The organism is Marinobacter sp. DUT-1, from assembly GCF_050379415.1.
GTDB lineage: Bacteria > Pseudomonadota > Gammaproteobacteria > Pseudomonadales > Oleiphilaceae > Marinobacter.
Window position 1 is genome coordinate 510,435 of sequence record NZ_JBNRLS010000002.1, and the last position, 57,671, is coordinate 568,105.

Genomic DNA, 57,671 nt, shown 5'->3' on the forward strand with positions numbered 1-57,671 from the left:
CTTGCCCACGTTGGTCTTGGGCAGCTCGTCGCGGAACTCGAAGTGCTTGGGTACCTTGTATGCGGTCAGGCGTTCACGACAGAACTCTTTCAGTTCGTTCTCGCTGACGCCCTCGGCAGTCGGCACAAGATAGACCTTGACCGCCTCACCGCTCTTGGCATCCGGAATGCCGACGGCCGCACACTCAACCACTTTCGGATGGGCGCTAACCACATCTTCCACCTCGTTCGGGAACACATTGAAGCCGGACACGATGATCATGTCCTTCTTGCGGTCAACGATGCGGATGTAGCCGTCTTCCTGGATCAGGGCAATATCCCCGGTCTTCAGGAAACCGTCCTCGGTGAAAGACTTCTGGGTATCCTCCGGGCGCTGCCAGTAGCCGCGCATCACCTGGGGACCTTTGACACACAGCTCACCAGGTTCGCCAAGCGGCGTCTCGTTGCCGTCATCGTCGATGGTCTTGACGATGGTGGAGGGAATCGGCAAACCGATGGTGCCGATCTGGATGGCGCTGTTGGGGTTGAATGTGACCACCGGGGAGGTCTCGGTCATCCCGTAACCCTCGGAGATCTCACAACCGGTCACCCGTTGCCACATCTTTGCAGTGTCGCTGGTCAGGGCCATACCGCCGGAGGATGTGAGCTTCAGGGCGCTGAAGTCCAGATCCTGGAAATCCTCGTTGTTGCACAGGGCGACGAACAGGGTGTTCAGACCCAGGAAGGCGGTGAACCTGTGGTTCTTCAGTTCTTTCACAAAGCCCGGGATATCCCTCGGATTCGGGATCAGGACGTTGTGCGCACCAGCTTCCAGCATGATGCCGCAGTTCAGGGTGAAGGAATAAATGTGGTACAGCGGCAGGGGCGCGATAACCACTTCCTTGCCCTCTTCCACGGTGTCTTCCATCATCGGACGGACCTGAAGCAGGTTGGCGACCAGATTGCTGTGGGTCAACATGGCCCCTTTGGCCACACCGGTGGTGCCGCCGGTGTATTGCAGAACCGCGATATCGTCCTTCCTGGTCTCAACCGGGGTGAACTTTTCACGGGCGCCAGCACCCAGAACCGCCGGGAGCTTGTGGGCACCGGGAATGTTGAAGGTGGGCACCATCTTCTTGACGTGCTTGACCACCGCATTCATCAGGGTGCGCTTGATCGGCGAGTTCATGTCGGCAATTTCGGTAATGATGACATGCTCGATGCCGGTCTGGGGCACCACCTTTTCGGCGTTGTCTGCCATATTGGCCAGCACCACCAGTGCCTTGGCGCCGGAGTCGTTGAACTGGTGTTCCATTTCCCGCTGGGTGTAGAGCGGGTTGGTGTTGACGACAATCAGTCCGGCACGCATCGCGCCGAAAACCACCACAGGGTACTGGGGAAGGTTCGGCAACTGGACAGCGATCCGGTCCCCGGGCTTCAGGTCAGTCTTGTTTTGCAGCCAGGCTGCGAAATTACGGCTTTGGGTGTCGAGGTCACGGTAAGTGAGAGTTGCGCCAACAGCACTGAATGCGGGGCGGTCCGCGTATTTCTTTACCGCCTGTTCGAACACATCCACCATGCTCTGGTATTTATCCAGGTCTACCTCTCGCGGCACGCCGGCGGGGTATTTGTCCTGATAAAACTGCTCAAAATCCATCACCATCTCCTGTTTGGCGCTTCTGATTGTAATGGTCGACTAATGTCTGACTGATTAAAAAATCAACCCGACAAAAGTATCAGCCGAAAAAAAGTGGACAGAGAATAGCAGTTTTGTAATCGATGAGGTAGGTTTCAGGCATCACACCCAACAACTGTTTTGCTTTCAATAACGTGCGGAGCACACCATGAACGATACCCTGGATACGCTGGAAAACGTCACCTACGACGAACTCAATGAGGGCGATACCGCCACGTTCACCCGGACTCTCACTGAGGACGACCTGTACCTCTTCGCCGCGGTTTCAGGTGATGTGAATCCGGTACACCTGGACGCCGAATTTGCGGCCAATACCATGTTCAAGGAACGTATTGCCCACGGCATGTGGAGCGGTTCCCTGGTCTCGGCCGCACTGGCCACGGTAATGCCGGGCCCCGGAACCATCTACCTGGAACAGAACCTCGCCTTCAAGCGGCCGGTAAAGCTGGATGACACTATCACGGTAAAGCTGAAAGTACTGCGAAAGGAGCCAAAAAACCGGGTCGTAGTGGAGTGCGATGTGCGCAACCAGAACGACCAGCAGGTGGTTGTCGGCGAAGCCAAAGTCATAGCTCCGAAAGACAAGGTGAAGCTGAACAAGCCGAACCTGCCCGAGATCACCATCGACCGCTAAACGGGCGCCCTGCCCGCTGCGGCGAACCAGGGCTCCTGCCGGGACTCAGCCCGGCAGGAAATCCACCGGAAACCGCACCTTGCGCCGCTCGACACTGTCCGCGCCAAAATTGAACATGCGTACCCGCATGGCGATACGCTGCTCCAGGGTCGGATTTTCCAACTCCGAACTCACCACCTCGCAGGCCGACACCGACCCGTCCGGCTCGATCACCAGCTCCAGCAAAACCTTGCCTTCCAGGGTCGGGTCCTGGCGTAACTCCCGCTTATACAGGGAGTAAAGTGCGGTTTTCTGGGCATCGAACACCTTGCGGATGTTGCTCATGGCCCGCTCCCCCGCGGAGGGCTTCGCGGCAGCGCTACTGGCCCGGGCTACGGTTTGTGCCGCCGGTTCGGTCCTGGGCTCGACTTTTTTGACCTGGTGATCAGCGACCGCGACTTCGGCTGCCGGGTTTTCTCCAGTCTCGACGCCTCCGCTGCCTTTCAGGACTTCCGACGGGGCAGGCTCTGGTGATTCTGATCGGGACGCCGATCCCACGTTGGCTGCGATAGCCGCAGCCGGCTTCGACGGAGATTCCCGGAGTGAAGACAGCCGGTCCTTCATGGCCAGCAGGCCCGAGCGCGAAGCGGTTTCGCGGGCCTGCTCGGCGGTTTGCCCTGTTTGAACCTTGGGGGGTACGGGTGAAGTTGGGGTCAGATGAAGGCTTTCATCAGACCCCTTTGCCAACTCGGGAGGCTGCTCCAACTCAGGGGTCTGATGAACTTGTTCATCTGACCCCTTTTTCACGTCGGCAACCTCGGGGGGTGAAGGTGAAGTTGGGGTCAGATGAAGGCTTTCATCAGACCCCTTTTCCAGCTCGGCGGGCTGCTCCAACTCCGGGGTCTGAAGAACTTGTTCTTCTGACCCCTTCTTCACCTCCGGCGCCGCCACCAACCTCGCAAGCCGCGCCGGCACCTCCTCCACCTCCGCCCGCTCCCGCTCCGACAACTCCATTGTCGGAATCAACAGCGCCGGCGGCAGGAAAACCAGCACGGTCAGAACCAGTATCCCCGCAAATCGCCCCCGCTCACCCGGCGCCCTGGACCATGGCAGGCGCGGGGTCTGCCAATCCTGCAGCACGGCAAGGTCAGCCATTGCGCACCTCCGGCTCCACCGCCAGCCTTACCTGGCGGAACTGCTGGTCAACGCAGGTCTGCATGATCCTGCGCAGGAGGCGGTAGTCGGTATCCCGTCCAGCCATTATGGTGATTGGCAGGCCCTGTTCCGGAATGTCCTGCAAGCGTTCACGGCGATAGGCCAGTTCCTCGGACAAACCGGAGATATGACGGTCCCCCGTCTCGATGCCGTCCAGCCGAGCCACTTCCCGGCCCTGAACCAGAATTGACCGTCCGCTGACCTCGACGGTCAGATTCTCGACAGCCTGCTGCTCGGCAGTGGAAAGTGGTAGAGGTACATTCGTGGAATTCTGCATCACTTTCACATCGGACGAATTCACCATCAGGAAAAACACGAGGATGGTGAAGATATCCATCAGCGACACCAGGTTCAGGCCACCGGCCTTGTGCATCCGGCCATAGTGACGGCGCAGCCGACGGGAGCGATGAGAGCTTTTCATGCGCCCTCCCCGGCCGCCGGCGCAGCCAGATCAGCCAACACCCGGTCCTCCGGCGCGTCCATCAGCGAAATATCGGGAAACAGTTCGCCCTCCACAACGCTTGCGGCCACTACGGCGGGATAGGAACGAACCGTGTCCATGGTGGTGATCAGGGTCTGGTAATCGATATCAGCGCCCACCTCCAGAATCAGGTCGGTCTTATCCGGCACCCGGGCTTTGATCCTCCGAAGCAGGTTTCTCAAACCATCGAAATTTTGCTTGCCGTCGGTCGCAGGCAAGACCCGGAGCAGACCACGCTCGGAATCCGCCACTTCGATCCCCCCCGGAATCAGGGTAACCACGAGGTCAAGCTGCTCCGACTCAAGCGGCTCCCCCTCTTGCTGCCCGGGAAAATTCAGCTCAATCATGCGTACCTGGCTGAACACCATACCGAGCAGCAACACGGGGACGAGCACAATCATCAGGTTCAAGAACGCGGTAATATCCAGTTCCGGAGAGTTCGTCATCCGGCGATGTCGACGTCTCATGATCCATTCCCTCCGCAGTGCTGTTGCGGGACCGCTGCCGGCTTCACGCTGCCGCGCCGCTGGTGCCGGTCGGTGTCGGCTCGGAGACCAGGTTCAGCAGCTTGACCCCCGCCATCTCGAAGCTGTCCACGATTTCATTGGTGCGGGTCTGCAGCAGGGCGTGGAACATCAGCAGCGGAATCGCCGACATCAGACCAAAAGCCGTGGTGTTCATGGCAACGGAGATACTCTCGGAGAGCAGGCTGGCCTTCTGCGCCGGATCGGCGGCAGCAACCGCCGTGAACGCGGAAATGAGGCCGATAATGGTGCCCAACAGTCCCAGCAGAGTCGCGATGTTTGCCAGGGTGGCGAGGTACTGAGTGCGCTTTTCCAGCCTGGGCAGCACTTCCATCAGTCCTTCCTCCATAGCGTACTCGATGTCCTCCCGGCGACTGTTGCTGACGAGGCGACCAAGGCCTGCCCCCATGATCGAGCCGATCGCACTGTTGGAGTGGCTCGCAGCCTTCATCGCCCGCTGGTAATCCCGTTTCTGTAACAGCGGCAGGATGGCCCTCTCGAACGTGACACGGTTCTTTCGCCCCACCGAGGCCAGAAAGATGAAGCGCTCAAGGGTGATTGCCAGCCCGAGAGCCAGTACCACCGCAATCGGGTACATGAAGGGGCCGCCTTCCTGAAAAAAACGAACGATTGTTTCCAGCATTGTTGTTCTCCCGTTTTTACTGCTCGGTTAAGGCCGAATGCCTTGTGGGTCCAGGGTCATGGGATCCAGGGTATTCCGGAACCTGCGATGGCGCTCCACCGCCATGGGATCCAGCGGCTGCTCCAGTTCCGGGGCCCGGTCTTCGAGTTCTGCCCGGGGCCTGCGAGGCAGGCTCGGCGGTTGCCAGGGCAGAATGAAAAGAATTCGGGGTTCATCCTCGCCGGTGGTGGCAGATATACCGGCAATCTCCAGGGTTGCGCGCGCGCTCTCCGGCGTTGTATTTTCCCCGGCGAGAGCAGTGGCGGCGAACGCAATTAGCAGGACCGGGGGTTTGGCCAGATCGGTAATCCGGTTTATCACTGGAGCCTCCTTTCAAGATCCGCAATCCACCCGTCCACTTCGGCATCTTCCTCACCGGCCAGGTCCTGATAGGCCCGGTAGTGGGTCAGCGCCTTGTCCAGCTCCAACAGATAGAGTTCCGAGATGACTGCCAGGTTGTAGTGCAACTGGGCTACCCCGGGGGAGCTGGCGACACCCCGCACGAGCAGCTCGGCCGCCTCGGCGAACCGGTGCTGTTCTTTCAGCGCCAGGGCCAGATTGTTCACCGCCACCGGGTCCTCAGGGTTGAGGGCCAGGGCCTGGCGCCAGGCCTCAACGGCTGCCCCCCGGTCACCCTGTTCCCAGGCATTCATTGCTCGCCTGGCGTGCTCGGCGGCCAGTACGGGATTGATTTCCGGTTCGGCTGCCTGCTGCTCCACGGCCGGACCCGCGCAGCCAGACAACCAGAGAACGCCAAGCACACCAAGCAACCGGTATAGGCGAAAATCAGACATCATCGCCCCCTTCGGTATTTGCTTCCGGGGTGTTTCCGCTCATCCAGCGCATTGAGCGTTCGTAGCGCCCCGGGTGCAGCCGGGCCAGCACCTTCAGGCTTTGACCAATCCACTCGTCATAGCCGGTCTCCGCAATGCGCCCATGGTTTTCGGCATGCAGATCCAAGGCCTTCTCCTCAAAGGGATAGGCTTCCTCTTCAAGCAGCATCTGGTACTGCATCGCTTCCATCTCGTTTAGCTCCGCCGGCACCGCCGAGGCCATCAGGTCCTGAGCCAGCTCGCGATAAAGCTCGGCACGGCGGAAAAGGATTTCGGAAAGCACCGCTTCACCACCGAATCGCTCCGCCTGGGCAAACCGGGCCCGCGCGGATTCAAGGGCACCCTGTTTGCGATCAAGGGACTCGGCAAGCGGATGATTCAGAGGAATGTCGGCGAAGGCCGCCGCCGCACGGGCGCCCAGAACGATTGCACTGGCGGCACTCCACTGGAGTGTCTCGGGTGAGTGCCAGTCACTGGCCAGTTCTGCCTCCACGATAGTGGCCCGAACCTTATCCGGATCACTGGCCGAAGCCATTACCCGTTGGCGCATGGTCTGGAGCTGGATGTGATCCTCGGCACTGGCCGGAACCGGCCCGGTGGCAAGGTACTCAGCGTAGAGCTTATCCCGTTGGCCGGTATTGCCGGCCTCGTGGTAAAGGGCTGCCGCGCGCAGTTTGTCCGGCCAGGGATCGGCCTGGCCAGAGGCCAGTGTGAGCAGCTCATCGGCCGCCCGGCCCGGCTGGCCGGATTGGCGGTAGGCATACACCAGTTTCCCGCCAATCCCCCGCGCCAGGTTATGGTCCGGGTAACTGCGCCGGAACCACTGCAACTCATTCACCGCCGACTGCCACTCCGCCGCTTTCAACAATGTGTTGGCGGCATCAAAGCGGCTCCGAATGGCAATCTCCGCGTCCGGCAGGACCTGTCCCACCCGCCGGAAATGGGCCACGGCTTCTGCAACTTTGCCGGTATCAGCCGCCCTCTCGCCCTGGCGATAAACGACAGTCGCCAGTTGTTTCAGGATCAGATCCCGATCATCTGGCGGCAGAACATCAGGTTCACTGGAATCAATCAGCCTCAGGGTCTGCCGCCAGGCCCGTTCCGCCAGGCCGAACTCTTTCCGGGCCTGGCGAACTCGCGCTGTAATCAACCATGCCGTGTACCGCTCTTTGGTGGCGGCTTCGCCGCGCTTCAGAACCGCACCGGCATACGCTGCGGCCCGTCTATAGTTGCGGGCGTCCAGCCATTGGGACGCGAGGTCAGCCTGGGCACCTGGCACTCGCGCATCTGTCTCGAAGGTGGAGGCAAACTGGTCGATTTCGCTAGCCAATTCCTCCAATCCAGAGTCGGCCCCGCTTATCACCAGGTCCCGTTGCAAAACGACCGCCGCCCAGCCTGCGTCGGCGGCTTCACTATAGTTACTGGTTTGGTAGGCCGCCGTCCTGAAGTTCGCCAGTGCCTCAAGGTGCTGTCGGGCCTGAAGGCGCGCATCGCCGGCCAGACGCCACACCGGCCCCGCGTTCGCTGCCCGTGGCGCCAGCATTTCGTAATAACCCGCGGCCTCGGCAAATAGCGGGAGGGACGCTTCAACCTTGCCGCTATCGGAAAGTCCGGTTGCCGCCTCGTAGCTGGTATCGGCGAGCCAGCGGGCGTACCGGCGCCAGCGTGACTGCTCCCGCGCTTGCAGGCGGGAGAAAGCAGTATCCGACCGATTGGCAGCAACATATCCGGACCTGCCCTGGCGCACTTTGCCGTCGTCACCCGCGATCTGCCAGACCTCAACAACCTGTGCAAGGAAGCTGGGGCTCGTGACGTGTTGCGGGTATCGACGATAAAAAGCCTCGTTTACGGCCACGCTGGCTTCGTACTTCCCCGTAATCGCGTACAAATCGGCCAGCCGGTCAAAGACCAGCGGTTCCCAGGGGCGGATAGAGCCTGAATCAAACCACTGGCTCAGGGTGTCCAACCCTTGAGTGCGGGAGGCCATCAAAGCCAATACCCGCAAGGTATCGTCAATCGTCTCCACGGAGGATTCCGGTACCTGCCGGATGCTCTTGATAGTCGGCAAGAACCCGTCCAGGACAGTATGGAAAGTACCCGCGGCCCTGTCCCAGGCAAGCTCCCCTTGCTTGAACTGGCTCCAGCCAAGCATGTATCGGGCCTTGGCTTTAAGAGCCTTGCCGCCCTCGCCTTCAAGCAATGCGCGGTAGCCGGCTTCGGCTTCTGCGAACTGGCCGCTGCTAAAGGCTGCCTCCGCAATGCGGAATCTTGCTTCCGGCACAAAGGACGACTTCGGATAAAGCCCGACCAGCTGTTCCAGGCGGTCAATGGATTCTCCAGCCTGACCGGTCAGCGCGTGAGCCTTGGCCATCTGGTAGAGCAGTTCATCAAGACGCCCGGAAAAAGAACCTCGGGCAAGAATGGACTCGTAGCTGCCCAGGACTTCCTCGTAGATTGCCGGCTCCTGCTCGGGCGAATAGCCCACTTCCTGGCCCGAGCGATCCCGGATATTGGTCAATCGATTCAGGGCATCCACACGAACTTCCGGCTCGTCGGAGTTTTCGAACAATCGCTGGTAACGGCGGGCCACTTCCGCGGGAGAAATGGCGGGCAGCGGCCGGCTTTCGAACTTCAGGAACACCGGCCGCATGTCACCGATGGTTTTGCCATCGCGGCCCAGCTCCACACGGAAGCTTTCCTGGGCTGCAACAGGCCCTGCGAGCACAAAGACCAGGAACAGCAGGGAAAGCAGGCGGTAAGGCAAGTTCATTGGGCCCTCCCTCCCAGGCTTTCCAGAGCCAGATACTCGTACAGGTGAGCAATCTGTTGCTCGGTCTTGTTCAGCGCAAAAACCATCCGCTGGTCCTGGCGATCAAGGAAGGCCAACACCTGTTTGTCGAGCTCGTCCTCGGCGGTATTTCGCAGATCCGTCAGACGCTCCAGGTAACGGTCATTCGACCGCTGGAGCTGAGTCACCTTGCTTGCCGCGGACTCCGGAGCCGAATCCGAAGCCGACTTCAACGCACCAGCAAACACCCCAAGATCGTGGGAATGAGTTGTCAGCCGTTTCTCCAGCGCAACCAGCGCAGCAACCCGACCAACAGCTTGCTGCGCCGCAGGCTGTTTCAAAAACTCCAGCAAATAAGCCTGTCTGGGCTGCTGCATGGAACGGCTGTCAGCCAGGAACCATTCGAGATCGGAAGCCCTGGCATTGGCGACCAGGGCCTGATAGGCACCCTCGCCGCGTATCTGGTTCGTGAGGGACCGCAACACAACCCGCTCACTCTCGTAGGCTGCATTGGCTGCGAGATAGGCCTCTCCGGCCTGACCAAGATAACCGGCAAGGTCATAGCCCCGACCCATTCCAATCCAGGCTTCGGCAACGCCGGGATAGGCCAATGGAAACTTCCGGGCCCGATGCCAGCTCTGCATGGCGGCCCGGTGGTTGCCCCGCTCGGTCAGTGCCAGCCCGTGAAAGTAAAGTGCCAGCGGGGTGCTGGGGCTATCGAGCGAGACCGATTCAAGAAAGCCGATCGCCTTTTCGAATTCACCGTTGCGATAGGCAAGGTAACCCGCCCGTAGCAGAGCCTGATCATGCAGGTGCCGACTGCGTTCGTTGCCATCCTCGGCCTTCGCCATGGCCATCGCCACTCTCAGGGCCACCAGTGCCCTGGACGGATCGAGATCCTCTCTTGCGAAATTACTGGCGAGGTTCAGGTATCCCGCTGCCGACCAATACCCCTCCGGCATGGCCGCGAGGATTTCTCCGGCCTTCTGGAGCCTGCCCGCCCTTCGGTGACTCTCCGCCAGTTCGAACCGGGCTTCGCGATGCGCCTCGGCTTTGGAGGACGGGCTTTCGCGTTCTGGCGTGTGGTTGACGCCCGGAACATCGAGAGCAATTTCCTCCCCGGAAAACGGCTTTTCGACAAAGGAGACCCTTGGTTCAAATTCCGGTGCACTGGCGCTCAGGTGGAGCCGAACGGCAAGAGCCCTGGACCGCTTACCAAACAGGTGGGTAGCCTCTCGCCGGACAAAATCCCCGTCCGCCGATCGGGCAGTAACGACCACCTTCAGTTTGTGGTCGCCATTCGCAAGATGCCCAACATAAAGGTGATGTGCGACATCTACGTTAAGGGCGGACTGCTCCTCCAGGGCGTAAAGCTTCGAGACAACCGGCCGGCCATCGACAAACAGGTCAAGCGAGTCCAGATCGAAGCCGCCGGCGGAATCAAGTGTCAGGAAAACTGCCAGCCGGGTACCGAGCGGTCGAAGTTGATTGCGTTCGAGAGCCTGGATGTTTGCGGAGTGTCGGTCAGCATCCTCCGTGAATTCGGCAATGTCGTCATCCAGGGCTGAGGCGGCGGTTCCGCTACAGAAAAACAGCACCACCAGCCTGATGAAGGCGTCGCTCAACCAGCTATTCCGTCGGCGTCCGTGTGATTCTTGTGAGCCGAACATACCTCTCCTGCCCCGTACAATTCCGGCAATATTCCGTTACAAAGTGACAGGAAGCGTAACACCTGGTAACTGACAAGAACGGTATCCAGATCACCAAATCGAAAACAGGAAATGTCGGTTTTTTTGACAGAAACGAGGGGGAAGAACCGGTAAGACGGTATCGAGAGACCGACCTGGCATTATTACCTGGTTGTTTTTAAGGATGTTTTTTTGAGATGGCCTGGCAGTTGCGTTAACTACGAGGGCGGGAGTGCCGGCCAGGTAAACCCGCTAAATATGCCGAGCTTTTGCCGATGCCCTCAACCGCATCGGCTTTTTTTTAAGTTGGGGTCAGAAGAAGGTTTTCTTCAGACCCCAGAGTCTGAGCCGAGGCCAAGTGCAGGTCTTCCAAGTCGGGGTCAGATGAAAGCTTTCATCTGACCCCATTTTCACACCGGAACCCGTTTTCACTTGCTGAGTTGTCTCATCGCCGACTCAAGGCCGTCAATGGTCAACGGATACATGTGATCATTCACCAGCTGCCGGGTCATGCCCAGCGAGCCACCCGTGCCCCAGTAACTCTCCGGGAGCGGGTTGAGCCAGACCACCTTGCGGAAGTGATCGGTCACGCGCTGGAACCAGGTGGCACCGGCCTCCTCGTTCCAGTGTTCGATGGAACCACCGGGATGGGAGATTTCATAGGGCGCCATAGTGGCATCGCCGACAAAGATAACTTTGTAGTCCGGCGTGTACTTGTGGAGGATATCCCAGGTGCTGGTGGTCTCGTTCATGCGCCGGACATTGTTCTTCCACACATTTTCATAAATGAAGTTGTGGAAATAGAAATACTCCATGTGCTTGAACTCGAGCCGGGCCGCCGAGAACAGCTCTTCACAGACACGGATGTGCGGGTCCATGGAGCCGCCCACGTCAAAGAAGATCAGTACCTTCACCGCATTGTGGCGCTCGGGAACCATCTTGAGGTCGAGATAACCGGCATTGCGGGCGGTGGAACGGATGGTATCGTCCATATCCAGCTGATCGGCCGCGCCCTGACGAGCGAATTTACGCAACCGGCGCAGGGCCACCTTGATGTTGCGGATACCCAGGGTGATGCTGTCATCCAGGTCCCGGAATTCCCGCTTTTCCCAGACCTTGACCGCCCGCCCCTGGCGACCGTTCTTCTGACCGATGCGGAAGCCTTCCGGGTTGTACCCGTTGGCACCGAAGGGCGATGTGCCGCCGGTACCGATCCACTTGTTGCCCCCGGCGTGGCGCTCCTGCTGCTCTTCCATGCGCTTCTTGAAGGTTTCGATCAGCTCCTCCAGGCCACCCAGGGAGTCGATCTTTGCCTTCTCCTCATCGCTGAGGTGCTTCTCGAACTCTGCCCGGAGCCAATCGTCGGGAATCAGGGCTTCCAGCAGGTCATCCAGGTTCTGGATGCCTTCGAAATAAGCCTGGAAGGCACGATCGAACTTGTCGAAGTGGCGCTCGTCCTTCACCAGGCACAGGCGCGCCAGGTAATAGAACTCCTCCATGTCGGCGAAGGCCAGGCGGTTCTGCAGGGCCTCCAGCAGATCGAGGAATTCGCGCAGGCTCGCGGGAACCTTGGCCCGCCGCACTTCGAGAAAGAAATCAATCAACATAAAGCGGAACTCTTGCCGGAAATCAGTTGCGACGGCGTGCCATGAAAGCCAGCTTCTGCAACAGGTGCACGTCCTGCTCGTTTTTCACCAGGGCGCCATACAAAGGCGGCAACGCGGTTCCCGTATCCTTCTCCTGCAGTGCCTTGGCGGTCAGTTCATCGGCCATCAGCAGCTTCAGCCAGTCGATCAGCTCGGAGGTGGACGGCTTTTTCTTCAGGCCCGGCACCTTGCGCACGTCGAAGAAGACTTCCAGGGCATCCCGGACAATCTCCTGCTGCAGGTTCGGGAAGTGCACGTCCACGATGTTCTGCATGGTGTCGTGGTCCGGGAAGCTGATGTAATGGAAGAAACAGCGGCGCAGGAAGGCATCCGGCAGTTCCTTCTCGTTGTTACTGGTGATGACCACGATCGGACGGTGCTTCGCCTTGACGAACTGCTGGGTCTCGTAGACGAAGAACTCCATTCGGTCGAGTTCGAGCAACAGGTCGTTCGGGAACTCGATATCGGCCTTGTCGATCTCGTCGATCAGCAGCACCACCTGCTCTTCGGACTCGAAGGCTTCCCAGAGCTTGCCCTTGACGATGTAGTTGCTGATGTCCTTGACCTTCTCATCGCCCAACTGGGAATCACGCAGGCGGGAGACCGCGTCGTATTCATACAGACCCTGCTGGGCCTTGGTGGTGGATTTGATGTGCCAGGGAATCAGCCTCATCCCCAGAGCCGATGCCATCTCTTCCGCCAGCAATGTTTTGCCGGTGCCGGGCTCGCCCTTGATCAGCAATGGTCTCTGGAGCCCAATTGCCGCATTGACGGCCATTTGCAGGTCATCGGTGGCTACATATTTCTCGGTACCGGTAAACTTCATGCTCTCGTTTCCTGTCGATTACTTTTCAAGTTTCTGATCAATAGCGGGCCAGGCAGCGCTCATCGTTTGACGAGGCGATAGCGTACCAGGTCCAGGATCCATACCAGCAACATCACCAGGCCCGCAAGGCCGAAGTTGAACCATGCCATGCTGGCGGTCTCCACGTGCCCGAGGATCAATTCATACCCCCCATAGAGCCAGGCCGGCATCCACCAGCCCGCCACATCCGGCGACTCGACCGGCGTCAGCAGTAGCACCATCAATGCCGATAACAGCAGTGTGCGAACGCCGTAAAGGGGAATGAAGCGGAACAGCCGCTTCATCATGTAGAAGAATATTACGAAGGCAATGGCATAAGCGGCCCAAAAAATTCCGTAGGCCATTTGTGTATCCGCGTCTAACATTACAATACCCAGTGAATGATGTGTTCTTCCCAGTCTTCTTCAGGCACCTGTGCTTCGGAAATCACCTTGTGGCGCACCGAGATGCCGGCCTCGTGCACGGACTCCGGATCCCCGCTCCGTAGCGGATGCCAGGCCGCCAGCCCACGGCCCTCGGCAAGCGAGCGATAGGCGCAGGTATAGGGCAACCAGTAATAATCCCCGACGGTATCCGGTGTGATTACGGTGCAGCCGGGCACTTTCTGCAAGCGCTCGGAATACACCGTGCACCGGCAGGTGTCCTGATCCATATACCGGCACACAAGATCGGTATGGTAGACATCGCCGGTGTCCTCATCCTCAAGCTTTGCCAGGCAGCACTTGCCACAGCCATCGCACAGGGATTCCCATTCCTGCGAGGTCATCTCGTCCAGGCGTTTACGTTGCCAGAACGGGATCTGGGCAATCATTTTTCGCGTTGCTCCAGCTTGCGCTTGAACTCGACCACATAGCCCTCCTGCTCTTCCGGCATCTGCAGGTAGAAGTCCTTTTCCTTGATCGCTTCCAGAACCTGTTTGCCGTTGGCCCTGGCCAGCTTGCGGTCCGGAGTCAGCAGCAAGTCCATGGAATGGATGGGCGCCCCGAAGATGCCGCGAAGGCCTTCGGGGAGCTCATCCCAGTTCTGCCCACGGCGCACGAATACGTAGGTGTCCGCCTTTCGGCTACTTCTGAATACGGAGATAAATTCCCGTTCTTTCATTGCTTCAGTATGTCCTCGATCTGGCTTCGAACCGGAGCAAGCAAGTCCTCGCGCCAGCCCTGGAAAAACGGATTGCCATCCAGTTCTCCATCCTGCATCAACTTCTCAAGACGCTTTCTGGGAGCAACCAGTTCCACCGGAATATCAGCAGCTTCCGCCACCTTCCTGACAGTACGCTTCAACTGTTTGAAACTCGCCTGCTGATCACGACTCAGTGGAGGCGCAATCCGCTCAAGCCCGGCATTATCGGCAGCTCGGGCATCCCGGACAAGTTCGAGTATGGTTTCGCCATAACGTCGCACTGCTCCGGATGGTATGCCCTGGATGTCGCCCAGCGCACGCATCGACCCCGGCAGCCTCTCGGCAACCAGGATCAGCAGGGCATCGGCAAACACCCGGTTACGGGGCATGTCACGGCGCTGACATTCCAGCTCCCGCCAACGCACCAGTTCCTTCAGAACTGCTTGCTGTTCCGGGTTAAGGGCCCATCCGCCCCGCAATTTCAGATAGTGCTGCTCCGGATCATCCTGGGCGGCAAGTTCGGAGGCAAACCGCCGGGATTCCTCGAACAGTGCCTCCACCAGGCCGCGCGGCTTCAGGGATTCCAGTACCCAACGGTACATGGGCTCGAGAAAGCGGATATCGTCCACGGCATAACGCTGCTGCGCATCGCTCAGGGGACGGGCCAGCCAGTCAGAACGGGTAGCCGATTTGTCCAGGGTTTCCCCGAACAGCGTTTCGACAAGTCGGGCATAACCCAGGGAGAAACCGGCGCCGGCCATTGCTGCACCAATCTGGAGATCCACCACTCCTGCCAGCTCGATCCCGAGCCAGTGGCGGAACAACTCCAGGTCTTCGCTCATGGCATACAGGAGCTTGGGGATTTCCGGGTTCGCCAGCACTTCCCGGAACACCGAAGAGGCCTCCGCCACGTCCGGATCGACCAGGCAGTACTGATCCCCGATCCCGAGCTGGACCAGCCCGGGGATCGGATAAAAGGTGTTGACCCGCTCGAACTCGGTATCAAGGGCAAGGGGCTGGTCCGGCGATGCCGCTGCCAACCATTTGTCCAGTTCTTGGGGAGTCTCGATCCAGTGAATGATCTCGGGGGCCGGGGGAACGGCCACGGCCGGTGAAGAAGGTGCCATAGGAAAGCCTGGTTAGCCTATTCGGAGAGTGGTTTGCGACCGCGGAAGGCGTGGGTCAGTGTGAAGCCGTCAACATAGCCCAGCTCGCCACCCACCGGGATGCCATGGGCCAGGCGGGTGATGAGGATGTTCCGGCCATCGAGCCGGTCGGCAATGTAATGGGCCGTCGCCTCGCCCTCGACGGTGGGATTGGTGGCGAGAATCAGCTCGGTTACCCCTTCATCCTGAACGCGCTTGAGCAGGCGTTCGATGCCGATTTCTTCGGGGCCAACACCGTCGATGGGCGACAGATGCCCCATCAGTACAAAGTAACCACCCCTGTAGTCGCCGGCCTGCTCGATGGCCAGCAGATCAGAGGGACTTTCCACCACGCACAGGGTACCAGTCTTACGGGTCGGGTTCTCACAGATCCCGCAAATCTCGGTATCGGCGAAGTTCTGGCAGGATTCGCAGCGACGCACGCCGTCCATCGCCGTGCGCAAGGCATCAGACAAGCGGGTACCCCCTGACCGGCCGCGCTCCAGAAGATGGAAAGCCATTCGCTGGGCCGTTTTCTGACCAACGCCCGGAAGGCAGCGCAGGGATTCAACCAGTTCATCAACCAGTGGACTGAAAGCCATCAACTATCCTCGGAATACAACAGACGAACGGATCAGAACGGCATCTTGAAACCGGGGGGCATGCCCATTCCCGACATCATTCCGGACATCTTCTCTTTCTGGTTGGCCTCGACGCGACGAACGGCATCGTTCACCGCGGCGGCAAGAAGATCCTCAAGAATCTCTTTCTCTTCGGACATGAGCGAGGGATCAATCTCAACCCTGCTCACATCGTGGCGGCCGTTCATGGTGACTTTCACCAGGCCCGCTCCGGCCTCGCCAGTCACTTCGGCCTTGGCGATCTCTTCCTGAGCCTTCTTCATCTCTTCCTGCATTTGCTGGGCTTTTTTCATCAGATCGCCCATGTCGTTAAACATGCTCTATCTCCTGCTGGTCTCTATGGGCCGGATACTGTCTTCGACTATCCGCGCCTCAAATCGTTCAACGATGGACTGGACCACCGGATCCTTGCGGATGGCGTCCTCCGCCGCTTGCTGGCGTGCCTGGCGCTGCCGTTCCTCATACGCAGCTGGCGTATGCGGTCCGGGTTCGCCCTGCTCTATGCGTAACTCGATGGAGTCGCCAAACCGGTTTCTCAAGGCAGTGGCGATTTTTTCCTCGTGCCGGGCATTGAGCAGACGGGCGTGGCCATCATCAATAGTGAGTACGATGGTATCGCCGTCCCGAACCATGGCGGTCTGGCTGGCCAGGTTTCCGGGCATGCCAACAATGCCAAGATCCCGGAAATCCCGCTCCCAGACGAAGTCACCACTCTGTTCTTCGACAACCGGCTGGGGTGCGGGCTCAGGCTCTTGTTGCGGTATTGTGTCGGCTTCCGCTATCGGCTCGGGGCCTGCTTCGGATGGTTCCGGTGCGTATCCGAAATCAGGCTCCACCTCGGGCGGCTCCTCGGGCAGAGGCGGCTCCTCATAAACAGGTGCCGGCTCTGGCGCCGGCTCTGGCTGAGGAATCGGTTCCGGTTCTGGAGCGGTAACCGGTTTCGCTTCGGGCTCGGGTATGGATGCCGCCGGTTCCTTTGGCGCGGGTTCCGATACCTGCTGTGCAGCGGCAGGTCCGGGCTCATCCCGGGCTTCGCCCGCGGCCGAGTCACCGCCGGAGCGCGATGTCGGCGGCTCCCTTCGGTCAGTACCCGGTCGGAACGCCAGCATCCTCAACAGGGTCATTTCAAAGCCCATGCGGGCATCCGGCGTGATATCCAGGTCTTTACGGCCCATCAGAGCGGCCTGATAGAACAGCTGGGCATCCTCGGCGCTGAGTTTCCGGGCCAGCGCCTGGACCTGGTTGGCATCACCCAGGGCATTATCAGCACTTCCCGGCACCACCTGCTCCATGGTCACCCGATGGAACAGGGACAACAGGTCCGCCAGGATCACGCTGTAATCCGGCGCAAATTCCGAGATCCTCGCAATTTCCGAGAGCAGGCCCGGCCCATCACGTTCCACCAGGGCGTTAACAATCCGTTCGATGTCCCGTTGATCAATGGTGCCCAGCATGTTGCTGACGTCACTGGCCGCAAGCTTCTGGTTACCGAAGGCAATGGCCTGATCGGTCAGGCTCAGGGCATCGCGCATACTGCCATCGGCCGCACGGGCCAGCAGCCAGAGTGCCGGTTCCTCGAAGGGAATCCCCTCTTCGGTCAGTACATGCTTGAGATGACCGGCAATGTGCTCCGGGGTCATGCGTTTGAGGTTGAACTGCAGACACCGGGACAGCACCGTTACCGGAAGCTTCTGGGGATCGGTGGTGGCCAGCAGGAACTTCACGTGCTCCGGCGGCTCTTCCAGGGTTTTCAGGAACGCGTTGAAGGACTGGTTGGTGAGCATGTGCACCTCGTCAATGAGGTACACCTTGTAGCGGCCACGGGTCGGCGCGTACTGGACATTATCGGTAAGTTCCCGCATGTCATCGACGCCGGTGCGGGACGCCGCATCGATCTCGATCAGATCAACAAACCGGCCTTCCTGGATTTCCTGGCAACTGCTGCACTGGCCACAGGGGTTCGGAGTGACACCAGTTTCACAGTTCAGGCATCGGGCCAGCAGACGGCCGATGGTGGTCTTGCCCACACCGCGGGTCCCGGTAAACAGGTAGGCATGGTGCAGACGCTGGTTTTCCAGGGCATGGATCAACGCCTGAAGCACGTGTTCCTGGCCCACCATGTCCTCGAAGGTGCGGGGGCGCCATTTTCGGGCAAGTACCTGGTAGCTCATGTTCCGTCAACTGCTGTGAAAATGCGATTAACCATAGCATGGACCCGCTTTGATAAGAAGCAAAGTTGGCACTCTGTCACCGGGACCGAAGCACAATTACGGGCGAAGAATCAGGGGATTAACATAGGGAGGGGAAACTGGGGGTGACCCCACCAGCAGATCTCCGGCACACAATTCCACCGCTTCGGCTGCTCCCTTCCGGGCCTGACCGGGTTCACGGTTTCATGTTGCGGAGGCACCAATGGGGCCACCATAACGACGTTCCGGGGTTTCCCCCGAAAGCGGCGCGCATATTAGCAAATGGACCTGCAGACTACAACGGGAAATCGCCCACCCCTGAAATTCAGAGCGGTAACGGTACCTCATCCTGCCGGAACCAGCAGGCCAGACTGTAACGGGTGCGATTTGCCGGCAGTACTTCGTGGGGAATTTCCTCGCTCAGGAACAGGGCCATCCGACCGGCCCCGGGAACGACCATGCCGCACACTTCGTCCTCGTTGTCGCGGTTGAACACCTGTAACGCACCGCCATCCTCCGGTGCCCAATCCTCGTTCAGATACAGAACCAGGCTGACCACCCGGGAAGCACGGCCACGGAAGCTGTCCAGGTGCCTCTTATAGAAGTCCCCCGGATGATACGTGGCATAGTGGGTCTCGAACCGTTTCAGACCCAGAAACAGGCGCTGATTCAGACCACAGCGGATGACATCCAGGAAACGGAAAAGCTCAGCCTGGGGCGGCGTAATCCCCTGCAACCAGGCGATGCGGTCACGACGCACGGCGCGATCCCGGACCAGGTCCGAGCCACGACCTACGCCGGCGGTTTTCATGGCATCGGTGCGATCGAGAATAGACACTTCGTCACGCAACGCCGCAAGCAGAACAGGTCCCAGCCGGTCACGGACATCCACGGACATCCAGCCGTATTCACTCAGGCCGTCCGCCAGCTGATCCAGCCAGTCGTCAGAGACATCGGCAACACTCGCCTGCCCTGCGTCAACGACTGAAATATCACTGCCGGCAACAACATCCAGTTCAGGGCTTGGGGTCCGCGAGAGGGAGTCTCTGATCGGGGTAACTGTGGGATTGTCCATGGGCGGGTCTCTTCGGGAAATCGGCGCTATTTTAGGCACAAATCTCGCCGGGCGGTCAGTTTTAATTTACTCTGATGATAAGCAGATACACTTAACCGACACCTGATCCGATACGTCTATGTCAGAGAGCAGTCACAGACCCTCCCGTTCCCTTTCTCCGGGCCAGTGGTCCTTCACCCGCTGGAAAACAATTGGCCAACTGGAAGCCCTGGAGGTCCATCACCCACTGTTTCGCGCCACCCTGTTTCTCCAGGGAGCACACCTGACGCAATTCATGCCAAGCGACGAGCCGGACTGGCTATGGCTGAGCAAGAACGCGCGGTTTGAGCCGGGCCGGGCGATCCGTGGCGGCATCCCGATATGCTGGCCCTGGTTCGGCGATCCCGGCAAGAATCCGCCGGCGGTGCGTAAACGCATCCATACCAACAGTGCCCACGGCTTTGCCCGCACGGCGCTCTGGAAACTCGAGGATGTTCGGGAGAATGCCCACGAAGTGGAAATCAGTCTCTCCCTGGACGCCAACGAGGATTTTGCCGACGTCTGGAGCGGCCACGCGCTGGCACTGATCACCTTCCACTTCTCGGTACGGGGCTGCCAGCTGGCATTGACCACGACCAACCTGGGCGAAGAGGCCCTGGCCTTCAGCCAGGCCCTGCACACCTACCTGCCAACCTCGGACGTAACGCGCTCAAGGGTACTGGGCCTGGGCTACAGTCAGTACATCGACACCCTCGATGACTGGGAGTACAAGAACCAGGAAGGTCCGGTGTATTTCGAGGGGGAAACCGACCGTATCTACGAGAGCGGAGAGCCCCTGACCATCGTCACTCCGTCAGGCAGCCGGAAGTTGAGCTCTGTGGGCAGTGATTCCACCGTGGTCTGGAATCCGGGCCCTGAAAAAGCGGCGCGGCTGTCGGATTTTCCCGATGAGGCCTGGAAGACCATGCTGTGTGTCGAAACCGCCAATGCAGCCAGTGACTACAGAGTGCTAAATACCGGCCAGAGCCACACCCTGGGTGTGCTGATCGGACGCAAATAACCGGGGAGAACGGATGAGCCTGGCGAGTTACCTGAAATCGAAACTGATACCCGCAGATATCAACGAGCACATCAATCGAATTCGCAAGCCCATCGGCTCGCTGGGGTATGACCCCTGGGGCTACAACAATGAAGTCATGAAATACGGCTTCAGCCTCACCCGGCAGATCTACGAAAAGTATTTTCGGGTCGAGGCCCACGGGGTAGAGAACGTGCCTGCCGAAGGCCCGGTGCTGATCATCGCCAATCACAGCGGGCAGCTCCCGATTGACGGGCTCCTGGTTGGCTATGCCCTGGCCTCCCGAGAACAACAGCCCCGCATTCCCCGGGCCATGATCGAGCGTTTCTTTCCCACTGTACCCTGGCTGGGCAACCTGCTGAACGAATTCGGCGCCGTGCTCGGCGACCCGGTCAACTGCGCCAAGATGCTGGCCAATAACGAGGCGGTCATCGTGTTTCCCGAGGGCGTCCGGGGATCGGGCAAGCTCTACCGGGACCGCTACCAGCTCAAGCGCTTCGGCAACGGTTTCATGCACCTGGCGATGAAGTACAAGGCGCCGATTGTGCCCGTGGGCGTGGTTGGCTGCGAAGAGACCATCCCCGCCATCGCCAACATCAAGCCACTGGCCAAGGCGCTGGGGATTCCCTACGCACCCGTTGCCATGCCGGTGGTGCTGCCCGCCAAGGTGCACCTGAATTTTGGCCCGCCCATGTATTTTGATGACTTGGAGATCCCGGAGGAGCTGGTGACCGAACGGGTCGAGCAGGTGAAAGCGGAAATCAGCCGCCTCATCGACAAAGGATTGAGCGAAAGGAAAAAGCTGTTCTGATGACCAAGCAACGCAGACCCCACATCCTCGTTACCGGTGCTGCCGGCGCCCTGGCCCAGCGGGTCATCAACCAGTTGCGGGATCATTGCGATCTCGTCGCGGTGGATTTCCGGGAGCAGGTCTACCTGGGGGACGACATTCCCAGTTACTGCATCGACTTTACCAAGCGGGTATTCGAGGACCTGTTCCGCCGCTACGAATTTGATGGCGTCATCCACCTCGGCCGGATTCAGTCCAGCCAGCTGACCCGGATGCGCCGGTATAACGCCAACGTATTGGGCACCCAGAAACTGCTGGACCTGAGCCACAAATACGGCATCAAACGGGTTGTGGTGCTCTCCACCTATCACGTCTACGGCGCGGTGGCCTATAACCCGGCTCTGATCGACGAGTCCGCACCGCTCAAAGCCGCCGGCCTGAGCGCGGACCTGGTGGATTCGGTAGAGCTGGAGAACCTGGCCAACATTTACCTGTGGCGTTATCCGGAACTGAACATCACCATCCTGCGCCCCTGCAATATTGTCGGGCCCGGGGTGCGCAACACCATGAGCTCCCTGCTGTCCAGTGATAATGCGCCCGTACTCGCGGGGTTCTCGCCCATGATGCAATTCATCCATATCGACGACATGGCAGACGCCATCGTCAGGGCCTACAAGAAACCGGTTCGTGGGGTCTTCAACGTTGCCCCGGAGGACTGGGTGGCCTACCAGCACGCGCTCAAACTCTGCGGCTGCCGGCGCATCCCGATTCCGTCCATTCCGCCGGTGGTCCCGAACCTGATCCTGAAAACCCTGAAGCTGAAAAGTTTCCCTTCGTATCTGACCGCCTTTTTCAAGTATCCTGTCGTTATCGACGGCAGAGCGTTTGCCAGGGAGTTCGATTTCAAGCCGAAACGACCCCTGAAGGAAATTTTCCGGTTCTACCGGGAGAACAAGCGACCGGTGTAATGACCGACCTGCGGTCACGGAGCGAGGCAGCAACGCAGGAAGCGAGGGATGCTAAGTGATCTCAGCCTGATCAGCCACGGAGCAGCGGCCATTGCCTTTGGCCTGCTGACCATTCTCGTCGCGACCCGCTATCTCAGGCGGGACGTGGACAGGGCATTGTTTGTCGCAGCCCTGGTGACCACCATCTGGGCCAGCGCCCTGGTGTCGCAATCGCTCTGGGGTACGCCCGGATTCATCCCCCGATATATTATTGAACTACTCCGGGACGGCGCCTGGATCACCCTTCTGTTTGCCCTGCTTCGCAACGCATCCCGCCAGGGCACCATTCACGGACAGATGAAGCGGATACTCGGTGCCTCGATCTTCACGCTGATCTTTGCCCTGCTGGCTTTCGGCATCCTGGAGTTCACCTTTGGCTGGGAAGTCCTGGACGGCAAGACCAAAGTACTCGGACAGATTGCGCTCTCCCTCATGGGGCTGTCCCTGGTCGAGCAGATCTGGCGCAATTCCCCGAATTTCGGCCGCTCCAGTATCAAGTACATCTGCATCGGCATTGCCACCATCTTCGCCTTCGACTTTTTCATGTACGCCGATGCGCTGTTGTTCGGCCAGGTATCGGAATCCTTCTGGAATGCCCGGGGACTGGTTAATGCACTGCTGGTGCCCCTGTTTGCTGTCAACGTACTGAACACCCGCAAGCAACCGGTGGATTTCCAGCTATCCCGGTCCGCGGTGTTCCATGCCGGCACCCTGGTCCTGGCCGGCGGCTATCTGCTGTTCCTGGCCCTGGGCGGGTATTACGTCAAGATCCTCGGGGGTGACTGGGGCGATGCCCTGAGGGTGCTGTTTTTCACCATCTCCCTCACCTTCCTCGTCACCCTGCTGCTGTCCCGCCGGATCCGGGCACGGCTGATGGTGCGGATCAGCCAGAATTTCTTCGACTACAAGTACGACTACCGGGAAGAATGGCTGAAAATGACCCGGGAAATGGCCAATCTCGGTGATGATCCTCCCCTGCCGATCCGCGTCATCCACATTCTTTCCGGACTGGTGGAAAGCAATGCGGGAGCCATCTGGCTCCGTGACGAACACGGGGCCTACACGCTCAAAGGCTCGGTCAACATGGCCATGCCCAGATACACGATGATCGACGCAGATTCCGATCTGGTTCGCCTGTTCCGGAAACGGGAATGGATTGTCGACCTTCACGAGTACCGGAATGACCCGGTCAGCTATGACCTGCTGGAAATACCCGATGCCATTGCCCAGAGCCCGGACGCGTGGCTGGTTATCCCCCTGTATCTGGACAACGACCTCTATGGCATCGCCATGGTGGGCAACCCCTTCGCCCGGCTTGAACTGAACTGGGAAAACTTCGACCTGATCAAGGTGGTTGCGCGGCAGTCCTGTAACCTGCTGGCCCAGGCAGACGCACAACACCGGCTGTCCCGGGCCATGCAATTCGAGGCGGTTAGCAAGGCGTCCTCCTTTATGGTTCACGACCTGAAAACCGTGATCGCCCAGCTCTCGCTGCTCGTCAAGAACGCGCCCAAGCACAAGCACAACCCCGCGTTTATCGATGACATGATCAACACCACCGAGCACGCCGTGCGAAAAATGTCGAACCTGGTGGACCACATCCGCAGGCCCGACAGCGTTGCGGACCCTCAATTACAGGACATCGACCTGGCCGAACTGGCTCGCAGCCTGGTCAGCCATCACAGCCATCAGCGCCCGACTCCCAGGCTGACGGGAAATCTGCCAAGTGCCTGGATCCGCGCGGATTACGAGCAGCTTCGCAGTGTCCTGGGCCATCTGATCCAGAACGCCCAGGACGCCACGCCACCGGATGGGGAAATCACCCTCAACCTGAAGATAGCCCGGGGCAATGTTGTGCTGTTTATCCAGGACAGCGGCAGCGGCATGAGCGAGGAGTTCATCAACACATCCCTGTTCAAGCCATTCGAGAGCACCAAGGGCCTTACCGGGATGGGGATTGGCGCCTACCAGGCCAGGGAGTACATCAGGCAGCTTGGCGGGAATATTGATGTGACCAGTGAGCCGGGGGTCGGCTCGTGTTTTTCAGTGCGGATTCCGTTGGCCAGGGAAGAAGAAGGTGCCGCACCATCAGAGAAGGAGTTGCCAGAATTCAACACCGAAAACCCTGCACGAAACGTCAATTAAATGGCGGTTTCTAAATTGAATGCAAACATCGATTGCAAAGTGTCAATGTTCGGTTAAGAATCAGGTGTAAGGACACTGCGAAACAATCCGTTTCGGCAAATTTTAGCGAGCATGACAAGGAACGTGTTGTGGTTGTAAACAAACGACTCCTGATCGTAGAGGATGACCCGGGCCTGCAAAGCCAGATGCGCTGGTGCTTCAGCGATGATCTGGACGTTGCGGTCGCCTCGGACCGCGAATCGGCCCTCACTGCGCTTCGGCGACTCGAACCGGAAGTCGTTACTCTGGACCTGGGCCTGCCGCCGGATCCCGGTGGCGCTACGGAAGGGTTTCATCTGCTGGAGGAAATCCTCCGCCTTTCGCCTATGACCAAGGTCATCGTCGTGACCGGCCGGGAAGACAAGGAGAACGCGGTCCGGGCCATCGGCATGGGCGCTTCGGACTTTTACCAGAAGCCACTGGATGCCGATATTCTTGCTTTTGTGGTCAATCGGGCCTTCCGATTGGCGGAACTCGAACGAGAGAACCGTGACCTTTCCAAACACAAGAACGGGACCAGCATAAAAGGCATCGTCGCCGCCAGCTCGCAGATGATGACTATCTGCAGGACCCTTGAAAAGATTGCCCCCACCGATGTCACTACCCTGATCACGGGCGAGACCGGCACCGGCAAGGAGCTTCTTGCGCTTGGACTCCATGATCTCAGCCATCGAGCAGACAAGCCCTTTGCGGCGATCAACTGCGCAGCCATTCCCGAGAACTTGCTGGAGAGCGAGTTGTTCGGCTTCGAGAAAGGCTCCTTCACCGGCGCCACACAGAGCAAGAAAGGCAAGATCGAGAGTGCAAACGGCGGCACCCTGTTCCTGGATGAGATTGGCGACATGCCGATGGCGCTGCAGGCCAAACTGCTCCGGTTTCTTCAGGAGCGGGTTATCGACAGGGTTGGATCGGTCAAGCCCATCCCGGTGGATGTACGTGTGGTGTGCGCCACCCACCGTGATGTTGGCCAGCTGATTGAAAGCGGGGATTTCCGGGAGGACCTTTACTACCGCATCAGTGAAATCACTCTCGATATTCCCCCACTGCGGGAGCGGGACGGGGACTCATTGGTTATCGCCCAATCCCTCCTCAAATCCCTGGGCAAACAGATGGACCGGCCAAACCTGACCTTCACCGAGGATGCCGTCAACGCCATCACCGGTTATTCCTGGCCCGGTAACGTGCGGGAGATGATCAACAAGGTCAAACGGGCAACCATCATGGCCGATGGCAAACGGGTAACGGCGGCGGATCTTGATCTGCCCGCAGAACAACCCCCTTCGGACAATCAGCTGAACCTCCGGCAGGTGCGCGAAAACGCCGAGCGAAGGGCGATCACCCAGGCCCTCAGATCCTGCAATTTCAACATGGCTCAGGCCTCCCGCCTGCTCGGAATCACTCGCCCGACACTCTATAACCTGACGGACAAATACAGGATCGAGACATCCGAGTTCGCCGACAATGCCTGAACCACATCAAGAATAAAATCCGGAACACGCGAAGGAATTCAGACATGAAAGTAGCAGAGGTTTTGCGGGTAACGTTGCTCTCCACCGCAATCATTCTGGGCATCGCGGGATGTGGCAGCGACACGGAGATGACTCAGGAAGAACTGCAATACATCAGCCACCTTGACCAGGCACGCTTCTTCCAGAAACAGGGAGAGCTCAAGGCGAGCACCCTCGAAGCACGAAGTGCCATCGAGCTTCAGCCGCAGAGGTCCGAACCCTATCTGTTGATTATCAACAACCTGCTTATTGCCGGCGATGCGGTCAACGCGGAGCGCCAACTGGATGAACTTCTGGAGCGCATCCCCGAGCAGTCGCTGAACAATACAGAACGCAACCGCGCCCGCCTCATCCGGGCAGAAGCCCTTCTAATGAAAGGCAAACACGAGCAGGCGCTTGCCACATTGGAACAACTCGACTCGCCGGGTAACGAAGAGCAACTTGAGGCTAATCTGCTGCGGGGCCGCATCCTGATTGATTCCGGTCAACTCAAGCAGGCTGGCGAGGTTTACCGGCAGGCCCGTGAGGCCAACAGCGACGCCATCATGCCCGTTATTGGTCTGGCCCGGGTTGCCTGGTTGTCCGGCGATGTGGACCAGGCAAACGAATTGCTGGATACCGCCAGCCAGATCGACGGGAGCCACCCGGAACTCTGGCTTCTGAAAGCCAGGATAGCCGGTGCCAACGAACAATGGGGCGAGGCGGAAACCGCCTATATCCGCGCTTTGGAGGACATCGGCCAATACGACGTAATGACCTACCGGAAATACGAAACCATCTCCTCTCTTATCAACGTTCTCCGGGCACAGGGCAAAGCCCGGGAAGCCTTCGTCTACGAGGAAATTCTTGCCAAATCCGCCCCGGGAACCATCAGGGCCAACCTGACTGCCGCGCAGGCCGCCCTGGAGGAGAATGACCTGGATTCCGCCGCGGGCTATCTTGAAGAGATCCTGGCTCAGGCGCCGGAACACCAGCAAAGCGCCCTGTTATTGGGTTTGATTCGACTCAGACAGGGGCGCGTGGAGGAAGCCGAGACCCTGCTGGCGCCCATAGCAGAAACCGGCGAACTGGAAGCGGCCAGCAAGCTGCTCGCTGCCACCCGACTGAGCCTGAACGACATCCAGGGTGCCAGAGAAGCAATTGCCGACCTGGAAGGCGAAGAGAGCGATCCATCCGTCATGGCCCTGGTGGGATTCACCGCCCTCGCCAGCGGAGATACGGAGTCCGGCGAGCAGATTATCGAATCCGCTCTCAGCCAGAAACCCGACTATCACGCCCTCAGACTGCGCTACACCCGCTACCTTGTCCAGGCAGGCCGGACTGAGGACGCCCTGGAGCAAATCCGGTTACTCACCGATGTCCCTGCGCTCCGGGACGAGCCCTGGCAACTGATGGTGCAGGCCTACGCATCCAACGGTCAGCTTGACCAGGCTGTTGCGGCGGCGGAGCAGTGGATCGAACAGCAGCCGGAAAACGGCCGGGCCTTGCTGGTCCGCGGCGAACTGGCGTTGCAAAACGAAGCGCCCGACACGGCCGAGCGTTACTTTGAACAGGCCCGGGAGGCTGCGCCCGAAACGGCCGCTCCCCTCGTTGCGCTGGCCCGGCTAGCCCTTTTCCGGGAAAACCGGGACGCTGCTATTGCCCTCTACCGGGACGCCTTGTCGATCGAACCGAACACCACCGATGCGATAAGAGGCCTCTCGAAACTGCTAACGCCCAAAGAGCTCGCGGCTGGCATGGAAGAGCTTCTGGTACAACAGCCGGATGCGATCGCACCGCGAATGGTATTGCTTGAACAGGCCCTGCTGGCCGAGAACCATTCCAGGGCCGATGAACTGACGGCCACGCTGATAGAACGCACGACCGAGAACCAGCCAGCCGAAGCGGAATCCCTGGTGGCAAAGCTCTACTACGATACGGCCGCGCGCAAAATGACAGCAGGCGACACGGCCGAAGCTCAGCGACTGCTGGATCGCGGCCGCGCACTGTTTCCGAAGCAACTGGACATAGCCGTTGCCTCCGCCAGCCTTGCGTTCCAGCAGGGTCGGCCGGAACAGGCGCGCAAGATCGTCGAGGAAACCCGTCTGGCCCATCCCGAGTCCGACCGCCCGTTGGTTGTGGAAGCGGAATATCTTGCCAATGAGGGTAATCACAAGGCGGCGGCCCGCATGTATCAGCTGGCCCTCGAGAAACAGAGCCGCGTAATCACTGAGCTGGCCCACGCCAGGGAGCTGAATCAGGCCGGCGATCCGGAAGCCGCCATCGCTGCGCTCGAGCAGGCCATGCAAAGCTGGCCCAATGATCCTCGTCTGCCCCTGACCCTTGCTCTTTTTGCCCAGAACCAGGCACAGCAGGACAAGGCCGAGCAGGCCTACAGGAAAGCCTTGGAGCTGGACAGTGACAACATTCTGGCCCTGAACAATCTCGCCTGGCTCTACTTCGAATCGGATCATCCGGATGCACTGCCACTGGCCGAACGGGCCTATAAGCTTGCACCACAATCCGGCTCAGTGGCGGATACCTATGGCTGGATCCTGTTCAACAAGGGATTCCACGAGGATAGCCTCCCCATTCTCGAGAAAGCCTATGAGCTTGAACCGGGAGAGCAGATTGCCCTGCACCTGGCCGAAGCCTACAAGGCCACAGGCCAGCACGAAAAGGCGGATGCCCTGCTGAAGAAGCTGTAAGCAGCCGGCGATATAAGCTTCAGGCACAAAGAGCGAAATGTTCCAAGCCCGTGCTGGCGTGTAAAGCAGTGGGCACCATACTTAACAGACTATTTCATTAGCCAGGAAGGTGGATGACTATGTCTGTTAGCAAGGTTCTTGCGCTGGGATGCACCATTCTGTTCGTGACGGGCTGCCAGAGCTGGCAGTACCGTGATATCGAGTCGCTTCCTCCTACTGCGGCAGTTCCGGAGACCAGTGAGCCTGGCCAGGTTGAGGTCAGGTATTATGACAACCTCCCCGGGACCGACATAGCTACGATGACGTCAGCCCCCAAATTTCCGGATAATCCCGACGAGGTCGGGGTTCTGACCAGTCTGGAAGATCCGGAGAACCGAGCTGAGGACTATGGATCCTACGTTAGGGGATTCATCAGCCCTCCCTCATCCGGGCAATATCGGTTCTTTTTGAGTGCAAATGACAAAGCCGAATTTTGGCTCAGCGTTTCGGAATCTCCGGATGATGCTTCCCTGATCGCATTGGTTCCCGGCTGGACAAGCGTCAACCAGTTCACCAAATACTCTTCACAAACATCCAGCTATGTCACTCTGGATTCTGGCCAGAGGTATTATTTTGAGGTTCTGCAGAAAGAGGGTTCGGGTAGTGACCACTTCGCTGTAGCCTGGGAAGGACCGGGAATTTCGCAGCAAATAATTGGCAGTGACTACATATACAGCTGGGCACAACCAACAATGGACACAGGTCAGAGTAGCCAGGAAGCCTACAATCTTGGCTATCGAGTTGGATTCGTCGACGGCTCTGAGGGGCTTGCATTCAATCCGTCTTTCCCCCCCTTGGACCAGGACCAGGATGGACTGTATGACAACTGGGAAATCGTACATGGCCTCGATCCCAGCAGCGCTTCGGACGCCACCAGCGACCCGGATCAGGATTTACTGTCCGCGGCGGATGAGTTCCTTATTGGTACAGCCGAAGGAAATCCGGATTCCGATAACGATGGGATTCCGGATGGCGTAGAGTACGCTTATGGGCTGGACCCGCTGGATTCCGCTGACGCTTCCGGGGATCTGGACAATGATGGTTATACCAACCTGGAAGAATACACTGCCGGAACAGAGCTTAACCAAGCGGGTGACAGCCCAGCACCGGCCCCTGCCCCGGAACCCGAGCCAGCACCGGAGACAGGGGAAATCGCCTACGTGACCGGTTTTACAGGGCAATATTTTTCGGGCACCAATTTTGAGCGCCTGCTCGCGGTAAAGGTCGATGAAACCGTCGATTTCAACTGGGGCAACGGCGCGCCGATCCCGGAAAGCCCCGCTGACAACTTCTCCGTCCGTTGGAGCGGTATCTTTACGGCACCTCACTCAACAGGAACCAATGATTATGAATTCTCAGTGCGTACCAATGATGGCGTCCGTCTCTATGCCAACGGGGAACTCGTAATCAATGACTGGTCCTCTCATGCTCCCACGACCTTTACCTATAACCGGGCATTGAACGCCGGCGAGGAGCTGCGTCTCACCATGGAGTACTACGAGGGCACAGGAACAGCCGTTGCTCAGTATAGTGCTCGAAACCTCAGTACCAATTCCAACGTCGATACTGTCAGCACTGTTGTCTCGCCGGATATCACCCAGATGGCCAGCGTCGATTCCGATAGCGATAGCATTCCGGATACCTGGGAGCTGCAGTACGGTCTCAACGCCTGGGTTCCTGACGCCGATGGCGTGAACAACGATTCCGGCATCAGCAATATCGAGGCATACGAGAGCGGGCTCGACCCGTACACGCTGACGAGTGTCTCGGGCGATTCATCACAGACCACGGCTCCGGAAACAAGTGAGCCAGCACCATCGGAAACCGGGGGCACTGTCACGCTGACCTGGACGGCCCCTTCAACCCGAATGGACGGAAGCTCGATTGCCCTCTCCGAGATTGACTACTACGTGATCAACTATGGCCAGGATGTCGCCAACCTGGATCAGAGCGTCAACGTTGGTGGTGGCGAGGACAACTACACGTTCAGTAACCTGACCCCGGGACTCTGGTACTTCACCATTCGGGTTGTTGATACCAACGGACTGAGCAGCGCTCCCTCTGAGCCGGTTTCCGCTGAGGTACAGTGACTCTGGTTTACGTTGGAGTTGTATCAGTTGGCCCCGGTCGCGCCGAACCGATCGTCCAGACGGGTCTCGATCCGCTCACGGACCATGGGGGCCAGCCTCCTCAGGCTGGCCTTTCCATCACAGGCGTCGCACCGGACGCCAATCACGAGCAGTGATGCGTCAGAACGGTTATTGAAGATCCCGGGTAACTGGGCAAGCTTGGCTCTCAGCTCATCGGCCTGCCAGAAACTTTCCACGTAATAGCCATAGGCAAGATACACCCTGGATTCGCTTTGCCTGTACTTAAGTGCAAGTCCGGTCAACGTTGTGTCACTCCCGGCTGGAACAGTGAAAGTCTGCTGGGGAAGCAGGAGATCGGCATCATAAAGTCGATTCGCATACTGGACGACTTCGCTACCGGGGCGTTGCTGGTTATAGGTGAAGAGACCGACATAGTATTCAGGCTGGGCTTGTCCAGGCTGCAATTCGTCCCGCTCAACAAAAACCCCGGTCGATTCCAGATCAGGCTGCTGGATGACCGGCTGCCACCCCCCGAGTGAACCCCGAAACAGGGGTAACCATTGTTCAGACGGAAGAAGTTCAAAGCCATGCCGATCAGAGCCCGTATAATCTGCTTCTGCAGTTGAGGATTCGACCGCCCATGCAAGGGTTACAAATGCCAAAGCAGGAACCAGTGAAAACCAGGCTTTCATACCCCCACTGTTCCCGGGAAGACCCCTTCCGGCTGAGCTTGCGGGCCTCTGCTCTTGCCTGTGCTCCAGATACCTTGCCAGCACAAACAACGGGACGAGTGTTCCTGCAAAGACCCACCAGCCGAAATAGTCATGCTCCCAGATCAGCGAGGAAGTCATGTTGGATTCATAACCAACATAGATAATCACAAACACCCGGATCCAGTTCGCAACCATGGCCAGCAGCGCCCCTGCCACCAGGAGAATCACCCGATCAGTCAGGCGCTGATAACTGAGTTCCGCATAAATGGTGGAAATCGTCAGGCCGACCAGGAGATAACGCAGCCCGGAACAACCATGAGCGATCTCAAAGGCCCCCACCCCTGGAAAGTAAACAAACACGCCTTCAACGGTGAAATCGATGCCGAGTGCCGACAACAGTAGTTGGTTCACCGCAACGGTGATCAGCTGCAACGGCCAGGACAGGTAATCCCACACCGGAATAGCGAAGATCAGCAAGCCAACGGGCAGGAAGAACGCGGACGCCTGTCGCCAGCCCCAAATCAACAACAGCAAACCGAGGAACAACGGAACCATTGCTATCTGCTGGAAAGCCTCGACAAAAAGGACACTGCCAGCAAGGTAGACAGCGGCTGCCAGGGCAAGAGGAAATAACCAGCCCGGATAAAACCCGTTGACCGGGCGGAGGATTCGCCATTTGCGCACGGAGAGCACCACGCAAACGAGCAGAACAAGAAAGCCGTGGGAATAGGATTCGTCGAACTTCTGCCAGCGGCTGAAAAGCACCTGGAGAGCTGGCCAGACAGCAATCCCGGCTCCAGCCAGAAGAACGACCGGTAATAGCCATGGGGAATGCCGCTGGAGTGTGGAACGATCCATGTCCGGATTCTCTACCTTGAGTCCTTGATGCGGTATAGCAGTTTGAAAAGCCGGCTGCGCACCAGCATCAGCGATACCAGGGGTGTTCGAACGGTTGCGAGTTTTGCCTTGTAGTCTTCATTTTTTCCCCCGCCCGCGAGCAGATCAAAAGCTTCAACTTCGCGGTTGTCGAACGCCGCTTCGATACTGTACCCAAGATGCAGCGTACCCAAGGCCAGCTTTTTATGGAAATTCTCCACAAACCCGGCCTGCAGGTTATATGCCACATTTCTATACAGAACATTGTAGAGCACAGAAACCGGTCTGCCCGAAACGCAAAGCACCGAGAGTTCCGGCCTGCCGCCCTCGTGAACAATATTCCTCAGAAACTCCTGATGAAATGCCAGACTGGTCTCGTTGAAACAGGGCTGACCCCAGCGGTCACGATGGAAATCATTCAACAGTTCAAAAAATGAGACAAGTTTGTCAGGCCACCAGTTCCCGATAGTCACACCGCCCACCTGCTCCAGGACCGAACGACGGTTGTACAGCCTTAAACGTGTACCACTGCCCAGCCTCGCCAGGTAGTCGCTGAAAAGGCCATTCGTCTCAATGGCGTAGGCAACATCGTCGCCAACTCGCCGAACCAGGCACTGGCGTTCTCCGGCCAAATCTAAAAGAGCGCGGACCGCGGGTGCGTCCTCCTGCATGTCAGCGAGCACCGCTTCACTCCAATCCACAGAAAATATTGCATCGGGAGTAGCAATGGGAAGGCTGTTGTACTCAGTACGGGGCGTGGAGAGCCGGCGATAGTTCGTGCCGATGAACTGCAGGCAGGTTACGGGCAAAACGCCCTTGTACCTGTAGCGGTCAAGGTAGAGCCCCGAGCAACCCCGGCCTTCACTCACGAGTTCGAAACCCGGGGTCGATCCCCAGTACTTCCACCAGGCATCCTGCCAGGCTCTGGTCAGAAAAAGATTCATGTTTGCGTCGTCCTTGAGTAAACCGCTGACAAGGCCTGTCAATAAACCTTACAAGCTGCGGCTGCACGCAGATTACGGTCGAGCATATCACATTGTATTAAGGCCTGAAGTGCTTGACTGGCAAGAAAGATGCTCGCTATCCAGGGGGAAAAGGAATTACAAAAAGTCTTGAGGGAGGCAACCAGGCATGCGTGATTTCCGGCTTCGTTATACCCTGCGTTTCATTCTGGCAGCGTGTTTTTTTCTGGCTACATTCGCCGTTCAGGCAGCGCCCAATTTGTTGGTGAGCACATCCCCGGAGCGGACTGCTCCTCTTGCGCTCAGCGGTGCCCAACTCAATGATCTGGTGTACATTTTTGTGGCGCCGGAAACCGGGATAAAGCAAGTTGATTTTTACCTGGATAATCCGCCTCCAGCCTCGCCACGAGTGACGGAGAGGCTGAAGCCGTTTGACTTCAACAGGACAGCGGCCGATCTCACGGCAATCCCGTTCGATACCAACTCCATTCCCGACGGTCAACACAGTGTTTATGCGCGTGCCACGTACACCGATGGCACCAGCGAATTACTGTCAGCAACTTTTACAGTCAACAACTCTGCGCCAGCATTCTCCTTCAGCCAAACGAATCTGGATTTTGCACTGGAGGCGGGCAGCGGTTCTAAAACATTACAGGTGGGTCTGTCTTCATCAACATCGGGTGGTGAGACGTTCTTTATCTCCGATAATGCCAGCTGGCTGACAGTGCAACCCACCACCGGCACTGTACCCGAAACCCTCACCATCACCGCAAACCCGGACGGATTGAGCGCCGGCCAATATACAGCGACGGTAGAGGCTACCGGTACCGGCATTGCTACAGCTTACCTGACGGTTGACCTGACAGTGGTACAACCCTCAAACAGTGCTTATTCATTGATGATCAGCACCTCGCCTAACCGCTCCGGTGCTACCGGGCTTAATGGCTCTACGGTTGCCGGGGATATCTATGTCTTCGTGCCCCAGCAAAGTGGCATGTCTCAGGTCAGGTTCTACATCGATAACCCTCAGAAATCAGGTACCCCCAACCAGACTGAAAATATGCCTCCCTATGACATGGCGGGCACAGCACCGGACGACACAGCCTATCCTTATGACACCTCGATACTGATTGAAGGTAGCCATACCGTCACTGCGGTCGTGAGGGAAAGCGACGGTAGCCTTCACGAGGTGACTGAGTTCTTCACTGTCGCCAACGACATGGCGGCGCTTTCCTTCAGTAACGCCAGCCTTTCCGGATCCCGGCACGTCGATAATCCGGACCCCATTACGACAGGTGTCAGCCTGACCGCGAGCGATAACTCCTCCGCCAGCTTCTCAATTTCATCGAGCGCTGGCTGGTTGTCTGCCACCGGCAATTCGGCCACGACTCCGGCAACGATAACTGTTACTGCGGATCCAGCCGGGCTCGCCGCAGGCACCTACAGCGGAAAACTCACAGCCAGTGCCTCAGGGTACACGGCAGGAGAGCTCACCTATACGTTGACTGTTACCTCGGGCTCTCAGGGCATTCTGGCCAACCCTACCTCGCTGGTATTCAACGGTCAGCCTGACTCTCCAATCTCCAGCCAGACCCTGAGCGTTAGTCACAGCGCCAATGAGAGTCAGGGTTTTACTGTGAGTACCAATATGCCCTGGCTCTCTGTGTCTCCCACCAGCGGGACCACGCCCGAGAATCTCAGTGTACAGGTCGACAGCTCAGGCCTTACCACCGGTAGCTTCGACGCCACGATCACACTTACACCGAGCAGTGGATCAGCGATCAATGTTCCGGTAACCATGATCCTGTCCAGTAATGATAAGTGCGCACCGGTACCATGCAGCGACGTGCGCATTGATCTGCCCTATCAACTCACCTTCACCGAAGGTCAGGGTTACTACCCTGATTCCAATGGCTGGGGAACAGGGTTTACATGGCTCGATGAACCGGCCAGTGGGTCCGGGTATATACCGGCCAACCTGGAAATGAGCTTTTTCGAAGGTGTTTTGAAGTACACCACTACTTCCGGCATTTCATTCAAGAATATAAACAGCCAGGACAATGCCCTCGGAGTAGGTTTCGCGGCACCGAACCAGATCACACAGATTTCCACTGAAATTCTGAACGTTCCGGCCGGGAGCGGCAATTACGAACAAGCGGGACTCTGGTTCGGAAACAATCAGGACAATTATGTGAAATTGGTAGTCATCTCTACTCCCCAGGGGCTAAAGATTCACTACCTCCTTGAACTCGCAGGAAGCATCGCGACAGAAAAGAACATCACGGTAACTGGTCTTGCTGGAGCCGACGTCACACTCTCGATGATTGTGAATCCCTACAACCGGACTGTGGATCTGACCTACAAGGTCGAAGGTGGAACCACCAAGCAGGCAGGAACCGTGTCTCCCCCGGATGAATTCTTCAGCTTCGATGCCGCAGGAATAGATCCGGAGATTGGTACCCGCAGCTTTACTGGTATTTTTGCAACTCACCGTAACGGTTCGAGCCCGATAACCTACCTGTTCGATGAGTTCACTATGGAAGCGGGGGGAGGCCCCCTCTCGCCCGAATCCGCAGTGGAATTCCTGCGTAAGGATTACAATATCGACTACCCGACCTCCATGGTATGGGGACCCGATGACCGACTCTATGTAACAGAACTGTTCGGCACCATCCGCGCCCTCACTTTTGATGCCGATATGAATGTAGTGGACGATCAGGTCATCGAATCCCTGATTAACAGCGTAGGACCGCGCCTCACCCTGGGTATCACCGTGTCGCCGAATGCAACAGCCGGGAACATGGATCTCTGGGTAGCTCACTCAAGCCCGTCCATTGATAATGGTGAAGTTAACTCCGGCATGGTCACCCGCCTCAGCGGCACAAACTTTGCGAATGTGGAACACCGAATCACCGGCCTTCCCCGCGCAATCGCCAACCATTCCATCAACTCCATTCATTTTGGCGACGACAACCGTTTGTACATTGCTGTCGGGGGCAACACAGGTGCAGGCGCGCCGAACAGCTCGGCATCCGAGTTCGGAGACCGGGCAGAGCAGCCACTCAGTGCAGCTATCGTCGTAGCCGATGTATTCGCCGCATCGTTTGATGGCACTTGTGCGAATACCACGAACATGTACGGCCCGCCTCCCTGTGACGTGGTGCCTTATGCCACTGGTTTGAGAAACAGCTACGACTTTGTATTCCACTCCAACGGCAAGATGTACGCCACAGACAACGGCCTTGGTGTTACCGGTACCTATCCGCCAAAACCCGAACCAGTCTGTACCGGGCTCGCAAATACCGCCAGTTATCTGAACGGCGGACATAACCCCGGCGCACAACCAGACCTGTTACTGCTGATTCAGGAAGGCAAGTATTACGGTCACCCCAACCCGTACCGTGACGAGTGCGTGTTCAAGGATGGCAGCTACCAGAATGTCGCTCCGCTGCCCAATTATGAACCAGCTCTCTTCGATCTGGGGGAACACAAATCTTCCAACGCTATTATCGAGTACAGCGGCGCTCAAGGTTGTGTTGGCGACTACCTGAACGGACAACTGTTGATAACCAACTATTCCATTGGTGATGACATTTTCCGTGTGCGTCTTAATGAAACCGGCGATGGCGTCATCGAAGGGGAGCCTCTGGTGACCGGTTTCAATGATCCGTTGCCAATGACCAGTAGCCCCGACGGCACCATTTTCGTAGGCCAGTTCGGTGGCGGCAAGCTAACATCGCTCAGCCCTGTAAGCCTGGGATGCTGGCTTACCCTGGCGCCCAGCCCGATCAGCATACTTGACGCCAGTGGCGCTTCTATCAACGAGAGGATGTACATGGTCGGTGGTAAAAATGCCAGCGGTCACCTGACCACGCTCTTCATCTATGACGCGAACTCGGATAGCTGGAGCCAGGGCGCCAACCTGCCTGGTCCGGGGGTTGAAAATCCGGCTGTCGTCGCACTTAACGGCCGGATCTATGTGTTTGGCGGCTCAACCGCGCCCTTCTCCGGAGCGGTCGGCAATGCGGCCGTCTATAACCCGGCGAGCAACAGTTGGCAGACCCTGCCGCCGATGCCGACCGCCCGCGGGGGCGCAACCGCCCAGGCTGTAAACGGGCTGATTTATGTAGTAGGCGGCATGGACAACAGCGGTGTATCCCTGGCCACAGTTGAAGTCTTCAACCCGGGCACAGGGACCTGGCAGAGTGCAGCGGGCCTGCAAACCCGCCGCGACAATCCCGGCTCAGCCGTGCTGAATGGGGAGCTGTATGTATTCGGTGGAAGGGTGCGTAATTCTGATGGTTCCGCCCCGGAGCCAGCACTCTCTTCTGTCGAGAAGTACAGCGCCTCCACCAACACCTGGCAGTACATGACTCCAATGCCCACAGGCAGGCGGGCCATGAGTGTTGGAACAGCTACCGGCAAAGTTCAGGTCATGGGCGGCGAGGCTAATCCCAATAGTATTTCCGGAGTCTTCGAGCAAAACGAAGAGTACGATCCTGCCACCAATAGTTGGCGCAGCCTGACCAAAGTGCCTACACCCAAACATGGCGCTGCGACAGCAACCATTGACAATAAGGTTCATATTGTCGGTGGAGGCGTACAGACCGGTAACTCCTACACCAGCAGCCACGAGGTCTTGCAGTTCTGATTGTTCAGTTCCAGGCCATCAAACAGAGGGGCTGACCACGGTCAGCCCCTCTTCTTTGAAAACAGCGGACTGGCTTGTAAGCTATACTCACCGCAAGGACCACTTTCACACGGATAGTACACAATGCGCGCCAAGCGGTTCGTAGCCAGTTCCCTCGCCCGGACACTGGAAACGGTTGTTGCCATCATCACCGGCCTGATCATGATGCCGTTGATGATCCGTATCCTGGGCGAAAACCTTTACGGCATCTGGATTGTAATCGGGAGCATAGTCGGGTCCCTTTATCTTTTCGATATCGGGATGTCTTCAAGTGTTACCCGTTACATCGCCTATGCGCTGTCACAAAAAGACCGGCGGCGCGCAAGCCAGGTGATGTCTACCGCTTTTGCCATCTATTCTGCCCTGTCTTTAATTATTATTCTTACGTCCGTCGTCATCGCACTTGGTGCAACGTTTTTCGTCGAGTCTCCTGAAAACACACGGCTGGTGCAGATTCTGATCCTGATTGTCGGGCTGAATGTCGCCGTCGAATTTCCTTTCAAGAGCTACGCGGGCATTGCTGGTTATCATCTCAGGCAGGATCTTCTCTCCTACTCCCGAATTGCGTTCAAGGTAATCAGCACCCTAGTCATTGTCTGGTTGCTGTTTGAGGGATATCAGCTGATTGCCATTGCACTTGTGCAGCTGGCCTCGTCCTTCTTTTCCAATCTGGTATTTCGCTTCATCGCCCATTATCTGGAACCCGAGGTACGTCTCCAGCCTCGGCTCATTGATAAGGCTACCGTTAAAGAAATCTTCAGTTTCAGTGCCTGGGCTTTTATTGTGGACCTGTCACGGCTGCTGAAAGAACGAGGGGATGTCTGGATGGTCGCGGCGTTTACCACACCTGCCTTGCTGACTGTCTATTATGTGGGAGTCCGGCTGGTGGAATATTCCAACCAGCTACTGTACAAGGCGTTCGGATTTACATTACCACTGTATACCGAAGCGGTTGCGCGAGAGGACGACGCTGAACTGGCTCGCAAGGTCCGAATGTTTTTGCGCCTTAACGCAATGGTAGCTGGCGGGTTACTTATCGGAGCCTACCTGTTTGGAAACGACCTGATTCGCCTGTGGATGGGAAGCGACTTCCAAAGCGCCGAAGCGTATCTTGTTCTGGTTGTACTGCTCTCAGCCAAACTGCTTGTATTTATTACCGCTCCATACAGTAATGTGTTGTTTGCCATCGCCAAACACCAGTATCAGGCCTATGTTTCGGCTACTGAGGCGGTTTCTTCCCTCATCCTTATTCCAGTACTGATTCATCTGATGGAGAAGCCTCTTCTTGCGGCTTCCATAGCCATCGCCTTACCCTTCCTGGTGACTCGACCGTTCATCATTCCCCTCCTTGTCTCGCGTCACAGCAGCGTCCCCGTGACCTTGCTGTACCAAACTGTTCTTCCTTTAGTCGCAAAGATTACTGTATTTGGACTGTTGTGGTATTTCGGCATCAGCTTTGCTGCCGGAGACCCGGGGTTGATGGAATTCCTTCTGTTCGCCGGAACCTTTGGCTGCAGTTATGCGATCTTTGCATACCTGCTCTTGCTGGATCACGAGGAACGCAATCTGCTCTTGTCCGGCATTGGACTAAGAAAACAGACTCAGCCCTGATTACCGGAGACGCTTCGGACGATCTTTCTCCCGGTAATAGGCGAAAATCCCCTGGAACATACCCAATTCGATGGCATTCAGGTAATAGCGGTGGCTATCACCCAAGAATCTCCAAAGCTGTGTCTTAGTAAACAGGGTCAAAAGCTTCCGAAAAAGAAACCGTGGTACACCAAACCAGTGTTTGTAACCATCGAACTCCCGGTATAGGGCGGCCTTCCCTTTTCCCTGCCGATAGGCACGCCCCCTGAGCCAATCGATGGAAAGCTGGTTTGGTCTGATCTGATGATGAACCAGGGCGGAGGGTATGTACGCACTTCTGAAACCAGCCTCCGAAGCACGGAGCAAGAATTCCGTTTCGCTACCCATTGTGTAATTTGTACTTTGGGAGGGTCCGATCGACGGATCGAACGAATACCCGGCCTCAAACACCCTTTTCCTGACCGCCATGTTGGGCCCCCAGATTCTTCCAGGCCGAATCTCTCCCTCGGGCAAATCCCAGTCTGCAATCACATACGCTGAACGCGTAAAACCATTGTCCAGATCAATCCCCTCCTCCGGCTCCATACCTTCCGGAAACACGGGAAGAATGCGCCCTCCAAACAGATCAAACTCCGGAAGCCTTTTCGCCCCGGACCAGAGATTTAACAACCAGTCGGGATCGGCTATAACGTCGTCGTCCGTGAATACAACCAGTTGCCCTTCAACTTCAGGCATCGCCCGAAGTAGCGCATTGTTCTTGCCGGCAGTGACCTCTTCCAGGTAATTGACAGGAAGGGATTCAGAAAACCCGGACACCAGTTTCAACGTCTCAGGCCGGCAAGCGTTGTCCACAACAAAAACTTGCCAAGCCAGGCCATCGGTTTTAAGGCTCTGAAAGCTCAATAAGGTCTTGGCAAGAATCTCATCCCGGTTGTACGTGGCCAACACCACAGAAATGTCCACTAAACTCGCCTCAACTGTCAAAAATCGATTAGTACTTCTATCTTCCACGCTGACTGGCCCGCGCCTTCACCAATTTATAGACTCGCGGCGGGAGCAATGACTTCAAAACACCACGCAAGGCAGCGCCACTCGGTTTGGAAACAAATGACCGGGCAAACGCACCCAAGGCCTCATAGGGCCTGGCTTCATTGTGAAATAAAATATAGCCAATCTTCAGAAGACTCCGTGCCCGCCACGCTTTCGCTAAAGACCTTATTCGCGAAGATTTCGAGCTGCGCAAAACCTTCTCCGCGACAACAACCCTTTCCCTGAATTGCTGCAACTCTCGTTGCTTGGAAACACTCCCCGGGGTATCGCGGTAAAGATAGAATGGTTTATCGCGGTAAAGAATGGGTCCTAACTGCGCCAGACGAATCCACATATCCCGATCATCCAGATTCCTCAATGACTCATCAAACGGACCCGCAGCCTCTAGCGCCGAACGACGGGCAATCACGCTCGATGTGCCAACGAAGTTAGTTTGGAGGAGTGTAGCGAGGGCATCTTCACTGGAAAGTTGCCAGGTATTTGGCGCTGCTGGTTCTGTTAATAAGGCCTGGAACGTCTCGTACCGATCTATATTCCTTTCGATGCGAATGCCGAGGTCCTGGTCGGCAACGTGGAAATTGCTGCAAATCATTACCGCTTCAGGATTGCGCGACAAAGCAAGAAGCACTGCCTCTATCTCTTCCGAAATGACCAGGTCATCGGCATCGAGAAACAGTATGTATTCGCCCGAGGAAACTGCTACGCCTCTGTTCCTTGGCGATGCAGGCCCCCCGGAGTTTCTCTGCCGAATTAGAGACACCCTGTCATCCCTAATAAAAGGCTCAATTACAACCGACAACTCATCGGTGGAGCCATCGTCGACCACGATGACCTCCAGCTCTACTCCCTTGACATCAAGGACCGCATTGAGCGTTGAGCCAATCGACTCGGAGGCGTTATATGCAGGAACAACAACTGAGAGTTCCATTCTGCGTCCTTTCGTAAATGTCTCTGCGCCTGTTTGTCACATCCCTACACGGTGTTTCAGCGACCTTATTACCGCCACACCACGCCGACCTAACAACGATTTAAGATAGAGCGAAAGAAACCGGGGCTGCAGGTTATGGTTGAGCGCTTGCACCAAGGCTTCACGTGACGCCCGCATATCACCCCTCGCAAACAATTCATACGCCATCGAGTGATAGTTCAGTGCTATCTGATGACGAATATCCTTTGCAAAAGTTTTGCTCACGGGATCTCGGAGTTGCTTTTCGAGTACTCTGATCCTTGCATCAGCCCGCTTCAGCGCTCCTCCGCGCGAAATGCTATTTTCCCGGATCCTATAGAGGTGGTATTCCTTGTCCAGATAAACGATCGGATACCTTCTGGTGATCCGGAACCACATATCTTTGTCATCACCGTTTTTTAGTGACTCGTCGAAGCCTCCCATTTTCGAAAATACACTCGATCTAATGGCAACTCCTGAGGTTCCAATAAAGTTCTGACGGGCCAGATGGGAGCAGGCAGTATGAGCATCAATGAGAGCGACATCGGGCTCACCACCTGAACGAATCTTGTCGATCAGCTCATAACCCTCAAGGAAATCCATGTCTAGAATCTCGCCGTTCTCATCGACGCAACCGAAATTGGTGAAGATCAGAGCTGACTGGGGGAACCTTTCAAATGCTGCTACGGTCGAAGCTACCTTCCCGGGTAACATCAGATCATCCGAGTCAAAGAAAAATAAATACTCGCCTCGAGCATGCAGTGCTCCCACATTTCTTGGAGAAGCCGGACCACCACTAGCGTCCTGGTAAAAATACCTGAAACGTTCGTCAGCCAAGAATGGACAGACCTTTTCTTTAGTCCCGTCCGAAGAGCCATCATCCACAATAACAACCTCATCATGAGGTCCCAACTCTCTCAATATGGATTCCAAAGTTTGGATTAGAAATTCCCTACAGTTGTGGGAAGGGATAATGATACTCGCTCTCACTTAATGAAATTCCTCAATATTTCCATAGAGACCGGACCATAAGGGCAACGAGCCATAAAATACATAAGCAAAACTCTATGGTCATTCTAGTGATTTCGACTAAACTCTACGTAGTTCATCAGAAACTTAGTTCCTAGCATAGCACTAGGTTAACGTTCTATAAATATTTGATTATTTCACCCAACAGTCAGCAGACGAACGAAGAAAGCCGTCATGCAAATACGCCATTTAGAACCCCAAGCAAGGTTCAGAACTAGCTTCGCCCCTCATCCAGTATCAAATAGGGTTTCCGAAAGCAAACTTCTAGTTTTCGCCACATGCACATATATCATCGCATGGTATTTGCAAGTTGGCTTACGCGTTCCGATCCTTGGTGCTATTAGATTCGAGTTTGTTCTTGGCTCTATACTCAGTTTTTGTGCGATTATCAAACTAATCCGAGAGCCATTTTCCACGCCCCTTGCAAAACCCGTAATGATATTTATATTTGTATTATCTTTTTATACCATCTTTTCGTATGACCGTAGTCAGTCGTGGGAAATATTTATAGAAAGAGTAATAAAGTTTTCTATGCTCGCTGCTTTTCTTGCAGCCTTCGTCCGAACCGAATGGGCCCTTAAGATGGTTGTTGGTGCGTTTTTGCTTGCGATGTTGAAGCTAGGGCAAGAAGGCTTTGTGGGATGGTATTCAGGAGGAATGATATGGCAAAACCAGGGAATACCGAGGTTGCACGGTGTCACTCCTTTATATAGACATCCCAATTCTTACAGCGGAATGGCAGTGGGTTGTCTACCCTTCATATTTTATCTTTTCCCGATCGCAAAAAAATGGCAAAAATTATTGCTAATTCTGCTATTTTTTTTCTGCGCCATAATAATAATTTATACAGGATCAAGAACAGGGTACGTTGCCACTGCATTGCTTGGACTCTATTTTTGGCGAGAAAAGCTAGAACAAGGAAAAATTAAATACGTAGCAGTAGGAGTTGCTATTATTTTAATAATTTATATCTTACTACCTGAAGCGTACATAGGAAGAATGATTTCAATATTTACTATGGAAGAGGCCGAAGGATCATCCTCGGAAGCCAGACTACAAATTATAAAAGATTCTTTTTCGGTGTTCGTTTCTCATCCTTGGGGCATTGGAGTCGCTGCGTTTCCTTCGGTCAGAATGGAAATGTTTAATCGGTTTCAGGACACTCACAACCTATACCTTGAAATCCTCACAAACCTTAGCCTACCTGGCTTAATCGCTTTTTTCTTTCTGATTTATAAGATAATTAAAACCAATGGAAATATAATAATCAACACTGACAACAAGTTTATAAAAGCCTTATCCAGAGCCATTATAGCATTCATATATGCACGATTATTTTTAGGGATGTTTGGCATGGACACATATGAAATATATTGGTGGTTTGCTGTTGGATTGACCATTGCTAACTTCAGAGTGTTCCAGAATTCAAAAAACAAAAGACAATATAACAAAAACCACTCAATCAAAGAACCGTTATTACGCTTTGGTATCGGGAATAATAAATAAAAGACCGATACCCGTGCTAATATTGTATTTAGAATTTTCAGGTAAGCTTGGACTGGATTGAAACCAGCTCTTTTTAATAGTCGGTTATCATCTACGAGGGAACCACAATGATCATGAAATTGAAGCACTTAAGCGTTTTTTTGGTTGCCTCAGTTCCATTAACGGTAGCTGCAGCCCCTGAAATTACGGCGCTAGAGGTATCTTCAAGCGACGCGTCAGAAGTACGTGTTTTTGGATCCGGTTTCGGCTCCCCATCATTCGGCATAATTCTCCGGGACTCCGCGGACTCAAACACGCTAATTTCTAACCTCGGCTCGGAATCGGAACTTCCCCAGAGTGAGGTATGGACAAGCAAAGGCTCGCTGTGGGCAGACCCATTGACGCTGTATACCGGGTCAGATCTGCAGCGCGGAGAGGATAGAAATGTTTACAGAGGTATCAGAAAGGCATATTTGGGCTGGCCGAAGCCTTTAACTGACCGAACTAATAGAACTCTTTTTGTGTCGTGGTGGTTTATGCCACTTAGCGATCCAAACGCTGAAGGTGGATCTAGTAAATTTCTTCGTGTCTGGGATCACCCAGACGGGGAGCATACTAGAATGGCGTGGGATCAACTACACGTTGTATATTGGAGAAAAGATGTTGATAGCGCTGGTTTTATCCAGTGGGGCAGTTGGCAAGGAAAAGTTGGTGCCTGGAACAAAATGGATGCATGGTTTGACGCAAACTCAAATGAAATGATTATTCATGTCAATGGAAAGAAGGTAATTGACGTTAATGATTTTAAAAAATCATCAGTATCTCCGGGATTAAATGTCGATGTAATTGGTTTCGATCCCAGTGTTGGTGATAATTACGCCAATATGGTCTTCGGAGTTGATGACATATACATTTCCGAAAGTCAGGCTCGTGTTGAAATTTCCAATTCAGAAATATGGAAAGAAGGAATTGTATCCGAAATAGCCACACCTACATCCTGGACTGACAGTGAATTGTCCTTCAAGCTGGACCCTAAAGTAGTTTCTTCTGGCTCACCAATGTATGTCTATGTTTTTGACCCCGAAGGAAACGTAAACACAGCAGGGATTGCATTATCTTCTAAAGCACCGTCTAAAATAGAAGACATTGAGGTTAGATAATCTTTCAGTTTAGATTTAAAATTTTACCAGCTAGAAAACGTTATGTTTTGGAAAAAAATAAATAATAATGCTGGATTGTGTGACGCTTACTAATGGTAGCTGTAATATTTTTTTGTCGCAGTTTAACTCTTCATTGCGAGGTATGTTAATCCATACAAGTTCTTCTTGAAGACATCGATATTTTTTCCAACGGGATATCTATTTATACACCAATTATCCTCTAACGGAATCCTGCTAGGATATGCAGATACTCCATATTGATACCCAACCTCTTCTAATAATCTCTTCACATTTTCATCGAAGTCATAAACTGTTCCGTTCGGGTAACAAAATATATTAATTAGTTTTCCTGTCTCAAGTTCAAGCTTCTTCTTTGAATTCTGCAGCTCCATGACCAACTGATTGTTGCTTAACTTGGTTAAAATTGGATGGCTGATAGAATGGCTACCAACATCTAGTCCTTGGGTTACCATTTTTTTTATCTGCGTCCACGAGGCCGCTTCATAGCCTTCCGGAGCTTTCTGAGGTAAGGGCACTTCAAGCCGTCGCGACATTTCGTCAATTATTTTGATTTTTTTTTCATTGGACACAGTCAGGCAATAGTTTGCGACCACATTCCAAACCTCAGTGCGACTAGACATCAGGTCAAAGGTTTCAGAAATTGCCGAAAGTTTAAGCTCTGGTACGCTGGTATGCGTGATCAAATACCGGATTTGGTCAGGCCAGAGCCAGATATCTCCATTCACAAACCCAGTAGTAACGAACAAGGTCGCTGGCACTTTGGCTGCCGCCAAGATTGGGAAAGCTTTATCGGCAAAATCCGCGTATCCATCATCAAAAGTAACAACTACTGCATTTTCCGGAATCGTACTCCGTTCTTTCCTAGTTAATAACTCACTGAGCGTCATTGGCTCAAATTCTTCTCTTATAAGATCGACATGCTGTTGAAACAGTTCAATGGGAATGCCCTCATTATCTGGGAGATCCGTAATTCGATGGTACATAAGAATCTTAGGGTGATGCCGAGAGAGGAACTTAGTAAACTTAAGCCCACCAAAACGTTGAGCCAGTCGATACGTAGCCTGTTTGAGAAAAGTCATTTAAACCCTCCTCAAAATTAGTTTGATTAAAGAGCGCCATGCTGGCCAATAAGAAACATCCCTCCGCAGACCTTCGATAATGTCTTTTAACGGCTCTATAAACGTTTTCTCTGCATTGGCAATTGCCATTGCTCGACTGACATACATGTCGGCCCAAGCCCGCGATACAAATGTCGGGGGAACAACATCCGGATTAGACTCGAGAAATTTACCGAGAATTTGGACGGCATTATCATACCGGCCGCGATAGTTTCTGGACATTTGTCCCGACCAGAGCCTATAGATATACGTTTCCTCAGGTATGTATTGGAACTGCCATTTCAGGGAATAACGCAGCCAAAGATCCCAGTCAATTCCCATCGGTAGAGTTTCATCAAAGGCACCATCTTGTTCAACGCATGCTCGCCGAAAGACGGCTGTACCAAAAGGGATGAAGTTTTTGATTGCAAGCTCATTGGTAACCCAGCCGCTATACCTTGTGTAAGGCCGGGATTTACTAACTTCCACCCCGCACTCATCAATGTAGGAAACCTCACTGTAGACGATTCCAACACCTGGGTCTTCAAATAAGGGCATCTGAAGTCGTAATTTCTCCGGGTGCCACAAGTCATCGGCATCACAAAATGCAACAAACTCTCCGCTTGATTCCCCTAATCCTAGGTTTTTTGCTTTTGGCTGACCTTGATTTTTGGTTCTAACAAACCGAAACCTGGGATCATCCTTAAACCGCGAGATGCAATCAGGGGTATTATCTTCCGAACCATCATCCACCACGATCACCTCGAGGTTCTTCCAGTGCTGGTTCAACACCGACTCCACTGCATCCGGCAGATATTGCCCCATGTTATAGGTGGCGATCACAACGCTCACCAGAGGTTCATCTTTCATCGTTAAACCTTGCATATGGCAAACCGGTATTTTCCGGAGGATTCCTGGGGGATCTCCGATACATCATGGATAGTGATGGAAACTGAGTCGCCGAAGACTTCTTGTAGTTCAGAAATTAATGCCCGGTCCATTTCAGGGTTGTGATCGCTCCCCTTCACACGGTTGATGCTCAAGCCTGTAAGATCTTCCTGTACCAGTTGCATTTGCTCTATTCCCGGCACCTTCGTCAGCGTTCGCTCGATCAATGAAATCCCAGCCACCTGCCCGCCATCCGGGAGCTTCAGAAAATCCGCCACCCTTCCTTCCAGCCTTTGAAGGATGGGCAGGCCACGGCCACAGCAACAGGGTTCATCGGTAAAGGTCCCGACATCCTCTACCCGGTAGCGAATGAGAGGCATCGCAAAGTTATTGAGATCGGTAACCACGATCTTGCCCGGTTCACCTGGCTTCACCGGTTTGTTCTCCCCATCCAAAAACTCTACAAATAAGTGAGGGAGATTCAGATGCATCCCACGATGTTCCTCACATTCACAAGCGATCAGCCCCACCTCTTCGCACCCATAGCGGTTGGTAACGGGACAATCAAATCCTTGCTCGATAGCCTTACGCTCCTGATCAAGCAACATCATTGAAGTTGCAACGATTCCCCTTGGGCGAAGATCTGTGATTCCGTGGCCACGGAGGTAGCAGGCAAAGATGTAGATTGAATGGGCATGCCCGAAGATTGCTCCGGGCTGTTCCGCACGCCACCGCTCAACGAAATCGCCCATGGAGGTTTCGTTCAGGTTCATGGTGTCCAGGTAGATAGTACGGTCCAGAAGATGATGGCGTAGTTTCTGTTTCATCGTTGACGGCACTGGAGGGTTACCCCAAATTGCGGCCTTCTTCATACCCAGATCCCAACCGGACCAACGGTCTGCCATTAGCTGGGCTGCGTTTCTTCGCTCCTGGCAGGCTTCGTCGAAATAGAGCTTGAGCGCGAACCCTGTTGATCCACCGGTTTTTGCGCTCACCAATTCGTTGCGATCAAACTGGTCACTGATGAAATTCTCCAGGTTGTTGCGGATGTCCGATTTGGTCGTTACCGGAATCCTGAGCAGGTCGTCTTCACTCCGAATACTGGCCGGTGATATTCCGTGTTTACTGAATACATCCCTGTAAAAAGGGCTGTGTTCGGCTGCGTGAGTCAGTAGCTTTTGTAATCTTTCCCATTGCATCATCCGCAGTCGATCAACGGGCCACCATTGCTGCTCCTCCAGCGCCCGCCATTCTCTCAACCGTTGGCTTCGATCCTTGAGATCCCACAAGGGATAGAAAACGTGCCGGGAAAGTGAATCCATCATGCTTCAGCCATCCCTGGTTCAACCTGGTGGTACAAACGGATGTATTGGTTAAGCATACTTTCCAGTGAATAGCGCCTGACCAGTTGCTCTTTGTTTAATCGTCCCATGGCCAATCGCCTGTCCGGATTATCGATCAGGGCTTCCAGCCGATCAGCCAATGAAGCCACATCCCCGACGCCAACCAGATAGCCATTGACTCCATCATCAATGATTTCCGGGTTGCCGCCCGTATCGGTGCATACCACGGGCTTTCCGCAACGCATGTATTCGATGATGGAATTGGAGAATCCTTCGGTTTCGGAGCATAAAACGGCGATATCAAAGTCCTGGATATGGCGCTCAGGATCAGGCTGGCTACCAAGGAATTTGACTCGGCCAGCAATACCCAACTTCTCGACTCTTCGACGATAGGCAGCTTCATCGCCGCCTCCGACGATGCGAAGCTCTATGTTTCTGCCGGAATGGTGAATTTTCGCCACCGCCTCAATCAGGTCTTCGATCCGTTTGATTGGCCGCAGGTTGGCAACTATACCGATGATGAGCCGTTGTTTCCGATTGTGCTGAGTATTGGGCTCGTCTCCACTCGCACTGCACTCTTCGGTTCCCTCGGGGTATCCGTTGTAGATGACATGAAGCTTGGATTCGGGGACCCCTTCAACCTTTGCAGTAATGTGAGCCACCGCCTTGCTGTTGCAGACTACTCCATGGGCAAACCGGTCGGTCAGCCGCAGGGCCCGCAGGTAAACTCCGGAGTACCAGAACCCCATGTCCCGGCGCGAGATCAGGGTCTTCAGCCCCGCGAGTCGCATCATAGGCGGGCAGATAACTGAGGCATCGTTGAAGAATACATGGACGACGCCGAATCCATTCTCCGCCAGCACGCGTCCATAGCGATGAACAACAAACCAACTACGGGGATCTGAAATTCTTCCAATACCCAACTCCTCAATTGGAACCGGGAATCTCCCACTTTTGCTGTATTTTGTCGCCTTGAACACCGCAAAACGTATAGTCCATCCCTTTTTACGGAGCCCCTCTACTAGTTTGAGCACTTGGCTTTCCGTACCAGCTAAAGGGTTGTCATATCGATCCATGATAATCGAAAGCTTCATTCTTAGCCTCGCCTCAAAATACCAAGCAAATTTCTGGTTTGGTGATACTGAAAGAATCAACTACGGCATTCATAGCTTACGAAATACCAATATTAACTCCTTCGCCGGACCTTAATTCCCTACTTACTTGACGTAAACTTGAAGGACGTGAAGCCTCATAATGCGTCGACCGCCTCTTTAAAATGGAACCATTGTCTCTCCCAAATCTTGGTCTCCACTTCCAGAAAGAGATGTATTCGATCCTGATAAGTTCGAATATTGGACGATACTTCTTTAATAGCCTCTGCTATTGATTCTGGAGCATGGCCGGTATAGAAAGCGTTACTCTGAAAAAACTCATACAGAGCTTGAGTTTTGGATGTAATTAGAGGTTTGCGAACCGCCGCAGCCTCATATCCGCCACAAAGAATCACCCATTCGGAACTCGTCAGCACCATTACAATATCGCAATAAAAAAGATATGCCTCATAATCTTCTATGGGAACAAAACCTAGCAAGTGCACATTCGCTGGAATCTGCGACGAAGCAGCTTTTATGCCGGCCTTTTCATAATTCCCTGTAATGTGGATGTGAAAATCATTAGGCAAATGTTTTGCAGCATTAATCACTTCATTATAGGGTTCATCCGGGGCATATGTACAAACGAAAAGAATGTTGAACCCGGCTGGGAGATTAGGTTTCTTATGCGGAGGTTTGATTTCAGGAACCTTATCATGCAAGACAAGCGACCTGCCTCCCTTTCTCTCTACCATTTTTTTTAAAAAATCATTTGTCACGATCGTTAAATCAGCAATCTTTAAACTAAATTCACTACAGATTATTACAAACCATATAGCCGGGTTAATGGTGATGCCCTTACCCAGGCGAAAATTAGTATGCCTATCGACAACTAAGGGAAATCGGAAAAAAAGCTTCATCATCGCAGCAAGTGCTGCGAGGATTCGACTCGGATTCTGTACGACGATCAAGCCTTTTCTATTTTTATAGATTATCTTTACTGTTTTAATCGCCTTTATTAAATGGCGAAAAATAAAAATTTCATTTGACTTAACAAAACAATAATGGGCCCCGAGCTCTTCAGCCAGTACTATAGAGCGTCTATGATTCTCCCATGTAACCCAAATAATTTCTCTATGCATTTTGATAGCCTTGAAAAATGGGCTTCAGCTTCTTTTGGTACTTGTTAATAAATAGGTCGTACTCCTCAAAAGCCTGGTAAACTTCCGGGCTCTTTAATATAGGCCCTCTTGCTTGCTCAAGGTCAACATTGTCATAACTAGAATTAATTTCTATAACGAGTGGGCCATCCTCGCTAACAGCAATATCCATACCGAGGAGAGGGTAAAAGTCGAATGATTTTTGAACATTATTTGCTAGAGCAATCACCTCATCCCAAAGTGGTATCTGATAACCTTCGAATTGTACACCGGACGTCGGATGCTTAGTAAAAACCTGACTCAACCTGTTGAATCCGATACTTGCTAGTCCTCCTGATTTTATGTCTACCGAGACGCAAATTCCTCCCTGGCTTAGATTGTCGACCCTACTTATTCCAACGCCAAACCGAGCGTAGGTGCCAACAATTAAAATATCGCCATTCCTTTTCTTTAATGTAACTACCCTAATCGTATTGGTGGACGAAGAAATCTTGCTCATATCTTCATGTTGTTTGATAAAGTTCTGAACAATCATCTCGTTGTCTGCATTTATGCCAACTATAGAAGAATATTCACCATTTCGAATGGTTCTGACTGTGCCGCAAGAAAACTCAGTACATATAATATTATTCCCACCTTTACCTGAACGCGGCTTAAAAATTAGTTTTTCATATCCAGTCTTTGCAAACTCTCTTGCAATTCTTTCTAGGCTTTCGCCTTCTTTAACGATTTTGATTACTTCAGGCGTTTCTATGCTATTGGCCTTGCATAACATGGCTGAAAGAACTTTATCTTGAAAGACGATCTCATAGACTTTGGGCTGTACGATTTTTCTTAATTGTCTTCTCTGGTAGGGATCGTAATTAGAACCATAGTAATACAGCCACTCTGAGCGATTCTTTTCCCATAACCGACAAGGTGAATAGTTATCCGGAAAATATTTCAAAAAGAAAAATATATAAAAGAAATCTGAAGCGACCTGAATCTTGCTTCTCGGGCACTCAATCCAATTTACTTTTGAAAAGCAATATGGCAGGGCTAAAAATCGAAAAAACCTTCGTATATAAGGTAAAACTTCACCACCCATGTTTGAGAGGCTACGCATGAGAACAGAGGAAAAAGCTTCTAAATCGATCTTCATGTTGATGTCACAGAGTTCAGGGGCATTCTTATTCGCTGAATAAAATAAGACTTTTCAGTAAAATATTTTGGAACTGTCTCACACAATATATTGACGACTAGACTTTGACCTGTTTTTCTTAGAATGTATTCTTCAATATGGTTTTTCAGTGATTCTGTGCTGCTTTCAAGCTCGGTACTCACATAAATATCAATAGCTCCATACTCAAATTGCACAATTCGGAAATTAAAAATTTCGTTTTCTATTCGTTGATATTCATTGATCGCGTATGCCAAATCAACAGCATGGAACCTATTATTGCAATCACTATAAACGAACCGGCTTATCGACCGCCCTTCTAAGAACTTTATATATTGGGAGTCGCCTAATAAATCGCACTTTACAACCTCCAACTCGCCTGAATCGCCAAGTTCATAGTTAACTAAATTTGCAGATTTCCTGAATATATCTGAAACTAGAATGTCTTGGTCCGTATTTTTTACTACAAGCCACGGATTCACTAAATGGCGATGACCACCCTTGCACTCAAATGCAATCACATCGAACTCAGTTGCGCCATATTCCTCAGCCACTGGTGCCTTAAATACTTTCTTTAAATATTCTTTCTGGACTGGCATTACTGTTTCCGCTGTACAAATCACGCATTTTGGTGGGGTAAAATTTATAGAATGCTTTTCTACCAGAGCTGCGGCCTCTAGTAGTAAAGAAGCATAACCATATAGGTAATCTGGCTTCCAGCTGAGCGTTTTGGCTACGGAATGAACGGCATCCTCTCCCATCGGAAAGCACACTTTTCGGTTGAGCGCTAAGTTTCTGAATTTGCTCTTCAATCCTTGTGCTTCCCTCCCCCAAAATCGGGCCTCTCGATAACCAAGCCTGACTCCATAGTGCCTAAAGCAATAGTCTCGTACGCCGAGCATTAACGACAACTCTTCTTTAGATAACGATACCTTAGTAGGCTCCCCCGTAGTTCCGGAAGTTTTACGATTGTATCTGCTCCTTACACCGGATGCCCTAGCAAGTGTTCGGTAGCTTTTTTTGGTCAGGATCGGAGACAGTTGTAATTCTCCTAATGAGGTTACCGGTTCACCACTTGCATTTAGGGGACTATGAGTCCGGAGAATATTCTCCAGGATCGATTTTCTTTCTTCAGTACCTAGGTTCCAGAAAGTCTCTACCTGCTTGCGCCACTTCTCGATCCTTAGCCCCATAACTAAAAACGACATCCGTGTTAAGCAATAGCGAATATTTCTCACCACCATTTTTCGGCCAACATACCATGATAGAGCTCTCTATAACGCGCCTCCATAGCCTCTACGGAATAGGAAGTGGTTACACTCTTTAACGACCAATCTTTCTTGGCATTTCTCTCAGGATCTTCTAAGGCGCTCAGGATACAGATCGCCAGCTCGTCACTATCGCAGTGCTCGGGCAACAGATAACCACCTCGTCCCTCTCCTATAACTGCCGGCATTTCTCCTACTGGTGACACAAGCACAGGTACTCCAACGGCCATGGCCTCTAACAAGGTGATCGGCAGACCTTCGGTAAGTGATGGGATTACCAGCAGGTCAGACATTCGCTGGAGCGCAGGGACATTTTTACAATATCCGGGCATCAGAACTCTATCCTGCATACCGAGTTCTTTGACACGTAATTGAAACTTCTTCTTTTGTTTACCTTCACCAACGATAAGAAGTCCCGGATTCTCATAATTAATACAAACGCCTTGGAACGCTTCAATAAGTCGATCAAAGCCCTTTTCTTCCGATAGGCGCCCGACTCCAAGGATGATTGGAAAATGATCAGAAATAAATTCCTGGATATCATTTTCTATAGGTTGAGAAGCTCTAGCCGCAACACCTTTGATATCAAGTCCATTTGGAATAACTACTACATTTTCGTTATTGGAAACGGCGACTGGCAGCTGCTTCGTCATGGCCTCGCCTACTAGAACAATCCCCTGTAAAAACCTAATCGCATATCGATCCAATGCTTCGTACAACCAAATCTTACGGAATTTCTTCGCATGAACGTATCCATGCAAAGTCGTAACCATAGGAATTTTCCGTATTTTTATTGGATAACTACCGATCAAAACATTGAACTTGAATCCGTGTGAATGAAGAATGTCATAACCATTGGAATGGGCCCACTTGAGTATTCTCCAACTCTCGGAAACATTAAAACCTGGACTCATTCTCCAAGACTTCACAGGTAACCCTAGGCGCCTTGCCTCGTCTTCTAGTGGTTTCACTTCTTGATTTGGCTCTCCAGCACTCAATATGACGGCGTCCAATCCTTGAGCTCGTTGAGTTTCGACTAGGGCGAGTAGCATCCGCTCTGCTCCGTAGAGCCCTCCGCTGTCTATAAGGTGCAACACTTTGAGTTCCAACTTTGCGGTCCTACAAAGGAAACAAGTCCAGCTTTTCACTGGGAACAAAAAACTTGTTGTGAGATCCCTCGATAAACCTGAGGCTGTAATTTTCAAGCGCACCCGCAAGCCCCCAGGCTTTCTCTTGTGAGAGCTCGGCCATTACAAAGGGGCGATGGGAATTAATGACCCCAATCGAACTCTTGATAATTTCTTCATCACAACCTTCGGCATCAATCTTCAGAAAATCGAGGCTCCAGCTTTCAGGCAGGAAACTGCTCAAGGGAAACGACATCACATGAATCTCACCTTCCGGAACCATATGAGATTGAAAAAGATTCTCTTCGGGTATTGTGAAGTCTACTTCCTGTGTATCGGTTGAAACGGCGCCGTTAACTAGCGTGACGTTTCGAGCTGCACTGGCCGTAACATTGTTCGATAGCAGGTCGAATGTTTCCGGGATTGGTTCAAACGCAATTACCCGCCCCTTTGAGCCCACTAAACTGGAAAAGAGGAGCGTGTAATAACCGACATTGGCGCCGATATCGACGACTTTAGCCCCTGGTCCGATAATGTTTTTCAGGACGTCGTACTCCTGCTCTTCCGAACGAAATTCCCCTCTTCGGATCTGTCTGCGGTAATAGTTAATCTTTAAAAGGCGCACGGCCCCCTTGGGCAAACGTTTTGCTTGTTCCCTGAGCACTCCCATCGACTATCCCTTCCTCGGCTTCCAAACCACCCGCTTCTCCCCCCGCAGAAACGCCATCACCGCCTTGAGCGATGCCACATTCAGCAGAAGGAAGTAGTAAGGCACAGAGTACAGCGGCCCAAAATTGCGGCCTTCGCTTTCATTCTTCCGGCCGATCCAGGCCAGCCCGTAAAGCGCCACCAGTCCCAGAAATGCCAGCGGGTAGATTCCGCCCTTTGGCATCAGGAGCAGCGTTGCCAATGTAAAAACTGCAAGCGGTATGAAAGCCAGGTAACGCAGCAGCTTGTGGGAGATCAGCTGAACGGCGAAGAAGCCATAACGCAGCGGATTCATCAGAGCCGCCATGTCCTTCAACGCCCACAGTGCCCTCAGACTGACCCGGACCCGCATGCTGAATTCGCTGCCGCTGTCGTTGAGTACCGGCTCTTTCAACAAGGCGCGGGGCTCGAACACCACGCGATAGCCCTGCTCCACCACTTTCAACGGTTGCACAAAGTCCGGTAGCTGGTCAGGGCTCAGAGGCTGGTAGAGCACCTTTCGCATAGCATCGACTCCGCCGTCCACGCCGACGATGGATCCGGTCCGGGTCTCCTGTTCCCTCAGCCAGTTCTCGTATTTCATGTAGGCACTGCAACCGTCACCCATCATGGATCCGTCGTCATTCACGTACACCATCTTGCCGGTGACGTAGCCGACATCGGGATCATGGAAGTTGCTGACGAGATGCCGAAGCGCCCCCGGCTCCCATTGTGAGTTTGCGTCGGAGAACAGGAGGATTTCGCCGGTGGCGTGGGAGATGAGCGTATTGAGACCGGCAGTTTTGCCCTGGCGGGGAGTCTGGCGGAACAGGCGGACAGGGACTGTCGTTTCTTCAGCCACCCGGCGAACGATATCGTCGGTTCCATCGTCGGATTCGTCCGAGATGACGAGGATCTCCAACCGGTCCGGGGGATAATCAAGGGCAAGTTTGTTTCGCAGGGTCGCCTCGATATCCGCCGCTTCGTTGTAGGCGGCAATCAATACCGATACCTCAGGCGTTTCGCTGTCGTCCTTGCGAACCGGTGCAGCAACATAGCTCGCCATCACCTTTGCCAGCATCGGATACCCGATATAGATATATCCCAGTATCAACAGAGACAACCAGAACAGCATGTAGAGCATGTTTTATCTTCCCTGACGTCCTATAACGTCCTTACGAATTTCTCAGCGCTGGGAGCCTGTTCCTGGCCGCCGGCCTGGGTTGGCGTTGCAGCATTCCGTACGGCTGGCTCCAGCACACCGGCCTCCCGCAATATTTCGCCCATGGGCGCAAAATCGAACCGCTGCAGCAGCCTGTTCAGGCGTGCCTCGCACACATCCAGGTTGTTGTAATGCCGGAACCTGGACAGCCATTTGACCTCGAGCCTTGGTTGCTCCGGGTCCACCTCCCAGGGGTGCAGGTAAAACACGAAAGGCCGCCCCTGGCGGTTGATGGAGCCAAGCGCCCATTGGCTGAACCAGTAGGGAAACAGCCGGAAGTAACCTCCGCCGGCGATCGGCAGGGTATAGCCGGGTAGCTTCAGGGTGCTCAAGGGGAATTCCGCCAGTTCATGACCATTATCGGTCTTCAGGCGGTAAGGCCAACGGGGGGCGTCCGGCATGCCATAGCGGTCATGGTGTACCGGAAAGATGGAGGAATCCCAGGTAAAGCCCTCCTCGGCGAGGATATCGAGGGCCCAGCGGGATCGGGCGGTGATTGAGTAGCTGGCGGCACGGTACCCGGTCACGGGTTCGCCAAGGATATCTTCAAGAATGCGCCTGGACCGGCGGGTTTCCTCGCGAAAGACATCCGGAGTCTGATGGTAGATCAGTTGGTGGCTGTACCCGTGGCTTGCCACTTCGTGGCCGCTGGCACGGATGCGACGTACCAGTTCCGGGGAGCGCTCCGCTACCCAGCCTAGGGTGAAAAAGGTCGCCTTGGTGTTGTATTGATCGAGCAGGCCGAGTAACCGGTCGGTGTTGGCCTCTACCCGATATTCCATGGAATCCCAGTCATCCCGGCGCACCGCCTCAGCGAGTGCGGCCACCTGGAAGTAGTCTTCCACGTCAATTGTCAGAGCATTACGAATGCGGTTCATTGAGCCCTTCCCTGGCCCTGTTGTCAGTTGCCGTTCAACGGAACTGGTAACTCAGGCCGAGCAAAATCCAGTTTTCGTTGTATTCACGGGAGGCGGTCTCGCTCTCCCGGCGCTCGTGACCGATACTGCCCTGAGCGGTCAGTTTTCGGCTGAGCTGGTAATCCAGACCGACCCTCAAATCCAGCACGTGATCATTGGAGTCGATCTCGCCTCCGTAATCGTAAAAGTCATAGCCAAGTCCCGCGTTGAAGCCCATGAACTCAGTCACTGGTCTGCGGTAGCGGGCATTGAAGCCTGAACGATAGTCGGTCAGATCGCTCAGGAGGTAATCTGTCTGGCTGCCATAGCCGCTCAGCCCCAGCGAGCTACCGTCACTGAAGCCTTTGTCCAGTGTCGCGCGAAATGCCGTCACCTCAACCGGCTCGGTCTGTTCCAGGTTGAACACGAAGGAGCCTATGCGTATATCAAGATCCGACGTCTGGTCCGTCAGCTCGCGATTGGCCACCAGAGTCAGCAAGGTTGTTGGATTGATCTCGCGTTCAAGCCGGAGGTTACCGACCACTCCCTCGTTTTCACTCTGACTACCCGGCCTCCGACTCTCCAGTTGGCTTACACCAAGTGAACCACTCAACCGGGTGGCAACCCATTGTTTACTGAAGGTCGCTGTCAGAGTATCTCGGTCAACG

Annotated in this window: 48 protein-coding genes and 1 other RNA gene (2 of these 49 cut by a window edge); 12 read left to right on the forward strand and 37 right to left on the reverse strand. The window is 54.6% G+C overall.

From position 1 onward, the window contains the following. Positions 1-1,635: the 5' portion of a long-chain fatty acid--CoA ligase gene (locus ACQUTG_RS07970; protein WP_428918891.1), read on the reverse strand. It extends 39 nt beyond the left edge of the window; the window shows 1,635 of its 1,674 coding nt (coding positions 1-1,635); it begins with the start codon at positions 1,633-1,635; its stop codon lies off the left edge, out of view. A gap of 187 nt (positions 1,636-1,822) precedes the next feature. On the opposite strand from ACQUTG_RS07970, the gene ACQUTG_RS07975 reads away from it, so the two are divergent. After that, positions 1,823-2,308, forward strand: a complete 486-nt coding sequence (locus ACQUTG_RS07975) for a MaoC/PaaZ C-terminal domain-containing protein (RefSeq protein ID WP_113863723.1) — start codon at positions 1,823-1,825, stop codon at positions 2,306-2,308. A gap of 45 nt (positions 2,309-2,353) precedes the next feature. On the opposite strand, the gene ACQUTG_RS07980 is transcribed toward ACQUTG_RS07975, so the two are convergent. From ACQUTG_RS07980 to ACQUTG_RS08070, 19 genes are all read right to left on the reverse strand, one after another. After that, positions 2,354-3,442 carry an AgmX/PglI C-terminal domain-containing protein gene (locus ACQUTG_RS07980; RefSeq protein ID WP_428918892.1) on the reverse strand — a complete coding sequence of 363 codons (1,089 nt, stop codon included), beginning with the start codon at positions 3,440-3,442 and terminating at the stop codon, positions 2,354-2,356. Next, positions 3,435-3,923, reverse strand: a complete 489-nt coding sequence (locus ACQUTG_RS07985; protein ID WP_428918893.1) for an ExbD/TolR family protein — start codon at positions 3,921-3,923, stop codon at positions 3,435-3,437. The genes ACQUTG_RS07980 and ACQUTG_RS07985 overlap by 8 nt, the downstream gene beginning before the upstream one ends. Beyond that, positions 3,920-4,450 (reverse strand): ExbD/TolR family protein, encoded by a 531-nt coding sequence (locus ACQUTG_RS07990; RefSeq protein WP_428918894.1) that lies wholly within the window; start codon positions 4,448-4,450, stop codon positions 3,920-3,922. The genes ACQUTG_RS07985 and ACQUTG_RS07990 overlap by 4 nt, the downstream gene beginning before the upstream one ends. A gap of 43 nt (positions 4,451-4,493) precedes the next feature. Then, complete coding sequence (locus ACQUTG_RS07995) at positions 4,494-5,150, reverse strand: MotA/TolQ/ExbB proton channel family protein (protein ID WP_428918895.1); 657 nt, start codon at positions 5,148-5,150, stop codon at positions 4,494-4,496. A gap of 27 nt (positions 5,151-5,177) precedes the next feature. After that, positions 5,178-5,510 carry a hypothetical protein gene (locus ACQUTG_RS08000; protein WP_428918896.1) on the reverse strand — a complete coding sequence of 111 codons (333 nt, stop codon included), beginning with the start codon at positions 5,508-5,510 and terminating at the stop codon, positions 5,178-5,180. Continuing rightward, positions 5,507-5,983 (reverse strand): tetratricopeptide repeat protein, encoded by a 477-nt coding sequence (locus ACQUTG_RS08005; RefSeq protein ID WP_428918897.1) that lies wholly within the window; start codon positions 5,981-5,983, stop codon positions 5,507-5,509. The genes ACQUTG_RS08000 and ACQUTG_RS08005 overlap by 4 nt, the downstream gene beginning before the upstream one ends. Then, positions 5,976-8,792 (reverse strand): tetratricopeptide repeat protein, encoded by a 2,817-nt coding sequence (locus tag ACQUTG_RS08010; RefSeq protein WP_428918898.1) that lies wholly within the window; start codon positions 8,790-8,792, stop codon positions 5,976-5,978. Before ACQUTG_RS08010 ends, ACQUTG_RS08005 begins: the two co-directional genes overlap by 8 nt. Then, positions 8,789-10,435, reverse strand: a complete 1,647-nt coding sequence (locus ACQUTG_RS08015; RefSeq protein ID WP_428918899.1) for a tetratricopeptide repeat protein — start codon at positions 10,433-10,435, stop codon at positions 8,789-8,791. Before ACQUTG_RS08015 ends, ACQUTG_RS08010 begins: the two co-directional genes overlap by 4 nt. Before the next feature lie 491 nt (positions 10,436-10,926). Continuing rightward, positions 10,927-12,105 (reverse strand): vWA domain-containing protein, encoded by a 1,179-nt coding sequence (locus ACQUTG_RS08020; RefSeq protein ID WP_428918900.1) that lies wholly within the window; start codon positions 12,103-12,105, stop codon positions 10,927-10,929. A 22-nt stretch (positions 12,106-12,127) separates the two neighbouring features. After that, positions 12,128-12,970 carry an AAA family ATPase gene (locus tag ACQUTG_RS08025; protein ID WP_428918901.1) on the reverse strand — a complete coding sequence of 281 codons (843 nt, stop codon included), beginning with the start codon at positions 12,968-12,970 and terminating at the stop codon, positions 12,128-12,130. Between the two features lie 59 nt (positions 12,971-13,029). Continuing rightward, on the reverse strand, positions 13,030-13,374 hold the full coding sequence (locus ACQUTG_RS08030) for a hypothetical protein (RefSeq protein WP_428918902.1): 345 nt from the start codon (positions 13,372-13,374) through the stop codon (positions 13,030-13,032). Continuing rightward, entirely contained in the window at positions 13,374-13,820 is a 447-nt protein-coding gene (locus ACQUTG_RS08035; protein ID WP_428918903.1) for a YcgN family cysteine cluster protein, read from the reverse strand. The genes ACQUTG_RS08030 and ACQUTG_RS08035 overlap by 1 nt, the downstream gene beginning before the upstream one ends. Further along, positions 13,817-14,110, reverse strand: a complete 294-nt coding sequence (locus ACQUTG_RS08040) for a YcgL domain-containing protein (RefSeq protein WP_428918904.1) — start codon at positions 14,108-14,110, stop codon at positions 13,817-13,819. The genes ACQUTG_RS08035 and ACQUTG_RS08040 overlap by 4 nt, the downstream gene beginning before the upstream one ends. Further along, positions 14,107-15,258, reverse strand: a complete 1,152-nt coding sequence (gene rnd / locus ACQUTG_RS08045; protein WP_428918905.1) for a ribonuclease D — start codon at positions 15,256-15,258, stop codon at positions 14,107-14,109. Before rnd ends, ACQUTG_RS08040 begins: the two co-directional genes overlap by 4 nt. A 17-nt stretch (positions 15,259-15,275) precedes the next feature. Then, entirely contained in the window at positions 15,276-15,878 is a 603-nt protein-coding gene (recR, locus tag ACQUTG_RS08050; protein WP_428918906.1) for a recombination mediator RecR, read from the reverse strand. Between the two features lie 32 nt (positions 15,879-15,910). Beyond that, on the reverse strand, positions 15,911-16,234 hold the full coding sequence (locus ACQUTG_RS08055) for a YbaB/EbfC family nucleoid-associated protein (RefSeq protein ID WP_091999429.1): 324 nt from the start codon (positions 16,232-16,234) through the stop codon (positions 15,911-15,913). Between the two features lie 3 nt (positions 16,235-16,237). Next, complete coding sequence (dnaX, locus tag ACQUTG_RS08060; protein WP_428918907.1) at positions 16,238-18,088, reverse strand: DNA polymerase III subunit gamma/tau; 1,851 nt, start codon at positions 18,086-18,088, stop codon at positions 16,238-16,240. A 147-nt stretch (positions 18,089-18,235) separates the two neighbouring features. After that, positions 18,236-18,332, reverse strand: an RNA gene (ffs, locus tag ACQUTG_RS08065) — signal recognition particle sRNA small type. Positions 18,333-18,431: 99 nt separating this feature from the next. Then, positions 18,432-19,181: a 2OG-Fe(II) oxygenase gene (locus ACQUTG_RS08070; protein WP_428918908.1), complete on the reverse strand. Its 750-nt coding sequence runs from the start codon at positions 19,179-19,181 to the stop codon at positions 18,432-18,434. Between the two features lie 118 nt (positions 19,182-19,299). Between ACQUTG_RS08070 and ACQUTG_RS08075 the strand changes: the two genes are divergently transcribed. The 7 genes from ACQUTG_RS08075 (at position 19,300) to ACQUTG_RS08105 (ending at position 30,543) form a co-directional block, all read left to right on the forward strand. Next, positions 19,300-20,220: a D-hexose-6-phosphate mutarotase gene (locus ACQUTG_RS08075; protein ID WP_428918909.1), complete on the forward strand. Its 921-nt coding sequence runs from the start codon at positions 19,300-19,302 to the stop codon at positions 20,218-20,220. A 13-nt stretch (positions 20,221-20,233) separates the two neighbouring features. Then, positions 20,234-21,049, forward strand: coding sequence for a lysophospholipid acyltransferase family protein (locus tag ACQUTG_RS08080; protein WP_343809941.1), 816 nt, complete (start codon positions 20,234-20,236; stop codon positions 21,047-21,049). After that, positions 21,049-21,996 (forward strand): SDR family oxidoreductase, encoded by a 948-nt coding sequence (locus tag ACQUTG_RS08085; RefSeq protein WP_113863705.1) that lies wholly within the window; start codon positions 21,049-21,051, stop codon positions 21,994-21,996. Before ACQUTG_RS08080 ends, ACQUTG_RS08085 begins: the two co-directional genes overlap by 1 nt. 48 nt (positions 21,997-22,044) lie before the next feature. After that, positions 22,045-24,180 carry an XrtA/PEP-CTERM system histidine kinase PrsK gene (gene prsK / locus ACQUTG_RS08090; protein WP_428918910.1) on the forward strand — a complete coding sequence of 712 codons (2,136 nt, stop codon included), beginning with the start codon at positions 22,045-22,047 and terminating at the stop codon, positions 24,178-24,180. A gap of 128 nt (positions 24,181-24,308) precedes the next feature. After that, entirely contained in the window at positions 24,309-25,688 is a 1,380-nt protein-coding gene (prsR, locus tag ACQUTG_RS08095) for a PEP-CTERM-box response regulator transcription factor (protein WP_428918911.1), read from the forward strand. Between the two features lie 44 nt (positions 25,689-25,732). Continuing rightward, positions 25,733-28,414, forward strand: a complete 2,682-nt coding sequence (locus ACQUTG_RS08100; RefSeq protein ID WP_428918912.1) for a tetratricopeptide repeat protein — start codon at positions 25,733-25,735, stop codon at positions 28,412-28,414. Positions 28,415-28,533: 119 nt separating this feature from the next. Next, entirely contained in the window at positions 28,534-30,543 is a 2,010-nt protein-coding gene (locus ACQUTG_RS08105; RefSeq protein ID WP_428918913.1) for a PA14 domain-containing protein, read from the forward strand. A 23-nt stretch (positions 30,544-30,566) separates the two neighbouring features. On the opposite strand, the gene xrt is transcribed toward ACQUTG_RS08105, so the two are convergent. Both xrt and ACQUTG_RS08115 read right to left on the reverse strand, forming a co-directional pair. Next, a complete protein-coding gene (xrt, locus tag ACQUTG_RS08110; RefSeq protein ID WP_428918914.1) occupies positions 30,567-32,114 on the reverse strand; it encodes an exosortase in 1,548 nt (515 codons plus the stop codon). Between the two features lie 11 nt (positions 32,115-32,125). Then, positions 32,126-33,076, reverse strand: a complete 951-nt coding sequence (locus tag ACQUTG_RS08115; protein ID WP_428918915.1) for a GNAT family N-acetyltransferase — start codon at positions 33,074-33,076, stop codon at positions 32,126-32,128. Between the two features lie 187 nt (positions 33,077-33,263). Between ACQUTG_RS08115 and ACQUTG_RS08120 the strand changes: the two genes are divergently transcribed. Beyond that, positions 33,264-37,745, forward strand: coding sequence for a Kelch repeat-containing protein (locus ACQUTG_RS08120; protein ID WP_428918916.1), 4,482 nt, complete (start codon positions 33,264-33,266; stop codon positions 37,743-37,745). 123 nt (positions 37,746-37,868) lie between these two features. Continuing rightward, positions 37,869-39,395: a lipopolysaccharide biosynthesis protein gene (locus tag ACQUTG_RS08125; RefSeq protein WP_428918917.1), complete on the forward strand. Its 1,527-nt coding sequence runs from the start codon at positions 37,869-37,871 to the stop codon at positions 39,393-39,395. Here the strand turns inward: ACQUTG_RS08125 and ACQUTG_RS08130 are convergent, their stop codons facing one another. From ACQUTG_RS08130 to ACQUTG_RS08140, 3 genes are read right to left on the reverse strand one after another with little or no spacing between them, the layout of a single operon-like run. After that, entirely contained in the window at positions 39,396-40,337 is a 942-nt protein-coding gene (locus ACQUTG_RS08130) for a glycosyltransferase (RefSeq protein ID WP_428918918.1), read from the reverse strand. A 37-nt stretch (positions 40,338-40,374) separates the two neighbouring features. Next, the gene (locus ACQUTG_RS08135) at positions 40,375-41,352 is read right to left on the reverse strand and encodes a glycosyltransferase family 2 protein (protein ID WP_428918919.1); all 978 of its coding nucleotides are present in this window, start codon (positions 41,350-41,352) and stop codon (positions 40,375-40,377) included. Positions 41,353-41,388: 36 nt separating this feature from the next. After that, positions 41,389-42,360: a glycosyltransferase family 2 protein gene (locus tag ACQUTG_RS08140; RefSeq protein WP_428918920.1), complete on the reverse strand. Its 972-nt coding sequence runs from the start codon at positions 42,358-42,360 to the stop codon at positions 41,389-41,391. A gap of 213 nt (positions 42,361-42,573) precedes the next feature. Between ACQUTG_RS08140 and ACQUTG_RS08145 the strand changes: the two genes are divergently transcribed. Both ACQUTG_RS08145 and ACQUTG_RS08150 read left to right on the forward strand, forming a co-directional pair. Continuing rightward, complete coding sequence (locus ACQUTG_RS08145) at positions 42,574-43,905, forward strand: O-antigen ligase family protein (RefSeq protein WP_428918921.1); 1,332 nt, start codon at positions 42,574-42,576, stop codon at positions 43,903-43,905. A gap of 113 nt (positions 43,906-44,018) precedes the next feature. Continuing rightward, positions 44,019-45,044 carry a hypothetical protein gene (locus tag ACQUTG_RS08150; protein WP_428918922.1) on the forward strand — a complete coding sequence of 342 codons (1,026 nt, stop codon included), beginning with the start codon at positions 44,019-44,021 and terminating at the stop codon, positions 45,042-45,044. A 122-nt stretch (positions 45,045-45,166) separates the two neighbouring features. Here the strand turns inward: ACQUTG_RS08150 and ACQUTG_RS08155 are convergent, their stop codons facing one another. The 12 genes from ACQUTG_RS08155 to ACQUTG_RS08210 form a co-directional block, all read right to left on the reverse strand. Then, positions 45,167-46,144 (reverse strand): polysaccharide deacetylase family protein, encoded by a 978-nt coding sequence (locus ACQUTG_RS08155; protein WP_428918923.1) that lies wholly within the window; start codon positions 46,142-46,144, stop codon positions 45,167-45,169. Continuing rightward, positions 46,145-47,032: a glycosyltransferase family 2 protein gene (locus tag ACQUTG_RS08160; protein ID WP_428918924.1), complete on the reverse strand. Its 888-nt coding sequence runs from the start codon at positions 47,030-47,032 to the stop codon at positions 46,145-46,147. Positions 47,033-47,034: 2 nt separating this feature from the next. Next, positions 47,035-48,375, reverse strand: a complete 1,341-nt coding sequence (locus tag ACQUTG_RS08165; RefSeq protein WP_428918925.1) for a phenylacetate--CoA ligase family protein — start codon at positions 48,373-48,375, stop codon at positions 47,035-47,037. Next, the gene (locus ACQUTG_RS08170; RefSeq protein ID WP_428918926.1) at positions 48,372-49,487 is read right to left on the reverse strand and encodes a glycosyltransferase family 4 protein; all 1,116 of its coding nucleotides are present in this window, start codon (positions 49,485-49,487) and stop codon (positions 48,372-48,374) included. The genes ACQUTG_RS08165 and ACQUTG_RS08170 overlap by 4 nt, the downstream gene beginning before the upstream one ends. Before the next feature lie 155 nt (positions 49,488-49,642). Beyond that, a complete protein-coding gene (locus tag ACQUTG_RS08175) occupies positions 49,643-50,626 on the reverse strand; it encodes a glycosyltransferase (protein ID WP_428918927.1) in 984 nt (327 codons plus the stop codon). Next, a complete protein-coding gene (locus ACQUTG_RS08180) occupies positions 50,619-51,785 on the reverse strand; it encodes a sugar-transfer associated ATP-grasp domain-containing protein (RefSeq protein WP_428918928.1) in 1,167 nt (388 codons plus the stop codon). The genes ACQUTG_RS08175 and ACQUTG_RS08180 overlap by 8 nt, the downstream gene beginning before the upstream one ends. Continuing rightward, on the reverse strand, positions 51,782-53,041 hold the full coding sequence (locus ACQUTG_RS08185) for a CoF synthetase (RefSeq protein WP_428918929.1): 1,260 nt from the start codon (positions 53,039-53,041) through the stop codon (positions 51,782-51,784). The genes ACQUTG_RS08180 and ACQUTG_RS08185 overlap by 4 nt, the downstream gene beginning before the upstream one ends. Next, on the reverse strand, positions 53,038-54,180 hold the full coding sequence (locus tag ACQUTG_RS08190) for a glycosyltransferase (RefSeq protein ID WP_428918930.1): 1,143 nt from the start codon (positions 54,178-54,180) through the stop codon (positions 53,038-53,040). Before ACQUTG_RS08190 ends, ACQUTG_RS08185 begins: the two co-directional genes overlap by 4 nt. A 10-nt stretch (positions 54,181-54,190) precedes the next feature. Beyond that, positions 54,191-54,862, reverse strand: a complete 672-nt coding sequence (locus ACQUTG_RS08195) for an FkbM family methyltransferase (RefSeq protein WP_428918931.1) — start codon at positions 54,860-54,862, stop codon at positions 54,191-54,193. A gap of 9 nt (positions 54,863-54,871) precedes the next feature. Next, positions 54,872-56,029: a glycosyltransferase family 2 protein gene (locus ACQUTG_RS08200; protein WP_428918932.1), complete on the reverse strand. Its 1,158-nt coding sequence runs from the start codon at positions 56,027-56,029 to the stop codon at positions 54,872-54,874. A 20-nt stretch (positions 56,030-56,049) separates the two neighbouring features. Beyond that, positions 56,050-56,985 carry an XrtA system polysaccharide deacetylase gene (locus ACQUTG_RS08205; protein ID WP_428918933.1) on the reverse strand — a complete coding sequence of 312 codons (936 nt, stop codon included), beginning with the start codon at positions 56,983-56,985 and terminating at the stop codon, positions 56,050-56,052. 34 nt (positions 56,986-57,019) lie between these two features. After that, on the reverse strand, positions 57,020-57,671 hold the 3' portion of the coding sequence (locus tag ACQUTG_RS08210) for an outer membrane beta-barrel protein (RefSeq protein ID WP_428918934.1). Its footprint extends 614 nt past the window's final position; 652 of the gene's 1,266 nt are visible here — the last part of the coding sequence; its start codon lies off the right edge, out of view; it ends in the stop codon at positions 57,020-57,022.

Excerpts from the sequence above, each read along its gene's own strand:
- ACQUTG_RS08165 (WP_428918925.1), bottom strand. The coding sequence starts at position 48,375 with ATGATGGATTCACTTTCCCGGCACGTTTTCTATCCCTTGTGGGATCTC.
- ACQUTG_RS08205 (WP_428918933.1), bottom strand. The coding sequence starts at position 56,985 with ATGAACCGCATTCGTAATGCTCTGACAATTGACGTGGAAGACTACTTC.
- ACQUTG_RS08160 (WP_428918924.1), bottom strand. The coding sequence starts at position 47,032 with ATGAAAGATGAACCTCTGGTGAGCGTTGTGATCGCCACCTATAACATG.
- prsK (WP_428918910.1), top strand. The coding sequence starts at position 22,045 with ATGCTAAGTGATCTCAGCCTGATCAGCCACGGAGCAGCGGCCATTGCC.
- ACQUTG_RS08085 (WP_113863705.1), top strand. The coding sequence starts at position 21,049 with ATGACCAAGCAACGCAGACCCCACATCCTCGTTACCGGTGCTGCCGGC.
- ACQUTG_RS08170 (WP_428918926.1), bottom strand. The coding sequence starts at position 49,487 with ATGAAGCTTTCGATTATCATGGATCGATATGACAACCCTTTAGCTGGT.
- xrt (WP_428918914.1), bottom strand. The coding sequence starts at position 32,114 with ATGGATCGTTCCACACTCCAGCGGCATTCCCCATGGCTATTACCGGTC.
- ACQUTG_RS08125 (WP_428918917.1), top strand. The coding sequence starts at position 37,869 with ATGCGCGCCAAGCGGTTCGTAGCCAGTTCCCTCGCCCGGACACTGGAA.
- ACQUTG_RS08180 (WP_428918928.1), bottom strand. The coding sequence starts at position 51,785 with ATGAAGATCGATTTAGAAGCTTTTTCCTCTGTTCTCATGCGTAGCCTC.
- ACQUTG_RS07990 (WP_428918894.1), bottom strand. The coding sequence starts at position 4,450 with ATGAGACGTCGACATCGCCGGATGACGAACTCTCCGGAACTGGATATT.
- ACQUTG_RS08115 (WP_428918915.1), bottom strand. The coding sequence starts at position 33,076 with ATGAATCTTTTTCTGACCAGAGCCTGGCAGGATGCCTGGTGGAAGTAC.
- rnd (WP_428918905.1), bottom strand. The coding sequence starts at position 15,258 with ATGGCACCTTCTTCACCGGCCGTGGCCGTTCCCCCGGCCCCCGAGATC.
- ACQUTG_RS08020 (WP_428918900.1), bottom strand. The coding sequence starts at position 12,105 with ATGTTGATTGATTTCTTTCTCGAAGTGCGGCGGGCCAAGGTTCCCGCG.
- ACQUTG_RS08145 (WP_428918921.1), top strand. The coding sequence starts at position 42,574 with ATGCAAATACGCCATTTAGAACCCCAAGCAAGGTTCAGAACTAGCTTC.
- ACQUTG_RS08200 (WP_428918932.1), bottom strand. The coding sequence starts at position 56,029 with ATGCTCTACATGCTGTTCTGGTTGTCTCTGTTGATACTGGGATATATC.
- ACQUTG_RS08040 (WP_428918904.1), bottom strand. The coding sequence starts at position 14,110 with ATGAAAGAACGGGAATTTATCTCCGTATTCAGAAGTAGCCGAAAGGCG.
- ACQUTG_RS08080 (WP_343809941.1), top strand. The coding sequence starts at position 20,234 with ATGAGCCTGGCGAGTTACCTGAAATCGAAACTGATACCCGCAGATATC.
- ACQUTG_RS07980 (WP_428918892.1), bottom strand. The coding sequence starts at position 3,442 with ATGGCTGACCTTGCCGTGCTGCAGGATTGGCAGACCCCGCGCCTGCCA.
- ACQUTG_RS08150 (WP_428918922.1), top strand. The coding sequence starts at position 44,019 with ATGAAATTGAAGCACTTAAGCGTTTTTTTGGTTGCCTCAGTTCCATTA.
- ACQUTG_RS08005 (WP_428918897.1), bottom strand. The coding sequence starts at position 5,983 with ATGTCTGATTTTCGCCTATACCGGTTGCTTGGTGTGCTTGGCGTTCTC.
- recR (WP_428918906.1), bottom strand. The coding sequence starts at position 15,878 with ATGGCTTTCAGTCCACTGGTTGATGAACTGGTTGAATCCCTGCGCTGC.
- ACQUTG_RS08055 (WP_091999429.1), bottom strand. The coding sequence starts at position 16,234 with ATGTTTAACGACATGGGCGATCTGATGAAAAAAGCCCAGCAAATGCAG.
- ACQUTG_RS08120 (WP_428918916.1), top strand. The coding sequence starts at position 33,264 with ATGCGTGATTTCCGGCTTCGTTATACCCTGCGTTTCATTCTGGCAGCG.
- ACQUTG_RS08155 (WP_428918923.1), bottom strand. The coding sequence starts at position 46,144 with ATGACTTTTCTCAAACAGGCTACGTATCGACTGGCTCAACGTTTTGGT.
- ACQUTG_RS08135 (WP_428918919.1), bottom strand. The coding sequence starts at position 41,352 with ATGGAACTCTCAGTTGTTGTTCCTGCATATAACGCCTCCGAGTCGATT.
- ACQUTG_RS07985 (WP_428918893.1), bottom strand. The coding sequence starts at position 3,923 with ATGAAAAGCTCTCATCGCTCCCGTCGGCTGCGCCGTCACTATGGCCGG.
- ACQUTG_RS08035 (WP_428918903.1), bottom strand. The coding sequence starts at position 13,820 with ATGATTGCCCAGATCCCGTTCTGGCAACGTAAACGCCTGGACGAGATG.
- ACQUTG_RS07995 (WP_428918895.1), bottom strand. The coding sequence starts at position 5,150 with ATGCTGGAAACAATCGTTCGTTTTTTTCAGGAAGGCGGCCCCTTCATG.
- dnaX (WP_428918907.1), bottom strand. The coding sequence starts at position 18,088 with ATGAGCTACCAGGTACTTGCCCGAAAATGGCGCCCCCGCACCTTCGAG.
- ACQUTG_RS08175 (WP_428918927.1), bottom strand. The coding sequence starts at position 50,626 with ATGCATAGAGAAATTATTTGGGTTACATGGGAGAATCATAGACGCTCT.
- ACQUTG_RS08030 (WP_428918902.1), bottom strand. The coding sequence starts at position 13,374 with ATGTTAGACGCGGATACACAAATGGCCTACGGAATTTTTTGGGCCGCT.
- ACQUTG_RS08105 (WP_428918913.1), top strand. The coding sequence starts at position 28,534 with ATGTCTGTTAGCAAGGTTCTTGCGCTGGGATGCACCATTCTGTTCGTG.
- ACQUTG_RS08100 (WP_428918912.1), top strand. The coding sequence starts at position 25,733 with ATGAAAGTAGCAGAGGTTTTGCGGGTAACGTTGCTCTCCACCGCAATC.
- ACQUTG_RS08070 (WP_428918908.1), bottom strand. The coding sequence starts at position 19,181 with ATGGACAATCCCACAGTTACCCCGATCAGAGACTCCCTCTCGCGGACC.
- ACQUTG_RS08010 (WP_428918898.1), bottom strand. The coding sequence starts at position 8,792 with ATGAACTTGCCTTACCGCCTGCTTTCCCTGCTGTTCCTGGTCTTTGTG.
- ACQUTG_RS08025 (WP_428918901.1), bottom strand. The coding sequence starts at position 12,970 with ATGAAGTTTACCGGTACCGAGAAATATGTAGCCACCGATGACCTGCAA.
- ACQUTG_RS07975 (WP_113863723.1), top strand. The coding sequence starts at position 1,823 with ATGAACGATACCCTGGATACGCTGGAAAACGTCACCTACGACGAACTC.
- ACQUTG_RS08075 (WP_428918909.1), top strand. The coding sequence starts at position 19,300 with ATGTCAGAGAGCAGTCACAGACCCTCCCGTTCCCTTTCTCCGGGCCAG.